The sequence below is a fragment of the Viridibacillus soli genome, from assembly GCF_016612995.1.
Taxonomy (GTDB): domain Bacteria; phylum Bacillota; class Bacilli; order Bacillales_A; family Planococcaceae; genus Viridibacillus; species Viridibacillus soli.
Map to the genome: position 1 here is coordinate 1 of NZ_JAEOAH010000028.1, position 57,671 is coordinate 57,671.

55 protein-coding genes and 2 other annotated features (1 of these 57 running past the window's edge) are annotated in these 57,671 nt (G+C 34.9%); of the genes, 24 read left to right on the forward strand and 31 right to left on the reverse strand.

The features are described from left to right. On the reverse strand, positions 1-263 hold a 263-nt coding region (locus JFL43_RS22670; protein WP_456119773.1), incomplete at its 3' end, for a hypothetical protein. Between the two features lie 572 nt (positions 264-835). Between JFL43_RS22670 and JFL43_RS15765 the strand changes: the two genes are divergently transcribed. Together JFL43_RS15765 and JFL43_RS15770 are read left to right on the forward strand one after the other, a co-directional pair. Continuing rightward, the gene (locus JFL43_RS15765) at positions 836-3,064 is read left to right on the forward strand and encodes a S8 family serine peptidase (protein ID WP_200749768.1); all 2,229 of its coding nucleotides are present in this window, start codon (positions 836-838) and stop codon (positions 3,062-3,064) included. Between the two features lie 178 nt (positions 3,065-3,242). Further along, positions 3,243-3,986 (forward strand): hypothetical protein, encoded by a 744-nt coding sequence (locus tag JFL43_RS15770; RefSeq protein ID WP_200749769.1) that lies wholly within the window; start codon positions 3,243-3,245, stop codon positions 3,984-3,986. A 188-nt stretch (positions 3,987-4,174) separates the two neighbouring features. On the opposite strand, the gene JFL43_RS15775 is transcribed toward JFL43_RS15770, so the two are convergent. Beyond that, positions 4,175-5,131 carry an alpha/beta hydrolase gene (locus JFL43_RS15775; protein ID WP_200749770.1) on the reverse strand — a complete coding sequence of 319 codons (957 nt, stop codon included), beginning with the start codon at positions 5,129-5,131 and terminating at the stop codon, positions 4,175-4,177. Between the two features lie 214 nt (positions 5,132-5,345). Continuing rightward, positions 5,346-5,557 (forward strand) — a binding site (T-box leader). 67 nt (positions 5,558-5,624) lie between these two features. Between JFL43_RS15775 and trpE the strand changes: the two genes are divergently transcribed. From trpE to JFL43_RS15800, 5 genes are all read left to right on the forward strand, one after another. Continuing rightward, complete coding sequence (trpE, locus tag JFL43_RS15780) at positions 5,625-7,013, forward strand: anthranilate synthase component I (RefSeq protein WP_200749771.1); 1,389 nt, start codon at positions 5,625-5,627, stop codon at positions 7,011-7,013. After that, positions 7,010-7,600 carry an anthranilate synthase component II gene (locus JFL43_RS15785; protein WP_200749772.1) on the forward strand — a complete coding sequence of 197 codons (591 nt, stop codon included), beginning with the start codon at positions 7,010-7,012 and terminating at the stop codon, positions 7,598-7,600. Before trpE ends, JFL43_RS15785 begins: the two co-directional genes overlap by 4 nt. Before the next feature lie 547 nt (positions 7,601-8,147). Further along, a complete protein-coding gene (locus JFL43_RS15790; protein WP_234447826.1) occupies positions 8,148-8,591 on the forward strand; it encodes a DUF1801 domain-containing protein in 444 nt (147 codons plus the stop codon). 14 nt (positions 8,592-8,605) lie between these two features. Next, positions 8,606-9,019: a GyrI-like domain-containing protein gene (locus JFL43_RS15795; protein WP_100797235.1), complete on the forward strand. Its 414-nt coding sequence runs from the start codon at positions 8,606-8,608 to the stop codon at positions 9,017-9,019. 139 nt (positions 9,020-9,158) lie between these two features. Then, a complete protein-coding gene (locus JFL43_RS15800; protein ID WP_200749773.1) occupies positions 9,159-9,980 on the forward strand; it encodes an MBL fold metallo-hydrolase in 822 nt (273 codons plus the stop codon). Between the two features lie 163 nt (positions 9,981-10,143). Here the strand turns inward: JFL43_RS15800 and JFL43_RS15805 are convergent, their stop codons facing one another. Then, positions 10,144-11,403, reverse strand: coding sequence for a glycosyl hydrolase family 18 protein (locus JFL43_RS15805; RefSeq protein WP_200749774.1), 1,260 nt, complete (start codon positions 11,401-11,403; stop codon positions 10,144-10,146). Positions 11,404-11,654: 251 nt separating this feature from the next. On the opposite strand from JFL43_RS15805, the gene JFL43_RS15810 reads away from it, so the two are divergent. The 5 genes from JFL43_RS15810 to JFL43_RS15830 all read left to right on the forward strand — a co-directional run bounded on the left by JFL43_RS15810 (position 11,655) and on the right by JFL43_RS15830 (position 15,413). Beyond that, complete coding sequence (locus tag JFL43_RS15810) at positions 11,655-11,813, forward strand: YpzG family protein (protein WP_100797232.1); 159 nt, start codon at positions 11,655-11,657, stop codon at positions 11,811-11,813. 225 nt (positions 11,814-12,038) lie between these two features. After that, entirely contained in the window at positions 12,039-12,860 is an 822-nt protein-coding gene (locus JFL43_RS15815; RefSeq protein WP_200749775.1) for an ABC transporter permease, read from the forward strand. Between the two features lie 4 nt (positions 12,861-12,864). Continuing rightward, positions 12,865-13,644: an ABC transporter ATP-binding protein gene (locus JFL43_RS15820; RefSeq protein ID WP_200749776.1), complete on the forward strand. Its 780-nt coding sequence runs from the start codon at positions 12,865-12,867 to the stop codon at positions 13,642-13,644. A 25-nt stretch (positions 13,645-13,669) separates the two neighbouring features. After that, entirely contained in the window at positions 13,670-14,773 is a 1,104-nt protein-coding gene (locus JFL43_RS15825; protein WP_200749777.1) for an ABC transporter substrate-binding protein, read from the forward strand. A 448-nt stretch (positions 14,774-15,221) separates the two neighbouring features. Next, entirely contained in the window at positions 15,222-15,413 is a 192-nt protein-coding gene (locus tag JFL43_RS15830) for a hypothetical protein (protein ID WP_200749778.1), read from the forward strand. A 161-nt stretch (positions 15,414-15,574) separates the two neighbouring features. On the opposite strand, the gene JFL43_RS15835 is transcribed toward JFL43_RS15830, so the two are convergent. Then, a complete protein-coding gene (locus JFL43_RS15835) occupies positions 15,575-15,997 on the reverse strand; it encodes an NUDIX hydrolase (protein ID WP_200749779.1) in 423 nt (140 codons plus the stop codon). 644 nt (positions 15,998-16,641) lie between these two features. On the opposite strand from JFL43_RS15835, the gene JFL43_RS15840 reads away from it, so the two are divergent. After that, on the forward strand, positions 16,642-16,947 hold the full coding sequence (locus tag JFL43_RS15840; protein WP_200749780.1) for a DUF3784 domain-containing protein: 306 nt from the start codon (positions 16,642-16,644) through the stop codon (positions 16,945-16,947). Between the two features lie 6 nt (positions 16,948-16,953). Here the strand turns inward: JFL43_RS15840 and JFL43_RS15845 are convergent, their stop codons facing one another. Further along, entirely contained in the window at positions 16,954-17,094 is a 141-nt protein-coding gene (locus JFL43_RS15845) for a hypothetical protein (protein WP_200749781.1), read from the reverse strand. Between the two features lie 287 nt (positions 17,095-17,381). Here JFL43_RS15845 and JFL43_RS15850 point away from each other — a divergent pair, with 287 nt between their 5' ends. After that, positions 17,382-18,128 carry a class I SAM-dependent methyltransferase gene (locus JFL43_RS15850; RefSeq protein WP_200749782.1) on the forward strand — a complete coding sequence of 249 codons (747 nt, stop codon included), beginning with the start codon at positions 17,382-17,384 and terminating at the stop codon, positions 18,126-18,128. Between the two features lie 401 nt (positions 18,129-18,529). Next, the gene (locus JFL43_RS15855) at positions 18,530-18,901 is read left to right on the forward strand and encodes an rRNA methyltransferase (protein WP_200749783.1); all 372 of its coding nucleotides are present in this window, start codon (positions 18,530-18,532) and stop codon (positions 18,899-18,901) included. Between the two features lie 510 nt (positions 18,902-19,411). Here JFL43_RS15855 and JFL43_RS15860 read toward each other — a convergent pair. Then, positions 19,412-19,978 carry a helix-turn-helix domain-containing protein gene (locus JFL43_RS15860; RefSeq protein ID WP_200749784.1) on the reverse strand — a complete coding sequence of 189 codons (567 nt, stop codon included), beginning with the start codon at positions 19,976-19,978 and terminating at the stop codon, positions 19,412-19,414. Positions 19,979-20,164: 186 nt separating this feature from the next. Here JFL43_RS15860 and JFL43_RS15865 point away from each other — a divergent pair, with 186 nt between their 5' ends. Continuing rightward, a complete protein-coding gene (locus tag JFL43_RS15865) occupies positions 20,165-21,118 on the forward strand; it encodes a DMT family transporter (protein ID WP_200749785.1) in 954 nt (317 codons plus the stop codon). Between the two features lie 363 nt (positions 21,119-21,481). Here the strand turns inward: JFL43_RS15865 and JFL43_RS15870 are convergent, their stop codons facing one another. The 4 genes from JFL43_RS15870 to JFL43_RS15885 all read right to left on the reverse strand — a co-directional run bounded on the left by JFL43_RS15870 (position 21,482) and on the right by JFL43_RS15885 (position 25,543). Beyond that, the gene (locus JFL43_RS15870) at positions 21,482-21,988 is read right to left on the reverse strand and encodes a hypothetical protein (protein ID WP_234447827.1); all 507 of its coding nucleotides are present in this window, start codon (positions 21,986-21,988) and stop codon (positions 21,482-21,484) included. A gap of 218 nt (positions 21,989-22,206) precedes the next feature. Continuing rightward, positions 22,207-23,133 carry an LCP family glycopolymer transferase gene (locus tag JFL43_RS15875; protein WP_234447828.1) on the reverse strand — a complete coding sequence of 309 codons (927 nt, stop codon included), beginning with the start codon at positions 23,131-23,133 and terminating at the stop codon, positions 22,207-22,209. A 212-nt stretch (positions 23,134-23,345) separates the two neighbouring features. Then, the gene (locus JFL43_RS15880; RefSeq protein ID WP_200749787.1) at positions 23,346-24,746 is read right to left on the reverse strand and encodes an HD domain-containing protein; all 1,401 of its coding nucleotides are present in this window, start codon (positions 24,744-24,746) and stop codon (positions 23,346-23,348) included. Positions 24,747-24,874: 128 nt separating this feature from the next. Further along, on the reverse strand, positions 24,875-25,543 hold the full coding sequence (locus JFL43_RS15885) for a class I SAM-dependent methyltransferase (RefSeq protein ID WP_234447829.1): 669 nt from the start codon (positions 25,541-25,543) through the stop codon (positions 24,875-24,877). Between the two features lie 656 nt (positions 25,544-26,199). On the opposite strand from JFL43_RS15885, the gene JFL43_RS15890 reads away from it, so the two are divergent. Continuing rightward, entirely contained in the window at positions 26,200-26,826 is a 627-nt protein-coding gene (locus tag JFL43_RS15890) for a class I SAM-dependent methyltransferase (RefSeq protein WP_200749789.1), read from the forward strand. Positions 26,827-26,909: 83 nt separating this feature from the next. Here JFL43_RS15890 and JFL43_RS15895 read toward each other — a convergent pair whose 3' ends face one another. Next, on the reverse strand, positions 26,910-27,176 hold the full coding sequence (locus JFL43_RS15895; RefSeq protein WP_325166694.1) for a putative immunity protein: 267 nt from the start codon (positions 27,174-27,176) through the stop codon (positions 26,910-26,912). A 137-nt stretch (positions 27,177-27,313) separates the two neighbouring features. On the opposite strand from JFL43_RS15895, the gene JFL43_RS15900 reads away from it, so the two are divergent. After that, positions 27,314-27,445 (forward strand): YjcZ family sporulation protein, encoded by a 132-nt coding sequence (locus JFL43_RS15900; protein WP_200749791.1) that lies wholly within the window; start codon positions 27,314-27,316, stop codon positions 27,443-27,445. A gap of 621 nt (positions 27,446-28,066) precedes the next feature. On the opposite strand, the gene JFL43_RS15905 is transcribed toward JFL43_RS15900, so the two are convergent. The 3 genes from JFL43_RS15905 to JFL43_RS15915 all read right to left on the reverse strand — a co-directional run bounded on the left by JFL43_RS15905 (position 28,067) and on the right by JFL43_RS15915 (position 34,952). Continuing rightward, positions 28,067-29,326, reverse strand: coding sequence for an EAL domain-containing protein (locus JFL43_RS15905; protein WP_200749792.1), 1,260 nt, complete (start codon positions 29,324-29,326; stop codon positions 28,067-28,069). 220 nt (positions 29,327-29,546) lie between these two features. Further along, positions 29,547-31,280: a methyl-accepting chemotaxis protein gene (locus tag JFL43_RS15910; protein ID WP_200749793.1), complete on the reverse strand. Its 1,734-nt coding sequence runs from the start codon at positions 31,278-31,280 to the stop codon at positions 29,547-29,549. A gap of 636 nt (positions 31,281-31,916) precedes the next feature. After that, positions 31,917-34,952 (reverse strand): efflux RND transporter permease subunit, encoded by a 3,036-nt coding sequence (locus JFL43_RS15915; RefSeq protein WP_200749794.1) that lies wholly within the window; start codon positions 34,950-34,952, stop codon positions 31,917-31,919. Positions 34,953-35,394: 442 nt separating this feature from the next. Here JFL43_RS15915 and JFL43_RS15920 point away from each other — a divergent pair, with 442 nt between their 5' ends. Next, a complete protein-coding gene (locus tag JFL43_RS15920; RefSeq protein WP_200749832.1) occupies positions 35,395-35,721 on the forward strand; it encodes a YnfA family protein in 327 nt (108 codons plus the stop codon). Between the two features lie 386 nt (positions 35,722-36,107). Continuing rightward, positions 36,108-36,857 carry a DUF3888 domain-containing protein gene (locus JFL43_RS15925; RefSeq protein ID WP_200749795.1) on the forward strand — a complete coding sequence of 250 codons (750 nt, stop codon included), beginning with the start codon at positions 36,108-36,110 and terminating at the stop codon, positions 36,855-36,857. A 321-nt stretch (positions 36,858-37,178) separates the two neighbouring features. Here the strand turns inward: JFL43_RS15925 and JFL43_RS15930 are convergent, their stop codons facing one another. From JFL43_RS15930 to JFL43_RS15940, 3 genes are all read right to left on the reverse strand, one after another. Then, positions 37,179-38,276: a DUF418 domain-containing protein gene (locus tag JFL43_RS15930; protein WP_200749796.1), complete on the reverse strand. Its 1,098-nt coding sequence runs from the start codon at positions 38,274-38,276 to the stop codon at positions 37,179-37,181. Positions 38,277-38,601: 325 nt separating this feature from the next. Continuing rightward, positions 38,602-39,162 carry a hypothetical protein gene (locus tag JFL43_RS15935; protein ID WP_200749797.1) on the reverse strand — a complete coding sequence of 187 codons (561 nt, stop codon included), beginning with the start codon at positions 39,160-39,162 and terminating at the stop codon, positions 38,602-38,604. Between the two features lies 1 nt (position 39,163). Then, positions 39,164-39,496, reverse strand: a complete 333-nt coding sequence (locus JFL43_RS15940; protein WP_200749798.1) for a PadR family transcriptional regulator — start codon at positions 39,494-39,496, stop codon at positions 39,164-39,166. A gap of 556 nt (positions 39,497-40,052) precedes the next feature. Here JFL43_RS15940 and JFL43_RS15945 point away from each other — a divergent pair. After that, the gene (locus JFL43_RS15945) at positions 40,053-40,637 is read left to right on the forward strand and encodes an acetylglutamate kinase (protein ID WP_407701989.1); all 585 of its coding nucleotides are present in this window, start codon (positions 40,053-40,055) and stop codon (positions 40,635-40,637) included. Positions 40,638-40,989: 352 nt separating this feature from the next. Here JFL43_RS15945 and JFL43_RS15950 read toward each other — a convergent pair whose 3' ends face one another. The 6 genes from JFL43_RS15950 to JFL43_RS15970 form a co-directional block, all read right to left on the reverse strand. Then, complete coding sequence (locus tag JFL43_RS15950) at positions 40,990-42,657, reverse strand: MutS-related protein (protein ID WP_200749800.1); 1,668 nt, start codon at positions 42,655-42,657, stop codon at positions 40,990-40,992. Between the two features lie 352 nt (positions 42,658-43,009). Next, positions 43,010-43,639 (reverse strand): kinase, encoded by a 630-nt coding sequence (locus tag JFL43_RS15955; protein WP_200749801.1) that lies wholly within the window; start codon positions 43,637-43,639, stop codon positions 43,010-43,012. 103 nt (positions 43,640-43,742) lie between these two features. Beyond that, positions 43,743-44,327: a serine hydrolase domain-containing protein gene (locus JFL43_RS22685; RefSeq protein WP_234447830.1), complete on the reverse strand. Its 585-nt coding sequence runs from the start codon at positions 44,325-44,327 to the stop codon at positions 43,743-43,745. 119 nt (positions 44,328-44,446) lie between these two features. Then, the gene (locus JFL43_RS22690) at positions 44,447-45,061 is read right to left on the reverse strand and encodes a serine hydrolase domain-containing protein (protein ID WP_234447831.1); all 615 of its coding nucleotides are present in this window, start codon (positions 45,059-45,061) and stop codon (positions 44,447-44,449) included. Between the two features lie 75 nt (positions 45,062-45,136). After that, the gene (locus JFL43_RS15965) at positions 45,137-45,616 is read right to left on the reverse strand and encodes a group-specific protein (protein ID WP_234447832.1); all 480 of its coding nucleotides are present in this window, start codon (positions 45,614-45,616) and stop codon (positions 45,137-45,139) included. A 615-nt stretch (positions 45,617-46,231) separates the two neighbouring features. Then, entirely contained in the window at positions 46,232-46,870 is a 639-nt protein-coding gene (locus JFL43_RS15970; RefSeq protein ID WP_200749802.1) for a lipoprotein, read from the reverse strand. 125 nt (positions 46,871-46,995) lie between these two features. Beyond that, positions 46,996-47,236, forward strand: a binding site (T-box leader). Between the two features lie 54 nt (positions 47,237-47,290). Here JFL43_RS15970 and ileS point away from each other — a divergent pair. Further along, complete coding sequence (gene ileS / locus JFL43_RS15975) at positions 47,291-50,386, forward strand: isoleucine--tRNA ligase (protein ID WP_200749803.1); 3,096 nt, start codon at positions 47,291-47,293, stop codon at positions 50,384-50,386. A 273-nt stretch (positions 50,387-50,659) separates the two neighbouring features. On the opposite strand, the gene JFL43_RS15980 is transcribed toward ileS, so the two are convergent. The 6 genes from JFL43_RS15980 to JFL43_RS16005 form a co-directional block, all read right to left on the reverse strand. Continuing rightward, the gene (locus JFL43_RS15980; protein ID WP_200749804.1) at positions 50,660-50,896 is read right to left on the reverse strand and encodes a hypothetical protein; all 237 of its coding nucleotides are present in this window, start codon (positions 50,894-50,896) and stop codon (positions 50,660-50,662) included. Positions 50,897-51,738: 842 nt separating this feature from the next. Beyond that, positions 51,739-52,515 (reverse strand): GNAT family N-acetyltransferase, encoded by a 777-nt coding sequence (locus JFL43_RS15985; protein ID WP_200749805.1) that lies wholly within the window; start codon positions 52,513-52,515, stop codon positions 51,739-51,741. Between the two features lie 262 nt (positions 52,516-52,777). Then, complete coding sequence (locus JFL43_RS15990) at positions 52,778-53,227, reverse strand: DinB family protein (protein ID WP_200749806.1); 450 nt, start codon at positions 53,225-53,227, stop codon at positions 52,778-52,780. A 103-nt stretch (positions 53,228-53,330) separates the two neighbouring features. After that, a complete protein-coding gene (locus JFL43_RS23235) occupies positions 53,331-53,504 on the reverse strand; it encodes a GNAT family N-acetyltransferase (protein ID WP_325166693.1) in 174 nt (57 codons plus the stop codon). Between the two features lie 94 nt (positions 53,505-53,598). Continuing rightward, positions 53,599-54,114 carry a YfiT family bacillithiol transferase gene (locus tag JFL43_RS16000; RefSeq protein ID WP_325166695.1) on the reverse strand — a complete coding sequence of 172 codons (516 nt, stop codon included), beginning with the start codon at positions 54,112-54,114 and terminating at the stop codon, positions 53,599-53,601. 155 nt (positions 54,115-54,269) lie between these two features. Then, on the reverse strand, positions 54,270-54,545 hold the full coding sequence (locus tag JFL43_RS16005; RefSeq protein WP_234447833.1) for a hypothetical protein: 276 nt from the start codon (positions 54,543-54,545) through the stop codon (positions 54,270-54,272). Positions 54,546-54,819: 274 nt separating this feature from the next. Between JFL43_RS16005 and JFL43_RS16010 the strand changes: the two genes are divergently transcribed. Together JFL43_RS16010 and JFL43_RS16015 are read left to right on the forward strand one after the other, a co-directional pair. Continuing rightward, positions 54,820-55,695: a pentapeptide repeat-containing protein gene (locus JFL43_RS16010; protein ID WP_200749808.1), complete on the forward strand. Its 876-nt coding sequence runs from the start codon at positions 54,820-54,822 to the stop codon at positions 55,693-55,695. Between the two features lie 456 nt (positions 55,696-56,151). Further along, positions 56,152-56,361: a hypothetical protein gene (locus JFL43_RS16015; RefSeq protein WP_200749809.1), complete on the forward strand. Its 210-nt coding sequence runs from the start codon at positions 56,152-56,154 to the stop codon at positions 56,359-56,361. 491 nt (positions 56,362-56,852) lie between these two features. Here JFL43_RS16015 and JFL43_RS16020 read toward each other — a convergent pair whose 3' ends face one another. Further along, positions 56,853-57,077 (reverse strand): hypothetical protein, encoded by a 225-nt coding sequence (locus JFL43_RS16020; protein ID WP_200749810.1) that lies wholly within the window; start codon positions 57,075-57,077, stop codon positions 56,853-56,855. A gap of 79 nt (positions 57,078-57,156) precedes the next feature. Further along, a protein-coding gene (gene ccsB, locus JFL43_RS16025; protein WP_200749811.1) for a c-type cytochrome biogenesis protein CcsB crosses the window boundary here: on the reverse strand, positions 57,157-57,671 show its end. 679 nt of this gene lie beyond the right edge of the window; the window shows 515 of its 1,194 coding nt (coding positions 680-1,194); its start codon lies off the right edge, out of view; its stop codon occupies positions 57,157-57,159.

Consider the following 57,671-nt stretch of genomic DNA (forward strand, 5'->3'; position numbering starts at 1 on the left):
AGTCTTGGCAATCTTAGAAACAGCACCACAAACATGAACTTGATACCGTTTGAACCACTACGAATTTGCTGCAGGGCTTGATAAATGTGTTTCGTATGATTATCTTCTTGATGCCACTGTGCGACAAAACCGCGCTCTTCCTCTGTTAAATCAGGCGGACAACGTGCTAAGCAGCTGTTCAGGTGCGTACAAGTAAAACCATCGCTCGACGGTTGTATACGGCAGGTCGTATTCCCGCGAAACGTCGGCAATGGAACGTCCATGACAACATGTCACGATTTGGCAACGAAACGCTTTTGTCGAAGAACGAACAAGTCCTAAACCATAGTCGTAGGAAAAGGTAAAACCACAGCATACAGTAAAAATTTTTAACTACCTTCTATAATGGTGCGCTTTTAAACAAAAGCCTAATTTTTCATTACAATACCGAAAAATTAGGCTTTTTTATATTTCGATTTCCTTAACGTTGTAAAACCGCATTTTCCTGAGGGCGAGAGTTTGAATTCGCAGTATCACCTCAGTTTGCTTATTGATCACTCAATAAAATTATTAGAGCCCTTAATGTATATATGATGAAAGCATCTAAATTATTGAATAAAGAATCCGCATTTAGTAGCTGTATAGAGCTGTAAGAATAACTTTGTACATTGTCTCACCCTACAATAATTATTGTAGGGAATCTTTGTATGATAAACTTGTAATTTATCATACAATCTAGAAAGTAATTTTATACTGCTAAAATAATAGTAGATTTGTGAAAGTCCTTTATATAGAATAAAATATACATAATAGTAGAATTAATGCTATAGAAATACAGAAAGGGAGTCTCATAACAGTGAAGAATCCGAAGTGGAAAAAATTAAGTATTACATGTTTTGCTTTAACAGCTTTATGTACCTTTTCAAATAAACAACAAACCATTTACGCTGATGAAAATACCATCAACGCAATGATTTCATATAAAAATGAAGAAGGTAAACAAAAAGTGCTAGATGCTGCTGAGAATGTCAATGAAGTACTTCAAAACGTTGACATGGTTGAAGCCTCTTTAACTGAGCAACAATTGGTCGAGTTAAAAAAAGATCCTAATATTGAATTGGTTGATACGCAAGAAGCACCAATGAGCTTAGCCGATTCAACTCCAACGCTCGCTCCAATTGCGATTCCTACTTGGAATCATACTTTAACGAATGTACCAGTAGCCTGGAATGCAGGCATTTTTGGCAATAAAGTAAAAGTTGCTGTCATCGATACAGGTATTAACCTCATTGATGATTTACCGAATATCGCAGCCCGCGTGTCGTTTGTAGCTGACGATCCCACAACAGTTATTAAAGAATCTGACAATGTGGACCGTGGTGGCAAGAACGGCACTGGTCATGGTACGTCCGTTGCAGCAATAATTGGTGCCAAAATTGGTGGTTATTTAAGTGATAAGAAAACCGCTGATATCATTGGGGTTGCGCCTAATGTCCAACTATATTCCTTGAAATACGCAGACGGTACAACTATGGGCACAACAACGGAAATCATCAAATCAATTGACTGGGCCATCGAAAATAAAATGGATATTATTAATATTTCATCTGGCTTACATATTGACGTGCCCTCGCTTCGAAGTGCCATTCAAAAAGCCTATAATGCCGGAATCTTAATCGTTGCTTCTGCTGGGAATGAAGGCAATAATCGAAATGTTACATATCCCGCAAGATATAGCCAGGTTATTGCTGTATCGTCGATTAATTCAAAACAAGAGTTCAGCGCTTTCTCAAATACAGGTACATCCATGAATTTGACTGCTCCAGGCGAATCTGTACCGTCAATTAGTAAGGATGGTGATTTGATTTACGTTAGCGGTACTTCATTTGCAGCACCGCATGTTACAGGCATACTCGCTTTATTAAAACAACAATATCCATTGATGTCAGCAAAAGAGCTGCGTAGTAAATTATATAATACGGCGATCGATCTTGGTATTGCAGGCATCGATAACTTATACGGACATGGTCTAGTGCAATATCCACAAACTGAACTGATACCATTAGAAGAATTAACCGGTTCACAAATAGTAGATGTGACAGATCGGACAGCGACTGTTCGTTTTGAATTCCCTAATAATAAGAATGCCAGTAAAGTAGCCATTTTCCTAGATGATCAGCTTCTTACATCAACTACTTCAAGTACATATAAGGTTCAAGGTTTAAAGCCATCTATGGACTATACAATTACGTTAAAAGTAGTTGCTACTGATGGCAGTACAACGGCAGGTACTGCACTAAATGTGCATACTTTAAAAGATAAAACGCCTCCAGCTGAAGTGACAAAGTTATCCGCAACTTCGATTCAAATTAATGCTGTGACAATCAAATGGAAAAAACCAGCGACTGTTGACTATAAGCAATCGAATATTTACGTTAATAATAAAAAAATTGCAGCTACGAAAGAATCGACATATACTATTCGTAATCTTAAGGCGGATAAGGTCTACAAATTGGCAGTGAAAACAGAGGATGAGGCAGGTAATATATCACCGGGGGTAGCACTGACCGTTCAAACACCAATGATGAGAATCTTAAAGGCACCTTCTGTGAAAAAAGTATCTGATCGATCAGTGAGTATTGCTGGTACTGCTCAAGCAAATGCTAAACTTTATATTTATAAAGGAAATCAAAAATTAGCTCAGACAACAGTGCAAACAGATGGAAGTTATAATGCTGCTATAAAAAAACAAGCTGCGAATACCCAATTAGCTATCTATATTAAAGATAGTAATGGTAATTCAAGCACTGTACAAAGCCTAAAAGTATTAGATAAAACACCTCCTGGTAAACCAAAAGTAAATAAACTTACGAGTCAAGCGACTTACGTTTCTGGTACTGCTGAACCGTTCTCTACAATACAAATGCAAAAAGGTAAAACAGTACTCTCCAAAACAACAGCAAAAGCTTCTGGTAAATTTACTTTAAAGATCAAAAAACAAAAGAAAAATTCAACCTTTGACTTCTATGCAATAGATCAAGCTCATAATCGTAGTAAAAGTACTTTAGTCAAAGTAGAATCTTAGTGAAATGTGCCTCCATATCGACTTTTCTTGCTCTTTCGAAACCTTTTAAACCGCCATATTGGTATAAAAGGATGGAAAGGGGAGGGGAGTATGTATGGAGGTACATTTTTGTTGATTATATGGACTAGCGAGGTATATAATTAATGGAAATAAAACTATTAAATGGTAGGTGTATAAAATGAAGGAAAAATCATTTCAGCAAACGGTTGGTTTTAGTATTAAAGATACCGTCGCATTGTATTGGCTTTACAAAACACAGCAAATAGAATGTTACTCTGTTGAAATCCATAAAACCTTTCAAACCGAGTTTCCTGGTCGCCCTGTCGGCTATGAATATGTCGCACGTATTGCTAAACAACTAGAAGCTGAGGGGGCCTTAAAAGCACGACAAGAACAAAAACGTCTATTTTATCATGCTACCGAGCTCGGCACTGAACGTTTACACCGCTACAAAAAGCTCTATTTCAATCAATTCCATGAAATTGTTCTTGTGCTTGATCGTTTTTATTATGCACTAACGAAAAACGGTGACAAACCAGCAGCACCAATCCATCCACTTCCTGAAGAATTTCGTGCCTATTTCTCTAAACTCATATCAGTGAAGGATATCGTTCGTTATTTAGCACTAAAGCTAAGCCAAACGAGATCCTCATTTTATATGGCAGAAGTAGGCCAACAGCTTGAAGATGTCTTTGGCTGGTCTCCTTCTAATGGCTATTTATATCAGATTGCACGTGAGATGGAAGAAACGGATTTGTTAATAGGCTACTGGCCTGATGAAAGACGAACTGTACGAAAATTAAAAGGAACTGACGCTGGGACGGCATTTTATGATGTCATTGCTAAATCTTTAGAAGAGCGAATAACGACTACAAGGCATTATTTACGTTATATCTTGGCATTTTTTACTGTGAAATCGTAGCATTCAAATCATATTTACAAAAAAAGCCTAATTTCGGATTACAATACCGAAATTAGGTTTTTATTACGTCATTTTATTATTTTTTAGAGGTTTAAAAAAACTCTAATACTATGAGGTATTTTAAGGTTTTCCCTTCTTGATGCAAAAAAAACTGGGAGCACTTACTCCCAGATCAAAGTTTCTCTATATTAATCAATATATTTGTTCACAAATCCCCAGACCGTATTCCAATATTTCTCTGGATCTACTTTTTCAGCTTCACCATGACCTGCACCTGGAATAATTAATTTTTCTTTTTCAACATTTGCCGCATTATAAACGTCATCTAGCATTTCATAAGGGACAAATGTATCTTTATCGCCATGGATAAATAGCATAGGTGTTTTACTCTTCGCCACTTGTTTGACGGCAGAGGCTTCAGTTAAATCGTACCCTGCACGAAATTTCGTTACGGTGTTAGCCGCGTTCATAACAGGGAACTTTGGTAAATTAAACAAGTCATCAAGCTGATATGTAAATACATCCATAACAGATGAATAACCACAATCTTCAACAATTACTTTGACATTTGAAGGTAATTTTTCACCAGAGGCCATCATGACAGTGGCTCCACCCATGGAAATTCCGAATAAGACGATTTCAGCTTTTGGATCTTTATCAGTAATTGTCTTGATCCATAAAAGCATGTCTTTTCGATCATCCCAACCCATTCCGATGTAATCGCCTTCGCTTTCTCCATGTCCGCGAAGATCAGGTGCTAACACATTGTATCCTTTTTCATGAAAATTGCGTATCCATCGAACCATTAGAGTGTTATTCGAAGTATACCCATGATCAACAATGACCCATTTATGATCCGAATTGTTGTTTTCATATAAATGTCCTTTTAATGTTAATTTATCCGAAGAAACAATACTTGTTGTAATAGGAGGATGTTTTTTCGAAAAGGCAACATCCGCTAATTCACTTGTTTTTGCTACTTCGGCTGAAACAGCTTTCGATTGAGCTAAATGCGGATTACCGGTTAAAAATTCTTTTTCCGTATTAGCATTTAATGCAAAATTGTAAAAATAATTACCGACTAAGCCGTAAGCAATGACTAATATAACGATAATTACTGATGAAATAATACTGAATTTTTTCATAAGACACTTCCTTTATATTAAACTATTAAAATTTTATAGATAGTTCAAAGTATAGCATATGTTGTTATTTGAAATAGTTTTATCACCATAGAGTTTTATAAGATGTATTTAAGTTATATTTTTCCATGAGAGGTCCCTCTAAATTAATAATTGAATTTTAAGACACTTTTCTTTATAATAAATGCAAGTAACATTTTCACACACAATTGTATAACAGAACTCATAGACAAGGATTAGTACATAAGGAATGCGCGGATAGAGAGTCGGGTTTGGTGGAAACCGATACGTAGCAACTAATGGAATGGACCTTTGAGTGACTGCTTGAAAGTTGAGTATGGCAGTTCGATTAGCGAATCGTTATATCGCTTATAGTGGTAGCGTTTTTTGCTGCAATTGAGGTGGTACCGCGGAATTCCCGCCCTCCATAGAGAATAGTCTCTATGGGGGGCTTTTTGTGTTACTTGAGATGAGCTGAGAAAAGGAGTTTGAGCAAATGACAGTTAAGTTGAGAGAGTATGAGATAGTTACACTTCAAGGTGATATGATGACACCAATCTCCATTTATCATGCAGTAAGAGGACGTAAGAAAATGCTTTTTGAATCGTCCGCCAAGCATGAAGAAAGTGGTCGATATTCATTTATTGCATTGAACCCAATCGCGGAGTTAAAAAGTACAGAAAATGGTACGGAAATTATAAAGAACGGAAAGCGGAGTGAATTACAACGGTCTCCTATGGATGTATTAAAAGAAATGCTGCCACTAGATACAGAAGACTATCCATTTGCCTTCTTTGGCGGAGCGATAGGCTATATCGGTTATGACACAGCATTTTATTTTGAAAAAATCGGCAGTTCATTGCCAGATGAGCTAGAAATGCCGAATATGCATATGCTTTTTTATGATACTTTTATCATTTATGATCATCTACAACAAACGGTATCGATTGTAGCGATTGATTTATTTAAGGGTAGTCGAACTTCTGAAGCGATGCAGGCTAGCATTCAAAATATCGTGACAAGTTTACACATCACAACAGTGACACAGCCTGAGGCAGAAGAACCCTCTTTGCAATTTAAATCATCTATTGATCAAAAGACATTTTGTCATATGGTTGAAACAGCGCAGGAATATATTAAGAAAGGTGATATCTTTCAAGTTGTGCTATCACAACGCTTTTCATCACCATTTACAGGAAATCCGTTTTCTTTATATAGAAAATTACGTACGTCTAACCCTTCCCCCTATATGTTTTATATGGATTTTGAGGAGTATATCATTCTAGGGACGTCACCCGAAAGTTTAGTAAAGGTTAAAAATCGCCTTGTCACAACAAATCCAATCGCAGGTACTCGTCCACGTGGTCAATCAGTTACTGAAGATGCGGCACTTGCAGAAGGTTTACTCGCAGATGCCAAAGAGATAGCCGAGCACCGTATGCTAGTAGATTTAGGTCGAAATGACATTGGTAAGCTCTCGAAAATTGGTACAGTAAAGTTGCCAAAATATATGGATATTGAATACTACAAATATGTCATGCACATCGTTTCTGAAGTGACAGGTGAGTTGCAAGACGATATTCACGTTTTAGATGTATTAGCTACTTGTTTACCCGCAGGTACAGTATCTGGCGCACCGAAAATTCGCGCCATGCAAATTATTAATGAACTTGAAACGATGAAACGTGGTGTTTATGCCGGCGCTGTCGGTTATATCTCCGTTTCAGGTGATATGGATATGGCATTAGCCATTCGAACAATGGTCGTGCGAAATGACAAAGCTCACGTACAAGCTGGAGCTGGAATTGTCTATAACTCTGAAGCGAAAAGTGAATATGAGGAAACACTAAATAAAGCAAAAGCGCTTTTGGAGGTGCGAAAATGATTCTATTAATCGATAATTATGATTCATTCACATACAATTTGTATCAGCAAGTGAGTGCTTTAGGTAAAGATGTTCTCGTTGTGCGAAATGACGCCCTTACAATTGACGACATTCGCTCAATACAACCAGAAGCTATTATTATCTCACCTGGACCTGGAACGCCTTCAGAAGCCGGTATTTCCATTCAAATCGTACAAAAGCTTTTTAAAGAATTTCCGATACTAGGTATTTGTCTTGGACACCAATCCATTGCGGAAGCATTTGGTGCAAAGATTGTTCAGGCGCAAAATATTATGCACGGTAAATTATCAATGATTCAGCATGAACAAACAGACCTTTTCGCAGCATTTAAAGGTCCAATCTCTGTTATGCGTTACCATTCACTAGTAATAGCGCCTGAAACATTATCTGATGAATTTAAAGTACTTGCAAGAGCGATAGATGATAACGAGATCATGGCCATTCAGCATCGGACATATCCTGTCTTCGGTTTGCAATTTCATCCAGAATCAATTGGGACACCAGAAGGGGATACTATGATTCAAGCTTTTATTGACTCCTATAGCAAAGTTCATAGCGATTTATAAATAAAAAAAGTCCAATTCTCATGTATAAGAGAATTGGACTTTTAGTGTTAGAATCCGTTACGTGCTAAATGGTTGAGTGGGGAAACATGAGAAGTAGACACCATAAGTTATTCTACACTTGGTTATAGTTACTTTCATACTATTGTCTTCAGAAATAAGAGGAAGTTAAAATGATTGATACTAATACAAAATACGTTCAGTGGAGATGAATAAATATACTCAACAATATATTGATGAATGTCGAGTAAAAGTGAATTTACAGCTTTCTACTTACAAGACCTAGTTACAACAGCGAAAGAGCAGGTTGTAGCTGATAATGGGTATTTAACAATAATATAATGATGGCGGATAAAACAATTAAGTTAGATCCGGCTAAGTCTTTTTTAAAGTATACAGTTATCTAAGTCTTTTTTTGCTGAAATAGAAAGTAAATATTTATAAGTAGACTGTAAACTTCACTTGTATAATCTTTTTTAGGTAATTACAAAGGTTTGTGATTGAAAAATTATTATTATTGCGTATAATAAATGGCAAAGGAGGGCTGTTGTTGGAAATTTTAGATTATATTGAAGAAGTTGATGAAAACAGGCGTGAGGCGTTTAAAAAACTATTCGAAACGGTTCAAGATCATTTACCACATGGCTTTGAAGCGTTAATGCAGTATAATATGCCGAACTTCGTAGTACCGAAGTCAATATATCCGAATGGCTATCACTGCAGTCCTAAAGATCCGCTACCATTTATAGGAGTAGCCGCTCAAAAAAATCATATCACTTTGTATCATATGGGTATTTATGCAAAGCCAGAGCTATTGGACTGGTTTGTTGCAGAATATCCAAAGCATATGACTACTAAGCTCAATATGGGCAAAAGTTGTATACGATTTTCGAATACAAAAACGCTACCTTATGCATTAATTGCGGAACTCGTACGTAAAATGACTGTACAAGACTGGATTGAATTGTACGAAAAACAACTAACAAAAGCATAGAGGGGATGATTTGAATGCAGACACGTATTGAGAAGATTGATGAGCTTGTTGTGAAAGGGTTGAGCATTCATCAAGGCCAAACATCAGATATTCCTGAGAAATGGGAGGAACTTGCGAATACCCTTGAAGATAATAACGTATCGCAGGATGTATCGTATGGTGTTTGTATTCAAATGAATGAAAACGGCTTGGATTATGTAGCAGGAATTGACGATCATCTTTTACTAGATGATATTACAGCGGTGACTGTTAAAATTCCAGAAGGACGATTTTTAGTCGGTAAAGTCGACGGTGGGATCGAGCATATACAAGAGGCCTTCCGAGAATTATTCAGCAATCAGGAAGTTACACATCGTCCATCTATGAGTTTTGAAAAATATATCGGACAAGATTTGCATGATATTGAAGTTTGGGTGCCAATCGTTTAAAAAAAGACGTAGAGTATTTTACTCTACGTCTTTTTTTTATGGTAATCTTGTGACGAAATTCACTATTAATGGAAATTAATATTTATAGTCTTAACTTTCTGATAAAATATAAAAAACGATACATAAAGGAGAGAATAATATGGTTAAACTCGAACAATCGATGGATATTTTAAAGCATAACGATGTACATTTGGCGAATAGTACTATTGGGCTTGGACGAACGAAAATGAATGTGTTTAGTTTTGCAGTAGATGGCGTATTGATTGATACGGGGGCAAAATCTTTATTTACTTCATTTCGACCTTTTTTCGAACAAGCCGATTTTGAACAAGTAATGATTACGCATTTTCATGAAGATCATACGGGCTGTGCGGCATGGATTCAGTCACAGAGAGACGTTCCTTTCTACATTCATAAAGACTCCGTTGTGCGGTGTAGTGAAGAATTCGTCTACCCAAAATATCGTCAATTCCTTTGGGGGCAATGTGAACCGTTTCAAGCTGAGGCAATTGGTGAGACGTTCCAATCTAGAAATGCAACATGGGATGTCATTGCAACACCAGGGCATACACAGGATCATTTAGCATTCCTTAATCGTGAAACAGGTGCATTATTTACAGGCGATTTATTTATTCATCCGAAAACAAAAATTATATTAGCAGAAGAGAATATCGTCGATACGCTTAATTCGTTACGAAAAATAGAAACTTACGATTTTAACGATATGTATTGTTGCCACGCAGGCTATGTACAAAATGGCCACAAGCAAGTAAAAGAAAAGATGGAGTACTTAGAAGAGTTACAAGGGGAAGTTGTAGATTTGCACCTGACAGGGATGTCGGTTGAAGAAATTACGGCACAACTATTCCCAAAATCCTATCCAATCGTTGAGATTTCCGATGGTGAATGGTCAGCCATTCATATTGTTAGAGGATTTGTGGAAGGAAGAGGGCAAAACTAGTGTTCAGATGTTCAGAAAAATATTCCTTTCAATTTTGTGAAACAAATGCTTAGAACCCCAAAAATAACCCTTGATTTTCTATTTAGCATAGAAAAATCAGGGGTTTTAACTTTCATCTAAAATTTATTAATACTTAATACTTATGTTTTGATAGCTAGTTTATTTAAATTACATGTCTTTTACTCAAAAATTCACTTATTAAATAGGCAGATTGAGGGAACTCTAAGCCTAATTTCCACGCACCAATTCCTAATAAACCGTAATCAACGACCGCTTGGAGTTTTTGAGCACGAGCTCTTGCATCTTCGAACCATACGACATGTCTATTACCAGCTTCCCAATATTCAAAATGAGGCTGTTGGTACTGAATTGAATATTGAATGGGCACTTGATGTCTCATAGCGGTTTCGACTGCAGATGCAACTGAAATAGCACGAGCACTGATGACCGTACCGTTACTTGCCATTGTCCAATCATAACCATACCTTGGTACACCAAGGATCACTTTTTTCCCACCCATTGCATTTTTAGCATATTGGATCGTTTGTTTTACTTCTTCTATAGGCGCTACAGGTCCGGGTAAACTGCCCAAATGATGCCAGTCATAGGCCATGAGAAAGACAAAGTCAGAAACAGCTCCAATACCTCGATAATCATATCCTTTCATCCAAGGGATAGAATCGCTTGTTTTCGCAGGTAAGGCAACCGATGTAGTATATCCTTCTGGCTTTAACTGTTCTCTTACCAAACGGATGAAAGTCGTATAATTATCTCGATCCTGTTCTTCTAATCCTTCAAAATCAATATTCGCCCCAGCATAATTTTTGTTTTTGACCAAATTATATATATTATTAACGGCTCGCTGTCTTAAATTCGGGTCACTTATAATGCGCCTTGCTAACTCCACACTGAATCCAGTATCCGTTAGGTTTGTTATGACAGCGATCGGGGCAACTTGATTCTGCCTAATTAACGAGCTAAGATTCTTATCATTTAAAGTACTTAAACTACCATCATTCAAAATGTGATATTCAAAAACACCATAATAGGAATTAATAAAAGCAAACCTTTGGATAAGGTCTTTATCTCGCGCAGGTGTGGAAGGCGTTAAATAACTAAAGTTTTCTGTTTCATACTTTACCCTTGGAGGCAGATATAAACGCATGCCAATTGTTAATACATCGGAATGTAAGCCATTAATAACTCGAATTGTTTCTACAGGGACCAAAGCCATTTGACCAATTGTATATAGAGAATCTCCAGGTTGAACAATATACACGTTTGTTGGTATTAGTAAATCTTGGCCAGGCACTAAGTTTTGCGTTTTTAAGCCATTTGTAATCCGTATACTATCTATATTAACTTGATACTTTGTTGCCACGGAAAATAAAGAATCTCCCGTTTTAACTACATATATAAACAATGATTCACCTCTGTTTGCCTATAATATTTAATCTTTCATTATATGCGATACTGAGATTTAATGTGATATACACGTTGTGATTGAAGGGAAAATTGACTTGAATTTAGATAATAAAGTGTCGTATAGGGAGTTTTATATACGTTTTTAAATTGGATTATAATTTTTCAATAAAATGTATGATAAATGACTAACAAGCTATACTATGTAAGATTTCGCTTACGAGATCCAACATGAACAGGAGGCGGAAAACAATGAGTAGGCCGGAACATTTAGATCCAAAATCTCAGCAAATCCACCACAACTGGGCAAGAGATAAGCGTCAAAAATCTCAAGTGAACGGAAAGACAGAGGTTACTTTGCATAACAGACTCTTGAGAACTGAAGCAAAATCTCGACAGTCTCAGCTATAACGATCATGAAGGATTAAGTGCAATCAAACCCGGAAATAAATTTCCGGGTTTTTTCGTGGGCAGACATAGGAGCTTTCGCATTTCTTTCTGTATAGCTACAGCTCCTTGCCCCTCATGATCACTTCAGACAGCTTTATATGCTTATCTAGGCTTACGTTTTATCATGGGCAATTGACACACTTTAGAGCCGAAATACATATGATTTGTATGAAGAGGTGGTGAAGTATGAGGGACGAAAAAGTGACGAAAACTCACAATCCCATCGAATTTGAACAACAAGAATGGAAGAAAAGACAATTAAAAGAACGAATGAAGCAGATGCTTACAATCGCTTCACCCATTTTTCTCTTGCTGTTATGGGAGTTTTTATCCCAAACCAATTTGCTTGATGCACGTTTCTTCCCGCCGCCCTCTGAAATCGTCAGTACATTCTTTACCATGGGAGTAAGTGGAGAATTATTTAGCCATATCGGGATTTCCTTATACAGAATTATTGCAGGCTTTTTCCTCGGGGTTATACCTGGTATTATCATTGGCCTGTTGATGGGGCTTTATTCTCCGGTTAGACACTTTGTTTCACCGATCGTAATGGCGCTTATGCCAATTCCTACGCTAGCCCTTTTACCAATCATTATTATTTTATTCGGTATTGGGGACTTTTCCAAAGTTGTGACGATTGCAGGAAGCGTCTTTTTCCCCGTCGTCATTAATACGACTGCAGGTGTCATTAATATTGACTCCATCTATTTAGATGTCGCAAAAAACTACGGAGCCAGCTCTAAGGACTTTTTCATTAAGATTGCATTCCCTGGAGCTTTACCAGTTATGATGGAAGGTATTCAAATGGGGCAGGCAATTGCGCTTCTAACGATTGTGGCAGCTGAAATGATGGGAGCGACTTCAGGTATCGGTTATTTAATCTGGACCTCCTATAAAGCATTTATGCTGAAAGAAATGTTTGTCGGGCTTATACTCATCTCATTTTTCGGCTATTTATTTTCATTAATTCTTCGAGGGCTGCAGAAAAAGATTCTTCCTTGGAGGTGAGGTAATGCAAGGGGATACGAAAATCTCAATTCAAAATGTAACGAAAGTTTTTTACAAAAAGAATAGTAGTGTTACGACTTTGGATCAAATCTCCTTAGATATTTCAGAAGGTGAATTTGTCTGTCTCGTCGGTCCGAGTGGTTGTGGAAAAACAACATTACTAAGGATTTTAGCAGGACTTGAAACGACGAGTGTCGGAGAATTTATGATTGCCGAAGGGAAGGAAAACCGACCACTACAGTCCATGGTTTTCCAAGAAAGAGGGGTTATTCCTTGGTTAACCGTTGAAGAAAACGTTGCTTTTGGTCTGAAAATGAGACATTTACCTACTAAGCAGATCAAAGAGCGCACATCTTACTATTTGAAAAAAGTCGGCCTTGAAAAGTTTTCATCCCTTTATCCTAAAGAGCTATCTGGAGGTATGAAGCAACGTGTTAGCATTGCACGTGCATTTGCCAACGATCCCGAAATATTGTTGATGGATGAACCTTTTGCTGCACTTGATGAGCAAAATAAATTTATCCTTCAAGAAGAATTACTCTCGATTTGGGAAGAAACAAAGAAAACAGTGCTCTTTATTACGCATAGCATTGATGAAGCACTACTTCTGAGTGACCGAATCTTATTAATGAGCTCGCAACCTGGCAGAATTATTAAGGAAATAAAAAATGATTTGCCACGGCCGAGAAATATAGAGCAAATTCGTGCAAATCAGCAAACAGCAGGACATTTTTTAGACATTTGGAAGCATCTTCAAGATGAAGTGCAAAAGTCAAGAAAGTAATGGGCTTAAACAGAGGGGGATTATCATGGGGAAATGGTTGAAACGAGGATTATTTATTCCATTTATACTACTTACGATGTTCGTTATAGGTTGTACGGATAAAGAATCTGGAAATACAGGTACTACAGGAAGTACAGATAATAACGAAGTAAGTAAGGATAATCCTTCCGGAGATTTAGCGCCGTTAAGTAAAACTACAAAAGTTGTCATTGCGGAGGACGGGGCAGCATCTGGAGCAGGTTTTTATATTGCCAAGGAGAAAGGCTACTTTAAAGATTATAATATCGAAGTAGAATTCGCTCAATTTGCAAACAGTGATGATATGCTACCTGCACTTGCTGCTGGTGAAGTCGATATTGCAGGGGGGATATCGACAGCATCATTCTTTAATGCGATTGCTCAAGGAATTGACGTCAAAATTGTTGCAGATAAAGGTCATAATGTACCAGGAAAATCGTATTTTACATTCGTTATTAGTAATCACATGAAGGATAAAATTAAAGAGTACAAAGACTTCAAAGGTAAAAAGGTTGCCGTCTCTGGAGAAAACTCGATTGACGGATTCATCTATAAAAGCATGCTTAAACACGCAGGATTGAAAGATGATGAAGTAGAGTTTGTCTTAATGCCTGATTTCGGAAGCATGCTAGGTGCACTTGAAAATGGTTCGATTGATGCTGCACTAAGCATTGAACCATTAATCACAAAAGGCATCGAAGCCGGCATCCTATCTCGCTTTGGCGATGCTACAGACTTTGCTCCAGATTCTCAAATTGCGTTAGTTTTAGCTTCTCCTAAATTTATGAAGGACGAACAAGATGTGTCACTACGATTCATGCTTGCCTATTTAAAGGGTGTACGCGACTATAACGATGCCTTTATAGATGGCAAAGGAAAAGATGAAATCATAAACATCATGACAAAACACACAGCATTAAAAGATGCTGCCTTATGGGAGAAAGTATTCGTAACAGGTCTTGATCCGAATGGTAAAATGCGCATAGACGACATTCATGCTCAATACGATATGTACAAAGCTAATGGTGCAACACAAGGCGAATTCGACTTTGACAAAGCAATCGACACGTCAATCACAGAAAAAGCCGTCAAAATTCTTGGTGAATATTGAGTTTAAGATAAATATGGCTGTTACTATACTAAAGTGAAAACTTAATAAAAACATCTTCTTGTTGAAGTTTGGGTATGTATAATTATCCGGTTAACTTGGAGGTGTTTTTTTATTTACACAAATCTTGGTGAGGAAGATGTGGACTTATGGTCTAACTTAACAGGCGGGGAAGTGATTGTTCTATTTGTTTCATTGCGTGAGATGAATTATAAAAGTAGACGCGAAGAGCTAATTAAAAAATTGATTTAGATCCTTTTAAAAAAATGTAGAACTTATTCTAAAGGAAACCGAAAAAAGGTTGCGCTTATTTCTGCTTATTCATCTAATGCGGTCCTTTATATTTATGTCGAACTGACGTCAGTCCTAAACCATTGATAGAAAGAGTTTTGTTCATTAAGAATAAAACATTCTATTACTGAGCACATTAGACTCTAGGAGGTGAACATCCATGACTAAGAACAATAACCAAACAAAAAATGAAAAGAACCACAGCAATATCAATTTCAATAACTACAACAGCAATAACAATAACCCCAACAACAACCTAAACGAAGAATTTGCTGCTGAATTTGATTCTAACGCAAAAAACAAAAACAATACTAACAAAAACAAGAATCAACAATCCAACAAAAATAAATAATAGCCAGTGAAGGTAAAAAGGTTGCTAAACGATGAAGATTGTTCGAGTAATTGTTTAGTGTCTTAGTCACCGACACAAATACTCTTCCACAAATGACACCGTTAGTTGAAGAAGGTTAAGTAGGAAGAGCCTGTTTGGATCCAAACAGGCTCTTTATCTTTTTAAACTGTTATTAACTTATCCGCCATTTTAATATTTCCCTTGAGATAGATAGGTAATGCAGCGTTATTTAGTATCTCCTGTGTAGACATCCAACATACATCATCTACTTCGTCAGGACACTTAGCATACGCCTCGCCAGACTGATGGTCGCATAGAAAAACAATGTCTACTACATTTAAGCCTGAATCCGTTACAAAAAAAGAACTATTAACATATCTAAGATTTGAAACCTCGATACCAACTTCTTCATAGATTTCTCTTTTAAGTGTTCCTTCCAATATATCAGATGATGTTCCATCTTTTTCTACCTTACCGCCAACTAGAGACAGTAAACCACCAGCATGTTCTTCTTTTTCACTACGTCTTATTAACAGCCATTTTCCATTTTGATAAATTGCACCTTCAACATTTACAATAAACATAAATTCCCCTCCAAAATAAGTGTAAAATTAATATTCTATATCGTAGGAGTCTTTTCCTTGAAAGGAAAGGGTATACCTACTTTTAAAAATTGATATGATAATGATGAATAAATTCTTAGAAGCAAAAAAATGCCCTTTTCACTTAAACCGAACACATATTCTTGGTGTATGAAAAGGGCATTTTCTTATATTACATTCGTTATCAGTGCTCACGTGAAGGATTGAAAGATGATGAAGTATAAGAAGGCAGTTTCCAGATAGAAGTAACGCCAGAGGAACAATAACTTTCGCTTTTAAAAAAGGAGTAATCAAGCTCGTTATGAAGCAGCAGTAGGTTATAAAAAAACGAAACCATATCGATTATTTCATTATTAGTCAATAATTAATCAATAATACTTTAATTCATAGTGATTTGAATAAAATGTTGCACATAATAATTAATACTTTTAGACAGAATTACATTAATGTAATTCTGTCTTTTTAGATAGGTAGAATTTTATATAATTAATTATTTCGATTGAATAGTAGTTGGGATTTTCTGTTTGTTATATAATTTTTTTTAACACGTATATTTTAAACTAAAAGAATATTAAAGCGTAGATAAACTAGGAATAACACTTAACTTAATAAAGAGGTGATAGGCATTGGAAATAATCAAAATATTTTTCTCTAGTAGTTTCTTTATAATTTTAGGCATTATTTTTTGGTTAAAACAGCCATTAGATTTTATTGCAGGATACGACGAAAAGAAAATATATAATGCTCAAAAATTAGCTCGTAATATTGGATCGGTTATTATCCTATTTGGCGTTGAAATTGCTATCGTGATGATTTTAAATTTAAGTGGTTTTGAGATAGAATCAATGCTTATTGGAATCTTAGGTATAATAAGTATTATTTTAATCTTACTATGTTATCTTGGAGATAGATTTAAATTCCATCAACAATAAATGGGGCTATTCTAAACTATTAGCTTTCCAAATTAATAGGGGAAGAGCGTATATTATATTTAATATACGTTCTTTTTCAGATTGATTTGTAACCCACCGCTTTTGATTTTGAGCAACATATTGTTCTACTGCTATTAATCTATTCACTAACTCTTCCTTGCTAATTGTAAAATGGTTCACCTTTTAATAAATTTGAACTAAATTTTTTGCCAAAATAAAAAATGTACATTACTAAAATTCAATTTAGTAATGTACATTTTGTTTCTTTTCTTTATGTGTAAAACTCAGTATGTTATGGTTTCTTATTTTAGATATGCCTCTATCTACATCCTACCAAATTATGAAATATAAGTCTATTTCTTTTTGTTTTAGTATGTGAAAATAAAAGAGCGCAGAAATAGCATAACGTTATGCCTCAACCTTGGAGGTATTTAATGAAACAAAATATCTATGATCACCCTGACTTTTTCAATGGCTATAAGGAGCTTCGACAATCTAAGTGTAATTACAACAACTTACTCGAACAGCCTGCTTTGAAGGTACTTTTACCTGAACTAAATGGCAAAAAAATTCTTGATATTGGCTGTGGTATGGGCGATTTCGCTAGTTATTGTATTCAACAAGGAGCGGCACATGTAACAGGAATCGATATCTCATCTAATATGATTTCTATTGCACGTAATAATAATGCACATAATTTTATTCAATATATCCAAGAGGCGCTCGAGGATATTGATCTTGCACCTCTGAGCTTTGATATCGTTAATAGTTCACTTGCTTTTCACTATATGGAGGATTTCGATGCAATTACATCTAAAATTGCAAATGCCTTGCACGAAAATGGTTTCCTTATTTTTTCCATGGAACATCCAATCGCAACAGCTAGAAGAGAGATGGATAAATGGATTAATGATGAAAACGGAAATCATTTGCATTATACCATCGACAATTATCAGGAAGAGGGACAAAGAAGCGAGCGTTGGTATATTGATGGTGTTATCAAATATCACCGAACACTTTCAACTATTATTAATACGCTCATTTCACATCAGTTACAAATAGAGAAAATAATTGAACCTCTACCAACTGAAGAGGCAATTGAACAATTGCCTAGCTTGCAAAAAGAATATCGTCGACCATCATTTCTAATCATTAAGGCAAAAAAAGTGACTCTTAAATAATTGAAAACGACAGCGCTTGTCTAAGAAAAAGATGCAATTTAGTTTATAATTGGATTTACAGAGCAAGGAATGTTACTTTAAATACTTGGTAACAGATGATCTTTATATAGCCAATCTTGTGATAAATCTATTGATCAACGTTTATTCCGTTCTAATTACACTCTTTTCTCTACATAAGAACAAACGTTCTAGAGTAGAGAAAAGAGCATTTTTTTCATTGAGAGGTCTAATATTTTACATTATTTAGGTCAAATTAGGTGTTTTGAAGTGAAAATAAGCGTTATTTCGCTCGTATTTAATAAAAGTATAGAAAACATACACATTGCATACGAGAACATTTGTTTGTATACTGGTGAAAAGGGCATTTTTTATTAAAAATTATCTAGGAATGGGTGTTTTTTATGTGGAAATTAACAAATGGGAAGTTGCTTCAAGCAACAGATACAGCTCGAGTAAAATTCCGAACGAATATTAGTGCAACCGTTTTGGAAAGACTAAAGGAAATGGCTGATGATTATGATACACATGTCAATTACTTGCTGGAATCGGGCATACAAGAGGTTTTAAAGCAAAATACAATCGTTTATGATAAAGCAACTCGTCCGATAGACCGGGTGCAATACAAAACGACATATGATGCTGATCTATTAAAAGCACTAAAAGCATTTGCTAAACAGCAGCAAGTGTATATCAATGATGTCATTGAATACAGCGTACAGTACATAGATCTAGAAGATGTTAAAAATGCGAGTTACAAACATAGAGTAGAGTGATGGTCAGCACCTTTCACTCTAAAAAACAAAACGCCCCGAACATAATATACATTATAGGTAGTTACGTTTCACTCAATAAGTATACTTGAAATAGTGAGATATTCCGAAGAAATTGAGAGAAAGCTTAATAAATCAAATATTGAATTTCATTCAGTTGTTAAACAAATGCTGTAACCGTCTTTTTATAAATATAATTATTCCTTAGCTGGCCTATAACATTTGAATCTTCTGTTCGCTTAAAATAATTGAGTAGAATCTAATGTACATAAATTAACATTACATACTCCAGTCCATAGTGGATCAAGTTTTCTCCTTACCTGTTCATGTACAAGTTTCAATCAAAATAACACCGTTCTATAATTGAACGGTGCTTAGCTTAACTATAGATAAATACTTAAGCGTTTTTGGTATAAGTAACAAAAACATTGCTCAACGATTCCCTATTCTTCAATAGACTATACACCATTAAACTAAACTTTTATGTGATAACATGGCTGGCATTTTTAAGCATCATTTATAATTTATTGCTAAATGTAGTACGGCCTGTTCATCCTCTAAGTTTGTGTAGGTGTGTTTTTCACTCGCAACAAATTGAATCGAATCATACTTATTGAGCGTATAAGATGATTCCCCTATTGTTATTTGGACTTCTCCTGACATAACAGTTGCAATTTCTATTGATCCTGGATGATGGGCTTCTGGTACATACTTACAATGGGGTTTTAGGAAAGCTCGATACATTTCTAAACTTCCTCTAATGTCACTAAACAATGGCTCAATGACCCATTCTTGTCGATTTCCCGATAATTGTGGGCCTTGTCCTGCACGTACAATATTGATATTATTTTCGGGTTTCAAAAGTGCCATTAAAGGTAAAGAAAGACCATTCGTAATTTTCCACATCATCCCTAGTGTCGGATTTGTTTCGCCACGTTCAATATTACCGAGCGTTAATTTACTTACGCCTGTTTTTGCAGCCAATTCCTCTAAGCTTAATTTTTGTTCCTTTCTTAGTTCACGAAGTTTCGTTCCTACAAATTGAATCAATTGCTGTGTTTCATCCTTACTTGAACTCATATTTTTCGCACTCCTTATTTATATATACTTTACTTTTTACTATTTTTTATAAAGTATAACATAACGTTTTGAGGCAAAAACAAACAACACACTTAAGAACATTTATATAATATAGTTTACTAATATTTAAAATAAGTATATTATATATTACCGTGAGTTACAGAAACAAAAATGAGGTGATTATTGATGAAAGCAGTATTAGTTGGGATATTATCTTCCCTATTTTTTTCAGCTACTTTTATAATAAATCGTGCAATGAATCTTGATGGAACAAGTTGGGCATGGACGGCTTCTTTACGGTTTATTTTAGCCATTCCATTCCTACTACTCATCGTAGCATTCAGGAAAAACCTAGGGCAATTATTTCGTGAAATGGCGAAAAATCCTTTTCAGTGGTTTTTATGGGGAACAATTGGTGGTGTAGGCTTTTATTCATTATTAAGTTTTGCTGCAGTGTACGGTCCGTCATGGTTAACATCAGGTACGTGGCAAGTCACCATTTTAGCAGGGGCATTACTTTCTCCGTTATTCTTTGTAACGGTACCGTCCACAGATGGGGCTAAAAGAGTTCGACAAGCGATTCCTTTTAAAAGCTTACGTGTGTCTGTCATCATTCTTATTGGCGTGATTTTAATGCAGGTAAATCAGGCAGGTCATATTAGTGTTAAAGCGTTTTTATTAGGGTTTATACCCGTTGTCATTGCTGCCATTTTATATCCATTAGGGAACCGTAAAATGATGGAGCTGTGTCAAGGAAGAATCGATACCTTCCAACGTACATTAGGCATGGCCATTAGTAGTTTACCGGTTGCGATTATATTTGGGATTTATGGAACAGCTACAGCAGGCTTACCGACCGGATCACAATTTGTTCAAGCATTGGCGCTTGCTTTATCCTCCGGAGTAATTGCAAGTATCCTTTTCTTCTTAGCAACAGATATGGCAAAAAACAATATGAGTTTGCTTGCTGCGGTTGAATCAACGCAAGCAGGTGCAATGATCTTCACTTTTCTTGGTGAAGTTATCTTGTTAAACGGAGTATTCCCAAAAGGACTATCATTGTTTGGAATGATACTTGTTATTATCGGAATGATTGTAAATAGTTTGGTCAATGGAAAGAGAAAAAGTATTAAAACATGAAAGTTTGTATAGACGATTACTCCACTTTAAGCAAAATGATTTAGCTATAATCCAAAAAACACAGTTCATATAATACTGAACTGTGTTTTTTGCTGTTAAATTAACTTGTATTCATGACACAACATCAAAACAACAAGATTATATTTCAATTCGATTCCCTACAATGCAAATAATAACAACGAAACGACCGCTCCAAGCAATACACGCCTAGAAAAAGTTCATTAAAGCGCTTTAGAAGCCTTTTAAAGCCTACTACATACTTTTTAGAGGCTCATTCAGAAAACTCCCCAGAAAGGCTCTTGATACTCTTATGTGAGTCGAACGTATCAAGTGTAGGACGTGAAAATAAAAAAACATAATGATTTATGCCAATAAGAATCGAATAAATCCTAAAATTGCAAAGCAAAATAGAACTGTACCCGCTCCAATACCGGTTATGGCACTATTAGCAACATTTAATCTTTTAGAAAGAAATATGGAGATGATTGAGACGCTAACGAGAAGTGCAGCTAAAAAATATAAACTGACGTCTTGGAAGATACTTTTTAACCAGATAAAATGAATACCTACAATAAATGCAACCCAAGGCGCAATATAGTCTTTTCTTTTATATTTAATCAATAAGAATGAGCCGATTGCTGCTACGAAGAATTCGATGTATACGAAGATTAAGTAATTCTTGAATACACCCGCTTTTGACAATACGCTTTGTTCGTTCCAATTTGTCACGCTTAAATAGATGCCGAGTAAGCCGAAGAACAGCGAGAATATTGATGAGATTCCAAGATACTTTCGCCAACTTTCTCTCGGTTTTTCCTGTGCCCAGCCAAACCAGCTTGATCCAAATACGCCGAAAATCGCTATGTACATTGCATAGTCTCTGACAAATTCTATGCAAATCCCCCCTTGTTTTTTAGAAAATAAGTAACGTTTACATTTTAATAAAAAATGTGCGTATTTATTTATACAGTTTCTTTAATGGACTTATGAGCCTTTCTTAAATATACTATTTAATCTTTAGATAGAAGAGTATATTAAAATCCCGTATTCCACACAGGATACGGGATTTTAATATATGCCTTCAATTTCTATTTTAATAAAAGATGACCTTTTAACGTTTGTTTAATTTCACTTAGCTCAGTTTCGTCCGGGTAATAGTACCATACACCCGCTTCTTTTCCTCCATTACCATCTTTAAATTGAATTTGTTCAATGTTTTTATTTAATGATTTATATTGTTTTTGAATGCTTAGCATTTCTTTCAAAGTGAAATTCGTTTTAATATTTTCACCTAATTTACCTAGGACATCATCTATTTTTAATAACGAAGATAGATTTGTTCCTTTATCTAAAATGGCTTGAATGATTTGCTTTTGTCTAATTTGACGACCAAAGTCACCTCGAGGATCTTCATATCGAATACGCGAGAACACTAGTGCTTTCTTGCCATTTAGCTCTATTTCGCCTTTTGGGAAATGATCATTTTTATAAGTCAAATCCATATCATTTACGACTGTGACACCATTTAGCGCATCGATTACGTCTTTAAAGCCTTCCATGTTGATCTTCACATAATAATCAATAGGCATATCTAAGAAGTGTTCGACTGTTGCAATTGACATCTCTACTCCGCCTCGAGCATAGGCATGATTAATTTTCTCTACAGTGCCATTCCCTACTATCTCCGTTTTTGTGTCACGAGGAATACTTAACATTTTCACTGATTCTTCTTTTGGATTGACAGTTAGTAAGATCATGGTATCTGTCCTGCCTGAATTGTTTGCTGTTTCATCTACCCCTAACATCAATACAGAAAAAGGATCTTGTTTTTGCATAGATATATCATTATCTCTCTTATTTGTTTTTTCAATCGGCTGATGCATGGTTTCAATAGCGGAATTGAAAGACTTAAATATGCTAAACGCATAGCCCCCTATTCCTAATAACAATAACAGTACAGTACCAAGTACGATACGTCGGAATTTCTTCTTTTTATACCACTTTTCTTCCTTCATATTCATTCTCCTAATCATTTCAAGTTAAAGTAACTACTTTTTTATTGGAATCTCCGTTAAACTTCATGATTTTTAATGAAAATCGTAAAATCTAATAGTTATAACGATAGAATTGCACAAATGGTTGCTAAGGAGTATTATGAGCATTTTTTTCTAAGGTCAACAAAAAAAGAGCTGCTTCTGCAACTCCTTTGTTATAACTATTTTATAAATTACATATTTAATACTTCATTAATTTCTTTAATTGCTTTCGAGGTTTGGGCATGAATTAACCAATCAGATCTGACCATCTTTTTATTAGTCGTAAGTATTTCTACAATGTCCATATCATTAATGACAGTATTAATTGGCATAATCTCGCCATTTACTCTTGCGTAAGACATACTTGTAGCCAATTTTGGATTTAATGAAAATGCAAAATCAATAATAGTTGAGCCTTTTGGTAATAGAATCACTTCCATTTTTGGTGTACAAACTGTAATGTCACTTTGGAATAATTCAAATGCAATCAAATCATAAAATTCTATTGAGGTATTGGTAATAGATTTTACAGTTAGTATTGAGTCTCCTAACAAATTTCTACTTAAAGTCATTATCTCTCTATTAGTTAAATCATCTTTCAACAACTCAAATACTCCAGTATCATTCAACTTTTTATCACATTCACTCTGAATGATGATGTTTACTGCGACATTATTGATAAGGACTTTTGTATTTAATTGTTTTAAAAATGGGCTTTTCACTACTGCAATATTATCTATTAAATGATGTTCTATAGGCGTATATAAGCTATGTATAACCCCTAGGGCATTATAGCAATTGATTTTTGATGTAATCACTTTTATTGAAAATAATTCAGATAAGGCACGTTCTTCTTCTAATAATGAGTAAGATTTATACGATGGCGTTTTTATCCATTCCAGATCTATTATTAGAGAATCTCCTTCCCTCTTCACCTCTTCAGAACACTTATTAAAAATGTCTTCAAATATAATGGAGTAATTGTTTATTATCTTTTTAACCCCATTAAATTTTGGAGGGTTCAGATAACTAAATCCTAATTCCTCCAACTCTTCTTGAAACTTATATAACCCCAACCTCTCAGCAAGAGGTGAGAAAAAGTTTATTGTTTCATTTGCATAAGGAATCTTCTTTTCAACTTTTTTAACGGCAAGTGTCCTCATGTTGTGCAGCCTATCTGTAATTTTAATAACTGCGACTCTAATATCATTTAAAGAAGCAGAAAGAAGTTTCTCTGTATTTATAGCATTATACTCTTCTGTTTCGAATTTCCCTTTCTCAACTTTGGTTAAGCCTTGTACTATTGTAGAGACCTGTTTACCAAATTTATGTTCAATTTCAAAGATCGAAACATTCGTATCTTCCAATACGTCATGAAGTAATGCTGAAATTAGAGAAGTTACATCAGCCTTATACTCTAACAGGATTTCACAAACCGCTAACGGATGAGTGATATACGGTTCTCCGGAATCCCTCTTTTGTCCATGATGTGCTTTATGAGCAAAATTAATAGCTTCCTCTAATAGTTCTATTTCATTCTTCAAAAGATAATTGCTCATTTTAATTAGTCGTTCCTTTAAAGCACACAACATGAAAACAACCCCATTTTTAAAATTATTATACCATTTAGGAGTAATTTACCAATAATTTTAACTTTAAATTATTGCAACTCGTTGGACTTCAAGAGGTTCAAAATCTAATAAGAACATATAGAACACCCTTAACATCTAAACTGAAAAATCGCTGTTAGTAAACCATCAACGCCAAAAACAGATTCGTTTACGTTAACACTCCTCATTTTGCGTACTTCTATACATGCAAAATCTCGGAAAATGCGTTGTAGTTTAATATCAGTGAATCCTAATCCACCTTGTAAACTTTTTATACGATACACTTCCCAATCAGAAATACTGGAGCCTCCAAGTGGTCCGCCTTCTATAAAACAATTAATGGCAAAGTAACCATTTGGTTTAAGGGATTTTTTCACTAAGTGAATATAATCCATTCTTCTATGTGGTGCAATGTGGTGAAAGCATCCTGAATCATAAATGAAGTCATATTCTGATTCTTGAACATTTAAATCGAAAATATTCTTTTGGATAAAATTAATATGAACTCCCTGCTCATTTGCTCTTTCTAAAGCCCATTTTAGAGATTCTTCGGATAGATCAACCGCATTTACACTAAACCCTTTTTCCGTCAAATAAATTGCATTCCTACCTGGCCCACATCCAAGTTCAAGTACTTTACCCGGTTTTATAACTCCTTGTTCATAATAGCTAACCAGATTCTCATCAGGTTTATTTTCAAAGAATGGAATGTTTTTTTGACGATCTGTATAAAATGCATTCCAAAATGGTTCTGATTCCCGTAGCAAGTTGTCTAACATACGTTTTACATCCTCAAAATTACAAATTTCCTCCATACTATCACCCAGTTTCTTTTGATATCCCTTGCTAAATAAGCATATCAGTTATGTGTAAAAAAATGGTTACAAGCATGTTAAGTGTAAGTATCAATGCATTTTTATTTTGTGTTACTTTCTTATGATTCTATCGTTAAATAGCCATAGCAACCATAATATAAAGCTTAAGCGTAAAACATGTAGAATTATACGCTTAAGCTTCAAGCGTCATATAAGCCTATTAAAATAGCTTTCAGCACTACCTCTTGTTATTTACAGTAACCCCTTAGTTACAAATATTTCAATAAGATTACACAATTCCTCTGTTTTTATTAACGTTTAAATCAGCTTCCTTATCGAGCACGGAATTACATATGAAGACCTAATTCTCTTCTGTTCCTGTAAAAAACTCATCTTATAAATACAGATTATCAAAACAATAATTGTGAATATATAGAAATATAGATATAATTTATTCATCAATGAAGGGTGGGGTTTTTATGGCAAATTTCATATTCAATAATCGTAATCAAATCGTAGGTACAAAAGAGGATCTGGCTATCAAGTAATTGCTTAAACAAAGTAATTGCTTAAACAAAGTAATTGCTTAATAGTCAAAATGATTTATAGGGGGAGCATTCATGCTAAATCAACAAGGATTTAATTTATGGGCTGACGGTTATGATAAAACTGTGCAGCTAAGTGAAGAAAACAATCAATATCCGTTTGCTGGATATAAAGCTATTCTAGGTACAATTTTTAATGAAATCATGCAAAAAGAAGAATCGTCAGTTTTAGATATTGGATTTGGAACAGGTGTGTTAACAAATAAGTTATATGAAGAGGGTCATCAACTTGATGGGTTAGACTTTTCATCTAAAATGATTGAAATTGCACAATCAAAAATGCCAAAAGCCAATTTAATTCAATGGGATCTTTCAAATGGATTACCAGATTCAATCAGAAACAAAAAGTTTGATGCCATTGTAACCACATATGCATTACATCACTTCACAGATGAAAAGAAAGTAGAGTTAATTAAAGAATTGCTCACATTGCTTACTACATCAGGAAAACTCTATATTGGTGATATTGCGTTTGAAACGAAGGAACAATTAGAAGTATGTCGTCAGAATAGTATTAATTATTGGGATGATGACGAATTTTATTTTGTTCATGAAGTGTTTAGTAAAATTTTTGAAGCGCATTGTAAAATAGAATTTCACCCGATATCCCATTGTGGCGGTGTATTCATAATTTCTAAATAAGTTTAAATTAATATCGGGACGTTTATTCGAAAGTGAATAGACGTCTTTTATTCGATTATGCCTCTAAATACTCTCTCCTAGCTCTAATAGCTGTTTGCAAAGTCAAATTCGATCCTATGCACATATGCTACTGACTTGAACGCGAAGATGGACGTATGCGCCGTTGCTACAGCTTGTCTTACTGATCGAACTTTAGCAATAGCTGCATTATCGTCTGCTTCACGGATTGTAGCATGAACAGCAAACGCAGCTTTTCGAGCATCCCCTACAGTAATTTCTCCTTCCACCCACGCACAGCCTGCTTCAATTGCTTTTTTATATCTGAATCTATAAATTTCTGCTTCGACAATTTACGCTCATCCTTCATCTTAAATTATTTTAACATTCCAGTGATTTTATAATATTTTCTTAAAACTAAACAAATGAATCAGACAAACATTCATTATTGACATAGAATAAACTATTACATCAATAGGAGGTGTTCAGTATGGGTAATGGTGGATTCGAATCAGATCATAGAGATAATAGAGAAAATGGATCAGGATTTGCTTTAATCATCGTTCTGTTTATTCTATTAATTATTGTTGGCGCAAGTTTCTTAAACTACGGTGGTTGCTAAGACTGTCACTGTTAAGGTAACTACGCTGTAGAGCTTTGAGCATAAAACCAAATTCCGCCACTAGAGACAGGTTTTTATAACCTGTCTTTTTTTCTTTGTTTACATAATGAATCGAGAAGATAAGTAACTGAGAAGGTGGAAGGTCTGCCTAATTGGTAGATAGTGCACCAATTCCTTTAAAATAGAAAGTGAGTATTTGAATTTTACTGAATCATTTTAAAACGGAGCTAGATTATCCCTAGCTCCGTTATTTTTGTTTTAAAATAGAATAAGAAATTTTTCGTTATGGGCATACAAATATATCTTAGCTTAGTGGCGATACAGTCTTTATGTTGCAGTTGCAACGACCTTAAGGATCTTCTACTTTCAACAATGGAATAAAGAAAACGCATCCTATTTAAAAATTGAATGCATTATTAAACAAAAATGAATAGTTTCTAATTACACAGTTGCACAATTTAAACCGCATCAACAAACGTGCAATGAAGCAAGCATCGAGGGTTTTCATTATGATAATGTTGCGGCAGAAGCGATGTTCAAAGTATTTAAAATAGAATTCTCTAATAGAGCTCACTTTACCAGCTTATACTTGATGACTATGTGAAGAAGATTGGGACATCATTACTCGATTATTAATTTTGATTCTAAGTAATTTGGAATCAAATACTCTTCGATTGGTGGTGATTCCAAATAGCCTTGAACGGCATCGTAATTTACGGTTTGTATGAACTGATTTTGCGATTGGAATTCAACCCCTTCAATAACAACAAATAAGTCTAAGGCTTTCAACAGATCAATTGTAGATACTATAAATTTTCGTTTATTTTCCATCATATATTCTGAAATAAATTTCCGATCTAATTTGACACCATTCACCGACGAATTTAGTAAATGATCTATACCTGTTTGACCAGTACCGAAATCATCAATAAATATTGAATGGCCTAGTGAACATATAGCCGTTATTGAATCCCAGTGCTTATGGGTAAGAGTAAGCTGTTCTGTTATTTCAAAGGCGAGTGCAGTTCTCTCAAATTTAGTTTCTGCCATAATAGTATCTAAGATGTTTAATAACCAATTATCATTAGCAATTACATTAGCGGAGAGATTCACGGTTATATACTTAATCTCTTTATGCTTGTTTATTATTGAAACTGTATTTCGTATTATTTGTTCAGTTATTTTTTCAATTAGTAGCGACCTTTCAGCTATCGGGATAAATTCATTTGGTCCAACTTGTCCATGTTTTGGTGATTTCCAACGGGCTAGCGCTTCAAATGCTATGCTTCCATTCTTATGAATTATTGGCTGAAATACTGTGTATAGTTCCCTATTTGTAAAAGCTAGTTTGAGATCTCGTTCTAATTGATAGTGATTACAAGCGGTTTCAAAAGAGATTTGTTTCCCGATATTAATTTGATTATTTGCTCTACTTTTCAGTTTATCGAACAACATATAATAATAAGCCTTATTTAAGACGATTTGACCGTTTTTCATATTAAAAAAACTTTGAGTAATACCAATTGACACCTCTAATTCAACAGGTGCTTCAGTATCTTTTACCACTTCATTGATACCTTTTCGAATAAAATCATGTGAGACAAATGGATCAGGATTGTCAAAAATCAATACAAATTCATTTCCCTCCATAGAATAAATTAAATGTGGTTGATTTGGAAATTTAAGTTGAATCATTTTCATAACATTACTTATAATCAATTTGACCAATGCACGACCATTTGCTTCAAATGTTGTAATACATTTTAATCGTTCAATAGAAAAATAAGCAACGATGTAGTTATTAGATCTTTCTAGATACTGGAGAAGCTCTGATTGATAATGTTTGGCTTCCGAATGTTTCTTATCAAAAAGTAATTCCATCTTTTTCTCCTAAACGTAGATTTAAAAGTTACTTTCAGTATGAAATTTATAGTCTTCAATTTACTATTCGTTAATATATGTCACTATTTACTTTGAAATTTATCATGATTCTGCCTACGTTTTATCATTTGCTTAGGCAAATTTAGAGTTATAAGATGATTTATTTTTATTACGTGTAAATATAATACAGAGATACTATGTTCTAAAATAAAGTATCTTATTATCTTAATTTAAAATTTGAAACTAGATCTTGAAGTTGCTCTGACATTTCTGCCAAAGAACGAGAAGCGGCAGTCATCTCGATCATCGAAGCATACTGCTCTTCTGCGGCTGCTACTACATTTTGTGTATAACTTGTTGACTGTTCAGTAATATCTTTTGTTTTATCTACTTCGTTTACAAGGACCTCTGTATTAGCACTAATTTCTTGAATTTCTGCTGAGATGAATGATAGTTTATTGTTAATCAATGTTACATCAGCTGCAATTGTCTCAAATGTTTTCCCTGCATTTGTAACATAATTCATACCCGTTTCAATTACAATTTCCCCTTCATTCACAGTTCGTACCGTATCTTTTGTATTGATTTGAATTTCACCGATTAAAGAAGAAATGTTTTTAGCAGCATTTCCTGATTCCTCAGCTAATTTCCTTACCTCATCAGCTACTACCGCAAATCCTTTACCGTGTTCCCCAGCTCGCGCTGCTTCAATCGCTGCATTTAAAGCAAGTAAATTCGTTTGATCTGCGATGCATGTAATCACATTAATAATTTCACCGATTTCTTGAGATTTACTTTCAAGCAAAAGCATCGACTTTGTTGTTAAAATATTCTGATTATTTATAAGACTCATTTGTTCTACTGTTTGTGTAATAGCTTCATTCCCGGACAAAGAAACTTTAGAAGCTTCAGTGGAAAGATCATTTAATTCTTTAATATTAGTTGATATTTCTGTAATGCTGGATGAAATTTGTAAAATTGAGTTTTTCGCTTCTTGCATTCCAAACAATTGGCTTTCTTGACCTGAAGAAATCTGTTGAATGGATTCAGTGATTTCCTCTGAGGCCCTACTAGTTTGTTCACTACTAGCAGTGAGTTGTTCCGATGTAGCTGCGACTTGTTCCGATGAGCTTGAAACGGAATCGATAACCTCTTTTAAATTTGTAGTCATTGTATTTATTCCAGTGGCTAATTCGGCTAACTCATCTTTGTTTGCAACCTTGATTCTACTGAAAGATAAATCTTGACTAGCAATCTTTTTCACACTTTCAGTGATTAGTTGAAGTGGAATAGCTAAGTGTCTTGAAAATAAAATTATTACAATAATACCTATTAAGACACTCACACCAAGTGTAATCGTAATCGTTAATAGGATAGCGTCAGTTCCCTTATTAAATGATTCCATATAGGTACCCGCACTTACAACAACTCCCCAGTTCGGATCTAAAGCACTATATGTTATTTTTGTCTCTTCTGTACCGGGTTGGTTTGGTAATTCCCATGTATAGTACGTAAAGCCTCCGCCATTTTGAGCTGCTTTAATAATATTTTGTGTTATAAAATTCCCATCTTTATCTGTGCTTTCCCAACCATTACTTCCTTCAGTAGAAGGGTGAGCTATTCTTAGTCCATCTAATCCATGAACTGTAAAATATCCGTGCGTACCTAAATCTACTTTAGTAGTTAGCTCACGAGAACCATCACTTTGTAAATCACCAAGTAAATATTGCTTTACTTTTTCTTGTGCTTCTTCTAAAGTTATATCTCCTTTTTGAACTGAGTAATTCATCGAGTCTATTAATTGGAGTGCCATCTCTACATTATTTTTAAGTATTTTTTCTCCCAATTCATCCAAATTGTTTTTAGCAGAATAATAACTGCTTACGCCTATTATTAAGCTTGGAATTAATAATAGGCACACTGAAATAATAAAAAGCTTTCTACGTATCTTCATTTACTAGTCCTCCTAATTTTATGTAAAATTATGCCTTACATATTAATTATCTCTAATATTCAGAAAATATGCAATGTTAAATAATACTAAGGATGTATATGTAATGTATTCGTATAGTAAAAAAGTAATGAATATTCATAGAATGGATTACTTTTTTTAAAGCGAATTGATGGAGAAATGCTTACAAACTAGCGAAATCTCGAAAAAACACAGCAATGTATTTAATTTATCTATGCCCAATTCCATTTTGTAACTTCTTTAATGCAGTATGTAACCCAGAATTTAATCCTTATAGGAATATCGAGTAGAACTGAAGTTTGTTCTAAGCTAAAATAATGGAAATATCTCGAAATAATAATGGTTCATTTTTTCAAGGTGATATACGCTATATTCATTAGCGAAAAATAATTTAAATGTTTTATTTGGATTTTTTAGATATCTTCAATCTTATTTTATCTAAATTATTTTACCCGCAAGTAAAATAAAAAAGAGTCGCTTCTGCAACTCTTTTGTTAAACTCTTGGATTTCTATTTAATATTTTTTTATAAGTAAACTGTAGATTCAAATTCACCTAAAATAAAAAAAGTTTGTAAAGAAAGAGTTTCTTTCTCTACAAACTTTTTTATTCAGCTCCCTTAAATTTCGATGTTTTCGCTAGCAGGGACGCTCTTTTGCTCTCTTTGTTTTTTTGATTTTTTAAAATACAGTAATTCATATATACATGGAATGACGATAAGAGTGAGCAATGTAGAAACAGCTAGCCCTCCAATAACAACGATGGCTAAGCTTTGTGAAACTAGGCTTCCTGTTTCCGCTTTTTTATATAAAAGAGGTAGCATTGCACAAATGGTTGCTACAGCAGTCATAATAATCGGACGGAATCTTGTAGCTGTCGCTTCCACAACTGCATCACGAATAATCATTTTTTGTTCGTTTTGTTTGACTCGATCTAGAAGCACAATCGCGTTTGTCACCACAACTCCAATTAACATAAGCGCACCCAATAGTGCTGTAACATCCACTGGAATTCTACTAATAACTAATCCTAACACCGCTCCAATAGCAGCAAACGGCAATGAAAATAAAATCGCAATAGGTGCTTTAATTGATTTAAACGTTATAACCATTATCAAGAAGACAATACCTATCGATATTAACATCGTAAAGAACAAATCAGTAAAGTCATCTGCCTGCTGAGCGCTAGCTCCTCCAATAGAAACATCTACGTCTTTTGGAATATCAAGACCTTTGTTCTCCTTGTCTCCAAATATCTCAAGATTTACTTTACTTGCAATATCAGAAAGTTTAGCTGGATCTACCGATGCTGTTACTTGAAGATACGTTTTTCCGTCTTTATGATACTGGTTTGTTGAAGTCTCTTCGCTCTTTAGTGAAGCAACTTCTGACACTGGAACTAAGCCAGCCTCTGTCATAACAGGAATATTCTTTAAATCTTTTTTGTTTTTAGGATCAAAGATTGGTTCAAGAACTACAGGTGTCTGCTTTTCATCTAACGTAACATTGCCGATAGGAGTTCTATTAAGCATGACACCAAGCTGTTGACCTATTTGTTCTGTGTTCCCTTTAGCTGGGTCTACCTTGAACGTGTAAATAGTTTTCTTTTCATCTTGATTTGTTGTAACTTTCTCAACACCGTGAATATCTTGAACGTTTTCTTTAATTTTATTAGCAGTTATTTCTATATCTTCAATATTGTTGCCAGTCACATCTATCGTAATGTTCGTCTTTGCAGATCCCATCATTAGTGAAGAAGCGCTAGCTGTAAGTTTCCCATTAGGATAATTTTCTTTTTGCTTTTCGATTTTTTCTAACACTGTATCTATGCTTTTTTTATCTTTTAATAAAATACCGAAAGTCGCTTCTGTAGGTGACCCAACGGCCCCATATTGGGCACCTTCGGCAGAGTTTCCAAGTTGCATGAAGACACTATCCACTTCAGTCATATCTTGAACCGTTTCTTCAAGTTCAATCGCTTTTTCCTTTACTTTATCAAATGGCTCATCATTTGGATAAGTTAATGTCATTGACACATAATCAGATGTAGAATTATCAATCGCACCTTTTGGCATAGCGAAATATGTACCAATGGAACCGACAAACAACAGCACGGTAACAATTAAGACTATCCATTTATGGTTTAATGACCAAGTAACAAGCTTAGTAAAACGCTTCGCTGGTCGATGTTTTTGCAACTTTGTTTTCTCTAGTAATTTTGCACTCATTAACGGTACAACAGTCAATGCGACAATTAAAGAAGCTAGTAAAGAATAAGTCACTGTTAAAGCAAATGGTAGTAGAAATTCTTGTAGCCCGCCGTTTAATAAAGCGACCGGTAAGAAAACGGCTACAGTAGTAAGTGTTGAAGCTGTTATCGCTACCCCTACTTCTTTTGTTGCATCTAGCACCAATTGAACTGAAAACTTCTCTTGTTGCATTTTGCGGAAAATATTCTCGATAACAACGATACTATCATCTACTAATCGACCAATCGCTACAGCGACACCGCCTAGTGTCAAAATATTTAACGTTACTCCCGACAATGACAACAAAAATAAAGTGAAGCCGAGAGATAAAGGTATAGATACGATTGTAATAAATGTAGACCGTACATTTCGTAAAAAGACCATAATCACAATGGTGGCAAACAGTGCACCAAGTAGCACTTCTTTGACCATTGTCTGAACAGAAGTTTCCACCATGTCAGCTGTAGATAAATAGATAGTTGACTCCTGATCAGGATACTTTTCATTTATTTCTTTTGTTACTTTTTCAACTTCTCTACTAATCGTCACAGCATTTGATTGGCTATCTTTAGTAACATTTATTTGAAGACTTTCTTTCCCATTATAACGACTAATGTGATTGCCATTCTTCGCTACGTCAACTTTTGCTATCTCTCCAAGTGTCACAGTTGGAGTGACCTTTAACGCTCTGAGCTTTTTAATACTTGTTAAATCTCCGATAACCTTAATATTACTTGTCTTTCCATCAACTACCTTCTCGCCGACGGTAAGAGCTGTATTCTGGCCATTAAGAACGCTCATAACATCTTGAATAGAGACTTGCTTTTGAGCCAATTTGTCATTATCCACTTTAACTGAAAGAATAGATTCCGAAATTCCAAATGTCTGTACACTCGAAACGCCTTTAATATCTTTATATAGAGGCTCTAATTCTTTCTTAGCAAAGTCCAGATTTTCAGCTGTTAGTCCTTCCTTAAAAGTAACCGCAATAGCTGAGATAGGAATCATTGAGGTATTAAGTTGTGTAACAGTCGGCTTTGCAATATTTTTAGGTAATGCTACGTTACCTAAAGCTTCTTGAACATCAATTTTTGCTTGTTTCATATCAGAGCCAGATTCAAAGAATAAATCTATCTTTGAGAAGCCATCCCCAGTTACGGAGCTCACAGATTTCTTTCCTTTTAATCCTGTAACAGCTCTTTCAATTGGGTCAGTAACATCCGTTTCCATTGTTTTTGAATCAGTGCCCTGCCCCATTGCGATAATCGTAATTTGTGGATTATCAGCAGAAGGTAAAAATTCCATCGGTAGTTTAAAGTAACTAACTACCCCTATCAACAAAATAAAAATCGTTACTAATGAAACCGCAGCTTTGTTCTTAAATGACCACTTTGTAAAAAACTCCACTCAAATACCACCTCTAATTATCAATTTATTAAAATATAACCATTTTTTATATTAACATATATTAGTAATTGGAGTAAATAAAGTTGCGGCTTGATAATTAAGGTTGATCAAATTCAAGCTAATCTCATTGCTATAAGAGCAAGTAGTAAAAGTATGTTTTGTAAAATGATTGATAAAAATGAACGCATTTTTTATTCAATTTCCTCCATTTCAAATTCTGAAAATCCTCTTGCTATTTCTATTCACCTGCTTCTCTTTATATTACGAATAAACATATTATTCTTCGCTTCTATCAAGATCAATTGTTGTAGCTTTTGAAAAAACAATCTTGATAAACGACAAAAGGAAAAGTCAGTGAATTGAAAATGATGATTCAAATATGTTGTTACTGGAGTATGGTATTATAATCGAGGTGATATGTGATAAAGGACGTGACTTGAAAATGATTTATGCTATTGTATTATTTATATTTGCAGGACTTGCTGAAATAGGTGGAGGTTATCTCATCTGGTTATGGTTAAGAGAAAGTAAACCGTTTTATTGGGGGATCTTTGGAGGTATAGCGTTGGCGTTATACGGTGTAATTGCTACATTTCAGTCTTTCCCATCATTCGGTAGAGTTTACGCTGCCTATGGAGGCGTGTTTATCGTTCTTTCTGTATTGTGGGGATGGGGCATCGATAAAAAAGCACCTGACTTATATGATTGGATAGGTGCAGGTATATGCTTAGTGGGTGTTTCGGTTATGTTGTTAGCACCACGTCAATAATAAGGAATAACCTGCTTCTTTCGTACATACTTTTTTACATATGATAAGAGCATGTTTTCATTAATTTCCCTTGAAAATATGCTCTTCCTTATATTTGTTAAAATAATACACACCTTACTTGTTAGCTTTTAAACGATTTTAGGGAACAGTTGCAATAAAAGCCGGAATTCACAAAAATAATAACAATATTATTGAGTGGAAAACAAATCAAATTGCAAAAATGGCAATGACACTATTAATAACTAAAATGGTGAAATAGAATTGGTGAAGGTTGCAATATGCTAAGGATTTTCAATGCACTGCTGTTCTATTATAGGTAGAGATATGTATTTGTTTTTCAATATCGGAAATCCTAAGTCTGAATTTTCGTTTAGGAGGGTTTATTATTGAGAAAAGCTTATTTAGTCTTCTTACTCGGCATTATTATTTTATTTACCCAACCACATTTTTTTAAAGCAAGCCAAAATGATGTAGATAATAAATTACTTAATGATACATTGCTGACGACTCTTGACCCATATATTACAGAAGGAATAGAGCAATATTATGGCTATTCAAAACAGTATGGTTTGTATGACGCAAAAATAATCAGTATTAAAAGGAATTCTGACGGTGGATTTGATTTTACAGTGAAAGTACTAGTGACCACTTTTGAGGCTGCCCACAACCCTCCTTATGGTAAGGAAACAATGACCTTCAAAATAAGTCCAATGGGAGTTAATAGGATTAGCTATACGCACGAGGGCGATGAAGATGAAAAGAAATTATTACGATTTTACAAAGAGTCTATTGGAGATATAAAACAATCGTTTCATTTAAATTCAGAGCATTATTCAGAGTATAATTATAACCAGCTACTGTTCAAAGCAGAAAAATATACAGAATACAAATCACTTTCAGTCATTGCCGAGGCGATAGTTGAAAAAATTCTCAATCCTGAGATACATCCCCCATATAAAAACATAATTTCCCCTGTTACTTTTATTAAAGGGAACGAAGGATATATTCTCTTTAAAAGAGCTGATGGAACTAACACAGTCTTTATGGTGAAAAAGGAAAATAAGGATTGGATCGTTGAGGAGAAGAAAAGTGTGAAAGGTAAAAAAATGAAAAATGAATTACTTTGGTATATGTAATAGAAGTAGCTTCTTGTTACGCTAACAATCCATCTTTTTGGTTACTATAATGGAAGTGAAAATACCTCCAATCTAAGTACCAGTATTAATTGTACTTAGATGGAGGTATATTAATATAAATTTCCCTTTGTCACTTGGGCTATTTTCCTTCTTACCAAAAATTATTTCGCTTAACGATCGTTTTTAACACCCATGAATTTCGGGCTAAAAAAGGCTCATACATTTGTGGTGATTCAGTTTTTATGGTCTTGTCTTAATCGACCTCGCCCAAAAAAAGCGCCTGCCACTATCTTTTTAGGGCAAACGCATTTTTCTCATCCCTCAAATTCTTCGCTTAAACGGCATATATGAAAGCTTACGCCACAACCATTCGAGTGGACCGGTACCAATTTTTTTTACGAACAGGTGGGCTGCGAGCATCATCACGATGCTGATACCGATCCATGTTGCTAAAATGGCGTACACACTATGAACTGGAGCAAGGCTAAAACCCCAACTGTAAAATAACAGCGAGGCCAGGATGTTTTGCAACACATAGCAACTTAGTGCCGCTTTTTCAAGCATCCAGGCAAGCAAGCCAATGTAGCCAAGCGATAGGATTGGGGCGAACAAGTAGCGGACCAGCAAATCGAATAGTCCACCTGGCACAAGCAGCAGCATGTTTAACGGCATACCAAGGCCGAGACCCCATCTTAACAGTCGTCTCCGGATGCACCGGCCTTCCTCGTTTGCATGAAAGGCGCCGCTACGGAAGAGGCGAATGCCGACGATGTATAGTGCAATGTTCATAAACAGAATGGCGATTGCTTCGGCGCGCAAACCGATAAAGTCAAGCAGACGGTAAGCGACCTGTTCCCAATAGCCGCCTTCAGTGTAGAGTTCCTCGATTTCACGGAACCCTACAGCAATCTCGGCAATAAAGCTTTCATCGCGGAGGACAGCCATCCAAAGAAGGGAAAAAATGGTCACACCAATCGCATGAACAATTGCAGAGACTTTCATCCAGCGGTTCATCACGCCTTCTCGGCTGCGGATCAGAAATGCGACAATGATGCCAGTAAGTGCATAGCTCATTAAAATGTCATATTCAAACACAAAAAGATAATGCAGTAAGCCGTCTAAAAACAGAAGTGCCATTGTCCATATGTAAAATGGCAGCCAAGGCAATCCGTTTCGCTGTGCTTTTCGGTATTTTAGCTCTAAACCTATACCGAACATAATTGTCAGCAATCCGAGCAGCTTGCCGTTGACAAACACCGATTGTAAGGCAGCAAGAAACGCCTCAAAACTGTCAAGCCACCCTCCGGATGACATCAAAACCCCTGGCTGGGCAAACAGCCAAATATTCGTGCCGAGTGTGCCGATAATGGCAAAACCTCGAAGCACATCGAGCAAACGAATGCGTTTGGATTGCTCCATAAAACCCTCCTAATTCACGTCCGTGTGAGAGCTTATCTACTTGAAAGACGCTCAAATCCCCTCAATTTGTCTCTGAATCACACGACGTACTTTACCGTCATCTATGCGTGCAAGTTCTAACAAAGCGTGAAGTTCAAGCCATCAGTAAGCGCATAAAGTTTCTCCATTTCGAGCTGTTTGTCAATACCGCTCTTTAATAGCTGCGCTTCATCAAAATTGTGAAGGAGCTGAAAAATAACCTCATAAATATGGTCGTCATCAGGGTTGAAGTTAGGCTTGTTTCGGGAGGAGTAGAAATTGAATACTCTTTTCTTTAAGAAAGACATTAGCGATTCAAGCTGATTTTCGCATTTTTCAACATACCACATCCAAGACCTAACATTAAACCGATGCCAGTTATAATAAAGAACAATAAACCAATACCCTCTTTTAAAACAACCATCTGCAAAATAACACCCAAAAGCGCCCCTAATGTTAGACCAATGAACATGAATGCACCGTAATACAAACCGATAGCTTCCTCAACATTTGGTTCGTAATAATGCAACCACTTGGCATTACTTTCTAGCATTGGATTGTCTGGGTTTTCAACCGCAAACGATGCCTTTGCCTTTTCAAATGCATCTGCTTCAGATAAGCCATCTTCTACAACCAAATCATGAATATAATCGGCCATATAGCTTTTTAAATCTTCCTGAGCTTCTTGATTCTTTTGTGATGTCCATTTAAATTTAGCAGCCGTCTTTTTAGCTTCTCCCAATGTTTTATTCGCATGAAAGGCAAGTTGTTCAAAGTACGTAAGCTCTTCGCTATCCGTTACGTTTAACTGTGTATTCTGCTTCACAAATTGATTAACTTTTTGTTTTGTATCTTTACTTATTGTCATGTTATTCGACTCCTTCCAAAAATTGATCCATTAATTGTTTCATGAAAAGCCATTCTTCTTTTTTATGGCTTAAATAAGCTCTTCCAGAATTCGTGAGATGATAATATTTTCTCCTTGCTGCTGCACTACCCTCTTGCCAATAACTCGTAACATAGCCGTTTTTCTCAAGTCGTTTAAATGAGAGGTATAGTGTTCCTTCTTTTAATTCAAATGAATTCTGACTTTGTTTTTTGACTTCTCTGCTCAGATCATAGCCATACATATCATTATGGTAAAGCAAGCTTAAAATAATTGTGTCGATATATCCTCGTAATATTTCCTTATCAACTTCCACGTGATTCTCTCCTTCATACCTTGCTTTGTTAGGTACAAATAGATTATAAAACACATATACCTTATAAAGCAATGTATAAATGGAGGCTAGGTATAAATTTTTTTTATTTTATGGCTAAATTCGTGTTTAGCCTATAAAAAAGCCGTTCATAAAGCACTTATTTACGCTTTACGAACGGCTTAAATACAACAAATTTATCCATCTTTTTTTAAAGGCTTTGTTGTAGAAATCATCATTATACGGTTACCGTGATTTTTAGAACCAGTAAATAGTTGCGCTGGGTGGCTGATATATTCTTGGCATGAAACGAGAGCAATATGAATATTATGTAAATATTCATATTAGTATTTTTTAAATGATTAATACAGTTGCTGAAAAGGAGGGAAAGATTAATATGAACAATTATCCATTGAGTGTATGTAGATATTCAATCCAACCTGGTGATAATTACTGGCTATTAGCTCAACGATTTAATATTTCTGTATATGATATTTATGCAGTTAATCCTTATGTAGACCCGAATAATCTTTTCATTGGTCAAAATATTTACATCCCGATGTGCACATATGTTTCAAATCATTTAGGACCAACAAAATGCATTAGTCCAGCTGAGGTTGAACTGAAAAGCAATATGCGTAAGTTGTGGGAGGAGCATGTTGCTTGGACAAGGATGACAATATTGAGCTTAAACTTTAAATCACCTGATGTAGATGCAGTAATCGCACGGCTGCTTCAAAATGCCACTGACATGGGAGATGCACTTAGACCTTTTTATGGAAATCAAATAGGGGATGAATTTAGTGCTTTAATAAAGGAACATTTAGTAATTGCAGCAGATCTTGTCAAAGCAGCTATTGCAGGTGATCAACAAGCTGCAATCGCAGCAGAAAAAAAATGGTATTCCAACGCTGATGAAATTGCGGCATTCTTGAGTAGAATAAACCCATATCTATGTGAAGAGGAAGTTCGGAAAATGTTTTACTCACATTTAGCTTTAACAAAGTCAGAAGCAGTACTGATGATTAACAATAATTATAAGAAGAGTATTGAAGTGTATGATGAAATTCAGAAACAAGCTTTAGGTATGGCAGATGCAATCACGGAAGGAATCGTGAAACAATTCCCTAACATGTTTGGGTAGATTATCATTATAAAACAGAATGAAATACAATTTTGAAATCCATAAAAATCCACTTTATAAAAATTAGATAAAAAACGATTATGGGAAAATATGTACTTTAAAGTAATACTTGCATTAATAAAATCTTCGTTTAATTTTAGGTTAATTATCCAAATAAGAAAAAACTTCCATACTCTAATGCTATAAACGTGACTATAATATCACGCAACATTTCTAAAAAAATTCCTGTAAAAATACTTGAGTAGAACTGCTTTTGGACTAGAATTGTTCTACTCAAGTAGTGAATAGGCTACAACAAGAAGGTGGTCTTCTTTATTCAACTAAAGGGTACGTTTCTTCAATTTACAATCTTTTAATTTCTTCCTTTCATTTCTTCCCATTTATGCCCTTCCATGAAATACTCGGCTAACCCGTTCGCCTTTTCTGTGATGCTTTGTGGATAATCCATTATTTCAAGAAGTTTAATAGCGTTTCTCGTTTTTGATGGTCCAGAATGAATTGTATAATCAAATTGAACTTTCCCATTTTCGATCGATTCACTGAAGTGATAATTCGTATAAGCTTTTCTAGCCATTTCGGTTAATTCAATATCATGTGAAGCAATAATATTCATTCCTTTATTCAAAGAAAGCCATTCCATCATTGCGGCCGATGCGGCTATCCGTTCAATCGTATTTGTTCCCTTCAGTATTTCATCAATAAATGAGATACATGGTTTACCTTGTTCACATAGTTGGATAATGCGTTTGAGTGACTTTATTTCAGCTATAAAGTAACTATCCCCATCTAACACATTATCCTGAATTGCCATTGAAGTTACGATATAACTAGGTTTCATTGTCCAATTTTCTGCTAATACTGTATTAATCGTTTGTGCCAAGATTGTATTAATAGCGATTGCCTTGATATACGTTGATTTCCCTGATGCGTTAGACCCTGTAATGAGTGTACTCTTGCCGAGCATCGATGTGTTTGTCACCGGATTTTTGATAAGTGGATGAAACATATTTTTGAATGAAAGTTCCTCTTCCTCCACAAATGTAGGAATACAATATGTATTAAGTGATTTACGGTAAAACGCAACTGCTATCCCTGCATCCAGTTGCCCAATCAGTTGCCATAATTCACGGTATTCCGCTTTATGAGTTGAAATCGTTTTAATAATATTGTTATAAGAAATAAAATCCAATAAAAATAGTATTCGAATGTACTCAAAAATGATATCCAAATCTCCGTTGCCTCTTCCAAGCGAGGAAATATTGCTTAACATTAAAACTTTTTTAATCGGCTGCACCTTGACCTTAAACTCGTTTGTAAATGTTGTGAATTCAGGATGTTTGACGGATGCAAAGCGTTTTCCAGTATTAATGATAGCTGCTATGTACGATGTGGAATATAGATTATTCTCTAACGCTGGTTTATTTTTATAGTATACGGATGAGTTAATTAGAAAAGATCCTGCTAAACTTAGAATCCCGTACTGCAAGCTGTAAAACATCAAACAGATTGAAGCAAACGGCAATAAAGCAAGTAGCACGTAAACAGCTACATATTTTATGTTACTTTGATCTTCATAAAAAAAAGAAGATGAATTTGTATAATTCTGTTTTCCAAGCCCCGATAGTATGAGTAGGACCTCTTCTCTTAATGCCTGATTGCTTTCTAGTAATCTGTATAGTTCTTCTTTATCTTGTATATCTTCAAGGGATGGATTAATATCTCGAAGCTGATTAAATAAATATTCTGATCCTACCGAAGTTTGCGTGTAGTTGATTTTCTTGAAAACAGTATTCATAGATAAATCATCCCATGTCAAATGATCTATCCCATCATATCTTGGTCCACTATTTTTTTTATTTTTCCAGTACATTAACACTGATTCATCATCTTCACTTCGTGCGTTAAACTGTCCTGTTTCCCATTCTTTTCTAAACTTATTTAGTCTTCTCTTATTTTTCGTTAATAAATGATAGGTAAAGAAAACCGTCGTAACTATTATAAGAATCATTATTAAATTCATTAATCTTATCACTCCTATTACTTTTATATAATGTACTACCAATTCATATTATTTTGTACCCTTGTTGTTATCAATATTATCTTTGACAGGTTTATAAGGTTACGGGGACAATTGTTCTTCAGCTAAAGGGGAGCTTTAGTTAAAAAAGGACCACTAAAACTAATCAATCATTTTTCAAGATGGTTTCTTTTTGGTAGCTGCTATATAATGCTTGGTTCGATACTTTTACTAAAACTTTATTCAAAACCTACATTTAGCTCATAGAAAAAGCGCTATTTATCGACACTTTACAAACGGTTTTAATCACAATTGACATTCCGTTAACACCATAAAATTTGAATTCATACATATTTCACTCTAACTTCTTTACGTTATATATTTGATCTGCATTTTTAATCGGGTTTTCTATATCAAAATAATGTTCTTCTCCTAACCAGTACCTTCTTTTATACTTATTTAACCTTTCTTGATAATCTCCAATATACGAATCGCGATGTAAAACTCTTTCATATCTCATTTCAAGAGGACAATCTAGGAATATAATGAGGTCGTAGAAATTTCTCCATTCTTTTCTTTGTAGAAATATACCTTCAATAAGAACAATACTATTAGTTGTTACTGTAATTTCTTTAGTTGAAATTGTATCAGTAGAATGATCATAGAAGGGTAACGTTATTTCATTGCTATTATTGTATATTTTTTCAAGCAACTTGTTTGTTATCATTTTAATATCCCATTGCAAATAATAATATTCATACCATTCTTCGTGCCCTGTATTGTATCGTTTGTTTCTTTCAACTATATGGTCATCAATATGTATAACAGTTACCTTGCATTTATCCTTTAGCTCACACTCAAGATTTTTTACTAATGTCGTTTTTCCTGCCCCACTTAAACCATCAATTGCGACTATTAAAGGACGGTTATGGGAACGTGATGAAAATTGATATAATAATTCCCCTGCTATTTCATTAACACACATTGAATCATCATCCCTTTCTTTCTATTACTTAGTGACCGTTCTATTTCTCATTTTAATGCCTCCATAATTACCTCCAAATGAATATGGTTCAGTCAACCATCGTTTAGTTCGATTTTTTATACAGAATATAATGGTTTCCATGATAATCTGTATATTCAATTTCAAGTTTATCAACTGAATAATAGATAACTAATACTTCATGAATCATCTCTGTAATAAATGTCGTTTGTTTTTTATCACGTTTAATAGGTACTAGCTTGAATTTATAAACGGCTCCGTACATTTTTGACAGTGTTACATACAGCTCGTTGTTTTTTATTGTAATTTCTAGCGATTTATTTTCTGTATCTTCTCTAAAGATATACGTGCCACATACTTTCTCTTTCAACGGAAAAATGATTGGAACTGCTGGCTCTGGTAGCGAGACAGATTCACTAAAAATCACTTCCGCAATTTCTCTTGTTAATTTCAGGACTGGTGTTATGTTCATATTACTCAAAAAGATTATGCTTATGTTATCGTCTACAAATCTGATAAAATCGTTAGAAAAACCACTAATATTACCAAAATGACTCGTACACTGCCTATCTAAAACTGATGAAACAGCCCAACCGCATGCATAGGAATTTAAGTAAGGTTTAAACATTTTCTCCGTCAAATCCCTGCTGATTAATGTTGATTCCTGCAATGATTGACTCCATTTATAAAGATCCTGTGTCGTAGAATAAAGACCATAACCTCCTAGAGGAAATGATAAATCCGCATATTCAGCATGAATGGGTGTTTCCCAGAACGAATATCCAGAAGCTAGCCCCGAAACAATTTTCTTCCATCGTCACAACCTGTATCGTGCATGCCAAGGGGCAAGAAGATGTGTTCACTCATATAGTCTGCGTACGTTTGACCAGTTTTTTCTTCTATAATAGCTGTAAGTAGCAGATAACCGGACGTAGAATATTGATAGTCCGTTCCTGGTCCAAAAACTAATTCTAGGTTTTTGAATGAGTCTATACGATCTTTCAATGTTGATGGAAGCCTCATCGTTTGGAACCAAAAATCTGGGAAAGCCGTAAAATCAGGAATACCTGAAGTATTGGTTAAACAGTGATAAATCGTGATATTGTGATCATTAGGGTACAAAGGCAAATGCTTGTCTATAGGGTCATTTAATTGGAGATCACCTTTTTCAAGTAATTGGAAAATAGCCATTGCTGTAAAGCCCTTAGTAATTGAGCCAATCCGAAATTTAGTGTTTGGATTATTTAGTACCTGATGTTCCCAATTAGCCATACCGTATCCTTTGTTTAATAAAATACGCCCATTGATCGCAACTAAGATTGATCCATGAAGATAACCATTCTGATCGTAGGCTTTAGCCCAATCTGTTATCTGTTTTTCTAATCTTACATCTTTTAAACTCATGATATTCCCCTCAATTTTAATAAAGTTATTTAATTCTTATTGAACTGACTCCCCAGAATGTTTAAATATTTCAATTCAAGGTTTAGAACTCCAATTTACGACTTCTAAATTGCTTAGATTTATATTGCCAAGGGTTAAAATATGAGGAATGTATGCAAACATTCCAAAATTCCTTCCTTTTTCATGTTCCTTTTTAAAATACATTATTGTGTCAATTGGTATAGAATCTAACTCAACGTATTCTTTAAGAGAAATCAACTCTATTTCTTCGTTTGGGATTGGTGCAGTTGGTCCTTGATAATGCTCTTTGTCATAAAAATAAATGGCATTGATATTATCATTTAATCGCTGTATTGGAATCTTATAAAACATTACATTATGTTTCACACTGATCCCTAACGAAGTCAAAACCACAAATACATGATAAGGGTTTAAAGGCAGAAGAAAAATAACATCAGCCCATAAGCAATTTAACTTAGGAATAGCTCGCTGTAATAATTGTTTTCTATTTGAATATTCAAAATACTTTTTTGGAATATTTTTCATAAAGAGCAAGATCAATATCTCTAAGTTTATTAAGTGAAGTTAGTTCTTCACCTACCACTGTTTTCGGTACCATGTGATAAACATATTGCAATCTAATTCCCCCTCCGATACATTCTAAAAAGCCTTGTATTGACTATATTATATGTAAAATATAGGAATTAGTAGCCTTATTATCTGAATAATATGATATAATATCTGTAAATGAAATAGCCACAGTTGAATAACATTTTTAAAGCACTTTATTTTATTACTTCTGATAATCTTCCTTCAGATCGTCATTTCATATAGTGTCATTTTTATTATTAAACAACATATATATACATCATTCTCGTTACTACCTTATTATGGAATAAAACACTTTTCTCACTAATTATTTCACTTAAAAATGTGCTTTCTAAGTCATTCTCTGCAATAAAATTTTAAGTATAAAAATAGATGCAAATGCTTATGCACCAATGGTTTGCGCATGATCTATCACTATTTTCATTCGCCATGAGCATCCGCGAAATATGAATTTGTATATCTAGGTGCTCTTAAGATCGTTTTATTTATTCGTTTTTTCGATTACAATTGTTTTTATTCACGGAATGTTCAGACTATATTCAATCTAGTACTGTCACTATACTAGTTATCCTTTTTACCATTTTCTTCAGCTTTAATTTTTCCGATTAATTTATCTTTATTAATCATTTGAATTTCTTTTCCATTATCATTCAATTCATCAATCAACGAATCTACTTTCGGATCTCTTTTTGAAGCAACGACCTCTATGTCTTTTAATTCTGCTATTGGCATTAATAATTTTGCAACTGTATCTTGATCTAAAACTCTAAATGTTCCCGTTTCTGCACCAATAATCCAGAAATCTCCCCTAATTTCCGCTGTTTTTTTTAAAAAGAGAATGTATTCCTCTCCAGCTTCAAACAACTTACTATTATTCACAACCCATTCACTATCACCCTCTTGTTTAATAACGATCTCTTTAGTAGTTACTTCCCCTTTATAAACCTCTTTTACCTCTGCATTGAATAGCGTATATGGAATCGACCTTCCTTTTACAACTTTTGCTTCTTCAACTTGATTTCTAATAGTCAGATGTGCGATTAAATCCGCCTCTGCCGTTGTTTCTTTGAAGTCAAATGGTATGATTTCTGCGTTGATTCCACCCGTTACTTCATGCGCTACTTCTGTAACTGTAGTAGTTTTAGTATTACAACTAGCTAGTAGCAATACTCCCCCTAAAACCATGATCATTTTCTTCACACAGACAACTCCTAATTTTATGTATATATAGAATTTATTATATAACAATTATATACATTATTGTACCATTTTAATTATTTGACAATTTTTTTCAGATTTGTTAAGATAATTTTTAATAAAAGCATACAAATTCGTTGATGAGAAAAAGTAGCTTTACATCTTAATCCCTAGAGAGCTGACAGATCGGTGCAAGTCAGTGTTTAAGTGTAATGTGAAGATCCTCTCTGAGAAGATAAGCTGAAGTTTTAGTAGGTTTTATCCGGGTGTCCGCCGTTAAAAGGAACACGTATGATTGTACGTTGCTGAGTGCTATTGAGCGGTTTTCAATAGAATTAGGGTGGTATCGCGGTTAACCCCGTCCCTTACTTGGGACGGGGTTTTTTGTATGCTTTTATATACTTTTGTATTGGAGCGATATCAATGAATTCGAATGAAAGTAAAGAAAATGCGGTACAACGTGAACAACGCCTTCGCACCCTATGGACAGAGCAAGATACTTTTCAAGCTACCATTGATGCAAGAGAAGGAAGCGTCCCGTTTGTTTTTTATGAAGGTCCACCAACCGCTAATGGGCTACCCCATGTAGGTCATGCATTTGGCAGAACCATTAAAGATGTAGTAGCACGCTATAAAACGATGCAAGGATTCCAAGTAGAAAGAAAAGCTGGATGGGATACACACGGACTTCCTGTTGAACTAGGTGTTGAAAAGCAACTAGGTATTTCAGGTAAACAAGAAATTGAACGCTATGGTGTAGAACCATTTATAAACAAATGTAAGGAAAGTGTTTTCACATACGAGAAGAAATGGCGTACATTTACAGAAGAATTAGGCTATTGGGTTGATATGGATCATCCTTATATGACATTAAGCAATGACTATATCGAGAGTGTTTGGCACGTCTTGAGTAAAGTGCATAAAGATGGCTTGTTGTATAAAGGGCATCGTGTTTCACCTTACTGCCCTAGCTGTCAAACTTCATTAAGTTCTCATGAAGTAGCACAAGGCTATAAAGATGTAAAAGATCTATCTGCTACGGTGAAATTCAAATTAGCTAATAAGGATAATGAATTCTTCTTAGGCTGGACGACAACACCATGGACCCTACCTGCTAACGTTGCACTGGCTATGAACGCAGACTTAACTTATGTAAAAGTCCAAAAAGAAGCAGAGATTTTCATAGTTGCAAAATCATTAATTGAAAAAGTATTAGGTCAAGGTGTTGTAGTAATTAGCGAGCATAAAGGGCACGAATTTGAAGGTGTACATTACTTATCCCCATTCAACTATGTCAATGTTGAAAAAGGACATATCGTCGTCTTAGCTGATTATGTAACGGAAAGCAGTGGTACCGGCATCGTTCATATTGCACCAGCTTACGGTGAAGACGACTATAAAACCATTCAACAAAATGAACTATCCTTTGTGAATGTGGTCAATCAGCAAGGTCGTTATACGGATGAAGTAACTGATCTGAAAGGACGATTTGTTAAAGACTGTGACGTAGATATTATTAAAATGCTTTCAGAAAAAGGTCTACTATTTAGCAAAGAAAAGTACGAACATAGCTACCCACATTGCTGGCGCTGTGATTCTCCACTTCTTTACTATGCGACAGATAGTTGGTTCATCAATATGTCTTCCCTTAAAGAGCAAATGCTAGCGAACAATGAAACCGTCACGTGGTATCCTGAACACATTAAAAACGGCCGCTTCGGTAACTTCCTTGAAAATCTAGTGGATTGGAATATTAGCCGAAATCGCTACTGGGGTACACCACTCAATGTGTGGATCTGTGGTGATTGTGGTTATGAAGTTGCACCTAGCAGTATTCATGACTTAAACAAAATTGCTACAACCAATTTGGATGACGGTATTGAGCTGCATAAGCCTTATATTGATGCAGTACATTGCTCTTGCCCTAAATGTCATGGCCAGATGCAAAGAACACCAGAAGTTATTGATGTTTGGTTTGATAGTGGTTCGATGCCATTTGCACAACACCACTATCCATTTGAAAACATAGAGAAATTTGAAACCCAATTCCCTGCAGATGTTGTCATTGAAGGCATTGACCAAACACGCGGCTTTTTCTATAGCCTATTAGCGGTCTCCACTCTCTATACTGGGCAGGCCCCCTACAAAAATGTTTTATCCTTAGGTCATGTACTAGATGAACAAGGTCAGAAAATGTCGAAAAGTAAAGGTAATGCCCTAGAACCGGTTGAACTAATCCACGAATACGGTGCAGATGCATTACGATGGGCATTTTTAATCGATAGTTCTCCATGGAATCCTAAACGATTCTCAAAGAAAACGGTGCAAGATGCAAAATCCAAGCTAGTTGATACATTAGATAATACGTATAAATTTTATGCAATGTATGCGAAAATTGATGCCTTTGTATACGATGAGCAGCAAACAGGTAAGAAAACCATCTTAGATCATTGGATGCTTTCACGTTTGCATAGTACAGTCAAAATTGTAGAAGCATTTATGGCAGAGTATCAATTTACGGCTGCTACAAGAGAAATTGCATCATTAGTGGATGATGTAAGCAATTGGTATGTAAGACGTTCAAGAAATCGATTCTGGGCTTCTGGCATTTCAGAGGACAAACGAGCAGCCTATTCAACTCTATTTGAAACATTAAGTACAGTAAGCCAATTATTAGCTCCATTTGTTCCGTATATTGCAGAGGATATTCATCTAAAGCTTCATGACAGTAGTGTGCACTTACAAGACTATCCAAAAGCAAATGAAGCAATGATTGATGCGGAATTAGAACAAAAAATGGCGACGATTTTAAAAATTGTGGAGTTTGGTCGAAGTATACGTAATAGTACTTCTTTAAAAACCAAGCAACCGCTTCAACAAATCATTATTTGGCGTAAAGAAAACACAGAGGCATTAGCAGATTATACAAATATCATAAAAGATGAATTAAACGTTAAAACGGTGAATTTTACAAATGATGTATCGAAGTATGAATCCGCTAACTTCAAATTGAATTTCAAAACCGCAGGCGCTGCCTTTGGGAAGACGGTCAATTCTGTTAAGCAATATGTAGAGAGGATGCCAGAGTTAGAAAAACAAACAATACTCAAGCATGGTGAATTGCAAATCAAAGTAAACGAAGACCTGTATACTTTAAAAACCGAACATGTCCTTGTTGATTATGCCGTTACACCTGGATTTGAAATGGCTGGAGATCAGCAGCTAAAAGTTCTTTTGGATGTGGAATTATCACCACCATTAATTGAAGAGGGGCAAGTAAGAGAGCTTATTCGTACAATTCAAGACACAAGAAAGAAATTAGATTTGCCAGTCGAAATGTATGTATCCCTTAACATTGTAGGTAGTACAGAAATAGAAGAAATAATTCTTCGATTTGACGAGCTAATGAGAGAGAATTTACTTGTGAATGAAATCACTTTTAAACCGTTAGAAGACAGTTCGCAACATATCGATGTTCATTTAGGCGTCGAACTTGTGAAAGTTTCAATGCGTTATTGATTATGAGGTTGTATTAACCGAAAGTGTGAATATTGTTACAAAGGGGCTTTCCAATAAGTCGATTTCTGACTTTCGGATGCCCTTTTATGCTGAATATAGAGGTTTCTCTGATAAACTCTTGATTAACTAAGTATATTGAATTCTAAGTCCAATTATTATTAATTTTTTCATTTCTTTCTCCTCTTTGCGAATGACTCCATCTAAAATAATATTTCGTCATTCCTTCCAAAACAACAGAGGTATATTTATATTAAAAATATAATAAGGCAACAATTATTCTTTGCTACTTGAACTACCTAATTTCATTTTTTGCGAATTTACTAGCACACCAAAAATAATAAGTTCAAGAAGAAGTAAAACCCAAATACCAGGACTAATCTGATCAATGGCTGTACCAGTAACATCTCCAAATGATTTTAGTTTATAATGCCAGATAAATTCTCCCCACATTAAAACACCTATCAATTGAGTAATGAATACTAAACTAAAAATAAAGAAATATTTGAACACGTGTAACACCTCCTACCTATGAGAGAAAGTGCAGCATATTTTCGATTGAGTAAATAAGCTGTTATCAGGGTACTTTGCTTTTCTATATATTTTTCTAAGTTAGCTCAGGTAGTATTTATATTTTTAAGTTCAATTGCAGATCCAATAAATCCAATAAAACCACCGATTAAAAATAATATTGCTGGAATTACAGATGCACTTGCAGTTATTAAGCTATACATCCCAAAAACACATAAAATCAGGCAACTAATTAAACCAATAATTACTCTGACTCTTTTATTAATGAATATCCCCTCCAAAATTATCTATACCTTATACTCTTATAATTCTAGGATTATTCCTAAATTCCTTTTGATTGCTTAAAATCATTTTTGACATTCGAGTCATTTTAGAACAATCGGAGCCTTTATTTAGTGAAGGGAGAGAAATTGTGGAAAGTCATTCTGTGAATATCAAAGGCGATGACAATAATCATACGCTAGACATCGACATGTTGATGCAGTTTGTTGCCCGTTAATAGTTCTAACTCTATGGATTTAAATATTCTCAACTTTTTAAAAATCAAATTGATAGACATAGTCCATATCGGAATATTCACTAAGTGACCTCGAAATTAGCTGATAATACCATACTATTTCAACATCCGACTTTTCATCGTTTATGACTTAGTCACAGAGATACTGCTTCAGTCCTTCAGATGCTCCATAACAAAAGAAGACTCAGTTTACTTTAAAGACCTATATTGTAAAAGACATAAATAATAAAGTGTGATACATATTAGTCATCTATAACATGTATCACACTTATCATTCTTGTTCAACAATGTTGAACAGGAGGCTTTACTATTTGGGAGAAGGTGACTGGCAGCCATAAGAGTATGCCAGACAAAGAAAACCACACTTTTCTAGGATAGGCCTACTCATTGGACTAGCGTCAACAGTAAGGAAAGGATGCCCTTTTTCATATGCCTTTTTTGCCCGAGCAGCTAGAAGTGTTGTATAATACCTTTTTCCACGATACATAGGGAGCGTCGAACCTCCCCATAAGCTAGCAAAGGAGGAGTTGGTCTCTATGTACATCCATGCTGCACTTACGAGCTGACCATCTTCATAAATCCCATAAAGATATAAGGATTCAGGATTATTCTGTTTATCCCTCCAAAGCCTTTCTCCCAGCTCCGCATGCGGTACATTCCAGATGGCATCTTCTAAATCAATAATATCTTGAATGCCTTGTTCATTCGTTATTTCCTTTAAATCGAAATGTTGGTCATTATTAAGCAAGGGGTGCTGATCATCTAGCTTCATAACCATGAGAGCTTCAGCTTCATCTATTGTAAAACCTTCTTGTTCAAGAATATCTTTCAAACTATCAGGTTTGTCATAGCTATACACCTTCCACTCAAAAACCTGCCCAAGGTTACTAAAATAGTTTAATTCCTTCTTAATGATTCCCCTTACATTTCTTTCGTTTACATTAGATGAGAGAATGAACCCTGTTTCACCAAACTGTGAAATGTGACGCACCACATGCTCTGATTCCTCTCTTATAAAGCCTTGTGTTAGAGCCTCTTGTCGAAGTTCTTTGTGGAATAGTGAGATCAGTTCATTTTTATCCATTGCCAAGCTCCTTTCTCTTGTAGATCATAATTACGTTTTAAATACACTATAATTGCTTCTTTATTATTCTCAGTTTAAATTTATCCGTTAATATGTTTGTATCTCCCAATATTTCGGCTAGCTATAACCTGGTGATGAAAATTCAGAACCAAGCCACGTTTTTCTTGTCGATCAATCGCTTTCTACTTAGAGGAAATAGGTGCTATTTTGGCATAATCTAATTCATCGAAATAATAGACATTACCCCCTTTTGTAATAGCGATTAAAATAAAGGCTTTGGAAAGCCATTGATATGAGCTATTAACGCTATTTGCCCAATATGATATGCTTCATGTGTGTAAATATGATTAAATAACCAATTAAATGTAGGTTCCGAAGGCGGTGTCCATCCATCAGAAAATGTTGGAACTTCTACTATTTTATTCAGCAGTTTTGTGTCTAATCTCCTTAAAATATCATCTGTATAGTTTCTGATTCGAATATAACTATCCAATATTTCTTGAATTGAACTGTCCTCATTAATAGTTAAAATACTATCCTTTTGTAACCCAACTTCATTCACCCAATAGTCTTCACTGCTTGCTATATGAGAAATAATCCAAGCTAAATTGTTAGGATAAACTGCTGTTTTTTTAAACCAATACTCTTCATCAAGCTTCCTTAGATAAGGAATTAAAGTCTTCCTCGGGTCATTACGATATGGAAAAAGCATTAACAACATTCCTTTTTAATTCTTAGATGATTTTGTTATTCACAAACTTATGTATGATACTCATCACTCAAATTTGCATTTAAGTACCTATCCATTCCTGTTTTCAACTTTTTAAAGCCAAATTTTTCGTAGAATTCTTCAAACCTGTAGTTGATATCAAATGAATGCATGAAATATCCTTTAATTGTTCTATTAACTCTTCTACAATCTTTTTCGCAATACCATTAACTTGATAATCTTTGTAAACGATCACATCATAAATAGCGGCATTAAACACATTATCTGAAATTGCTCGTGCAAAACCGACAAGTTCACCATTTAGGAATGCAAATGACCATCATACAACTCCCATCGTTTATCATTCAGGTTCTTCAAGTTAGCAACGCATTTTGAATATGCGCTAAATGATGTTTACCGTGCCAAGCATATATACCGATATTTTTTTCAATAGAAACGAGTCCTGAATCAGGATGGTGAAAATTGCGCTTCCGTTGTTCTTCAGTTAGGTTTTCTAGCAAATAAGCCATTCGATCGTGTAGTCCTTCAATGATTTTAAGCGAACTCGAAATTGGTATTTTAGAGTCTATTAGCTCCGCCCATTTATCTTGATCGTATGGTTTAATCGTTGGTGTGTCCTCTGTTAAGGCAAATTTAAAGCGCGTATATGCATTACTATGGCTGTCAGCAAGATGATGTACAACTTGTCTAATTGTCCATCCATTTTCTCTATAAGGTTGATCTAAAGCGTCTTCCGTCAAATACTTTACCGCTTCAATTAATTGCTCAGGTAGAAGACGTATTTCTTCAATCCATTTTGACACTTGTTCAGTAGATATCTTCTCTTCACATTCAAATTTACCAATAGGATATTTCAAATCCAAAGTAATCAACTCCCTCTATCAATAATAACGGATGTAGCCTTTTAGTAATTATAACAAATTTACCCATCACCTAAAACATTATTGATGTATGGTTGTGAAGAATTCATCAACAATTGGTTTAATATCCGGATCTGTATGATAATAGTCTCCATTTACATTAGTTAATCCAAATTGTAACGTTTCTTCGCCATCTTGGAATAACTAATGTAAATGGAATAATGAAATCCGTCTCTTTTTTCTTGATTTTCATCCGGTATAAATTCAATATCTCTTATATCATTAATAAAATCGTCTATTTTCTCTTGATCCGTACTAAATGATTCCTCGCCTGTATTACCATCAACAATCTTAATTTCACATACTTTACTCAAATCCTTCTCATAAAATTCCTCAAGCGTTTTTGTTTCTATTCCACATCCAAAAAAGCAGTATCTCAATTATTAATCCTCCGTTCTTTGTATTGATTGATTTTTGAATATGAATGTGGACATAGAAAAAATTGTCTAGGTCATTTAGAAAAGTTACTTTTACCTATCTAAATGACATCATCAATAAGAATATTTTGTTAACACATCCAGTAGTTGACTGAAAAATTCATTCAATGATAATATTAAAAATTAGAATACGCTTCTCGATAATTGTAAAGTAACTAACAAACTTAAGAATATATTAAAATACATATGAATTACGGAAGCAAAGGAAGTGTACATATTGTCAGAGAATAATGAAGATACAAATCCAAAAAACAATATTAGTAGTAACAGTCTGCGTGCTGACTGTGAGAAATGCTTCGGCTTATGTTGTGTAGCGCTCCCCTTCGCAGCTTCGGGAGATTTTGCAACCAAGAAAGATGCCGGAAAACCCTGCACAAATCTGCAATCGGATTTCCGTTGTGGCATTCACAAAAACCTTAGACAGCAACGGTTTAAAGGTTGTACCGTTTTTGACTGCTTCGGCGCAGGACAAAAGGTTTCCCAAAGTACTTTTAAAGGCGTTGACTGGCGTGAAAGTCCAGAAACGGCGAAGAAAATGTTCGATGTTTTCCCAATTATGCATCAACTCCATGAGATGCTATGGTATCTGACTGAAGCTCTGACTCTGAAGGATGCTAGCCCAATTCATGGAGAACTTAGCTCCGCTCTTGACGAAACAGAACGACTTAGTCTACTTAGTCCAGATACACTTATAAAACTAGATGTGCCATCACATCGAGCAGTAGTAAACGCTTTACTTTTAAAAACTAGCGAACTTGTGAGAAACAAAGCACTTCACCAACATACTGGCTCTAATAAAAGAAAAACAATTGACCGTCGAGGAGTAGACCTTATGGGTTCCAAGCTTAGAGGGGCTGACTTCAGAGGAGCCAACTTAAGAGGGGCCTACCTTATTGGTGCTGACTTTCGAAACGCAGACTTGAGAATGGCTGACCTTATTGGAGCTGATTTCCGAGACACAGACCTTAGAGGAGCAAATCTAACCGGAAGTATCTTCCTTACTCAAGTTCAGGTTAATGCTGCAAAAGGGGATGAACATACAAAATTACCACACTTGCTTTCTCGACCGACACACTGGTCTGCTTTTGAGTAAAATAACTATATAGTGTCCCAATCTCTCTATACTAAATCGGTTCAAATCGTACGGAAAAGAACATTTGAAAGGCATTTATCATATTCAAAATGTAAATCGTTATCACAGCCGACTGTATTCATTATTTAAGTTGGTTTGGTTTCGTTTCTTTAATCATATCAGGAATCGTAATCGTGATAAGACTATGGGTAATATGATAGTTGTCTGTTCTCAACAGAAGCAACCCATGATATACTCATATCATCAGAATTTACCAACAATTAACAATACTCTGCTGTAAAATGGTAGGATTATTGAAAATTATGAAATGTATTTTCTAATGAGATGTACACTGATTTAGGAAAGTACAAAAGTATAGAAGAGTCCTAGCGTTATTAGTCTTAAAGTCAATGATTGTATAGATTCTTCTGTTTATGTGCACACGACTATTGTTATTAAAGATTAGGAGTGCTGGGGATGAAGGAAAATTTAAAATTTGCTTGGATAGCTTCATGGTTTGCCCTTGTGGGTCAGTTGGCATTTTTTATAGGAGTGGCGTTATTCACTGGAAATTGGCGTTTTGTAATGTGTAGTTTTATGGTGAGTATGGCTGTGGGAGTTCCGAGCATGATTAGTACTTGGAACGCTCAAAAAAAAGTAAACACAAAAAAGGTAGAAGGTGCCTAAGTAGGTTTGTGCCAATTCTTTCGTAATACGAGCTAACAGAAGTTCTCACTTTGTTTAATATAAGGGGGCTTTAACGGAATAAGAATGGGAACTTGATGGTTATAAACACTGGTTCAATAACATTATTAATAGAAGAAACTATTCTGATCAATCTTAGACCAAAATAGTTTCTTTTTCTTTGCTTTTAAATAAAGCTTCCTGCGATCTTTTTAATCAAACTTTATTTAAAAGCTACACAATATAAAAAAACGCTATCAACTGATTAGCTTAATAATCAATTGATAACGTCTATTGCTACAAGCTTCTATTCCTCTTCTTTACTTTTTTTCATTAACTGAATCATCTCATCATTTTGCTCGATAATCCGGTCCAGTTGTTTTCGGAATCGAGTAAAATCGTATGAAAATATGAGCAAAAGTATCGCAATGAATGTGACTACCTTACTAAAACACCCTCCTTAAATCGGTACCAGATATCTTGCTGCTTTCTATTTACGCTTGTTCCGCATTTTTCGCTGTCTGACCTAATTTCAGTTTAAATACTACCGATAATACGATTGCAATTAGCAACGCCGGCACTGCCATTTGCAACAAGCTGTTCATTTCCATCGAATCTTCACCTAGTTGATAACTGAATGTTAAAAGTACACCTTTAATTATTTCAGATAAGCTCATAATTGGAAGAGCACTTACAAAAAGGTAAATGAATTTTTTCATGTACTTAATCACTCCAATAGTATCTATACGAAGACTAATGCACGAAAGATTCAGAATAGTTCTTGAAAACTTTTTTTATTTACGCATACGAATGCAGTCCAGCAATGACTAGATTGACAAATACTTGGTTGAAGATGATTGTTCCAAAACCAATAATGGATAACCAGGCTGTTTTTTCTCCTTCCCAGCCTTTATTTAAACGTAAGTGTAGGAAAGCGGCATAAAATAGGAATGTGATTAAAGCCCATACTTCTTTTGGGTCCCATCCCCAGAAGCGACTCCACGCAATTTGCGCCCAAATCATGGCAAAAATAAGTCCACCTAATGTAAATAATGGGAAGCCGATGACAATTGATCGATAAGATATTTCGTCCATTGTTGCAGCATTAACTCTATTCGTCAGCGGTTTTAACAATGAAATGATCTTACGTCTTGTGATTAGTCGAATGAGTAGATAAAGAAGACTTCCCACTAGGAACGACCAAATGAGCGTATTTAATTTCATCGCATTTAAAAAACTAGACACTTCAAGAAAACCACTCTCACCTGTCGTCTGGGTAACCTTCTTATCCTCAGCCATTTCAACTACTACCG

Excerpts from the sequence above, each read along its gene's own strand:
- JFL43_RS15770 (WP_200749769.1), top strand. The coding sequence starts at position 3,243 with ATGAAGGAAAAATCATTTCAGCAAACGGTTGGTTTTAGTATTAAAGAT.
- JFL43_RS15775 (WP_200749770.1), bottom strand. The coding sequence starts at position 5,131 with ATGAAAAAATTCAGTATTATTTCATCAGTAATTATCGTTATATTAGTC.
- trpE (WP_200749771.1), top strand. The coding sequence starts at position 5,625 with ATGACAGTTAAGTTGAGAGAGTATGAGATAGTTACACTTCAAGGTGAT.
- JFL43_RS15785 (WP_200749772.1), top strand. The coding sequence starts at position 7,010 with ATGATTCTATTAATCGATAATTATGATTCATTCACATACAATTTGTAT.
- JFL43_RS15795 (WP_100797235.1), top strand. The coding sequence starts at position 8,606 with ATGCAGACACGTATTGAGAAGATTGATGAGCTTGTTGTGAAAGGGTTG.
- JFL43_RS15800 (WP_200749773.1), top strand. The coding sequence starts at position 9,159 with ATGGTTAAACTCGAACAATCGATGGATATTTTAAAGCATAACGATGTA.
- JFL43_RS15810 (WP_100797232.1), top strand. The coding sequence starts at position 11,655 with ATGAGTAGGCCGGAACATTTAGATCCAAAATCTCAGCAAATCCACCAC.
- JFL43_RS15815 (WP_200749775.1), top strand. The coding sequence starts at position 12,039 with ATGAGGGACGAAAAAGTGACGAAAACTCACAATCCCATCGAATTTGAA.
- JFL43_RS15820 (WP_200749776.1), top strand. The coding sequence starts at position 12,865 with ATGCAAGGGGATACGAAAATCTCAATTCAAAATGTAACGAAAGTTTTT.
- JFL43_RS15825 (WP_200749777.1), top strand. The coding sequence starts at position 13,670 with ATGGGGAAATGGTTGAAACGAGGATTATTTATTCCATTTATACTACTT.
- JFL43_RS15830 (WP_200749778.1), top strand. The coding sequence starts at position 15,222 with ATGACTAAGAACAATAACCAAACAAAAAATGAAAAGAACCACAGCAAT.
- JFL43_RS15835 (WP_200749779.1), bottom strand. The coding sequence starts at position 15,997 with ATGTTTATTGTAAATGTTGAAGGTGCAATTTATCAAAATGGAAAATGG.
- JFL43_RS15850 (WP_200749782.1), top strand. The coding sequence starts at position 17,382 with ATGAAACAAAATATCTATGATCACCCTGACTTTTTCAATGGCTATAAG.
- JFL43_RS15855 (WP_200749783.1), top strand. The coding sequence starts at position 18,530 with ATGTGGAAATTAACAAATGGGAAGTTGCTTCAAGCAACAGATACAGCT.
- JFL43_RS15860 (WP_200749784.1), bottom strand. The coding sequence starts at position 19,978 with ATGAGTTCAAGTAAGGATGAAACACAGCAATTGATTCAATTTGTAGGA.
- JFL43_RS15865 (WP_200749785.1), top strand. The coding sequence starts at position 20,165 with ATGAAAGCAGTATTAGTTGGGATATTATCTTCCCTATTTTTTTCAGCT.
- JFL43_RS15870 (WP_234447827.1), bottom strand. The coding sequence starts at position 21,988 with ATGTACATAGCGATTTTCGGCGTATTTGGATCAAGCTGGTTTGGCTGG.
- JFL43_RS15875 (WP_234447828.1), bottom strand. The coding sequence starts at position 23,133 with ATGAAGGAAGAAAAGTGGTATAAAAAGAAGAAATTCCGACGTATCGTA.
- JFL43_RS15880 (WP_200749787.1), bottom strand. The coding sequence starts at position 24,746 with ATGTTGTGTGCTTTAAAGGAACGACTAATTAAAATGAGCAATTATCTT.
- JFL43_RS15885 (WP_234447829.1), bottom strand. The coding sequence starts at position 25,543 with ATGTTAGACAACTTGCTACGGGAATCAGAACCATTTTGGAATGCATTT.
- JFL43_RS15890 (WP_200749789.1), top strand. The coding sequence starts at position 26,200 with ATGCTAAATCAACAAGGATTTAATTTATGGGCTGACGGTTATGATAAA.
- JFL43_RS15900 (WP_200749791.1), top strand. The coding sequence starts at position 27,314 with ATGGGTAATGGTGGATTCGAATCAGATCATAGAGATAATAGAGAAAAT.
- JFL43_RS15905 (WP_200749792.1), bottom strand. The coding sequence starts at position 29,326 with ATGGAATTACTTTTTGATAAGAAACATTCGGAAGCCAAACATTATCAA.
- JFL43_RS15910 (WP_200749793.1), bottom strand. The coding sequence starts at position 31,280 with ATGAAGATACGTAGAAAGCTTTTTATTATTTCAGTGTGCCTATTATTA.
- JFL43_RS15920 (WP_200749832.1), top strand. The coding sequence starts at position 35,395 with ATGATTTATGCTATTGTATTATTTATATTTGCAGGACTTGCTGAAATA.
- JFL43_RS15930 (WP_200749796.1), bottom strand. The coding sequence starts at position 38,276 with ATGGAGCAATCCAAACGCATTCGTTTGCTCGATGTGCTTCGAGGTTTT.
- JFL43_RS15935 (WP_200749797.1), bottom strand. The coding sequence starts at position 39,162 with ATGACAATAAGTAAAGATACAAAACAAAAAGTTAATCAATTTGTGAAG.
- JFL43_RS15945 (WP_407701989.1), top strand. The coding sequence starts at position 40,053 with ATGTGCACATATGTTTCAAATCATTTAGGACCAACAAAATGCATTAGT.
- JFL43_RS15950 (WP_200749800.1), bottom strand. The coding sequence starts at position 42,657 with ATGAATTTAATAATGATTCTTATAATAGTTACGACGGTTTTCTTTACC.
- JFL43_RS15955 (WP_200749801.1), bottom strand. The coding sequence starts at position 43,639 with ATGTGTGTTAATGAAATAGCAGGGGAATTATTATATCAATTTTCATCA.
- JFL43_RS22690 (WP_234447831.1), bottom strand. The coding sequence starts at position 45,061 with ATGAGTTTAAAAGATGTAAGATTAGAAAAACAGATAACAGATTGGGCT.
- ileS (WP_200749803.1), top strand. The coding sequence starts at position 47,291 with ATGAATTCGAATGAAAGTAAAGAAAATGCGGTACAACGTGAACAACGC.
- JFL43_RS15985 (WP_200749805.1), bottom strand. The coding sequence starts at position 52,515 with ATGGATAAAAATGAACTGATCTCACTATTCCACAAAGAACTTCGACAA.
- JFL43_RS15990 (WP_200749806.1), bottom strand. The coding sequence starts at position 53,227 with ATGCTTTTTCCATATCGTAATGACCCGAGGAAGACTTTAATTCCTTAT.
- JFL43_RS16015 (WP_200749809.1), top strand. The coding sequence starts at position 56,152 with ATGAAGGAAAATTTAAAATTTGCTTGGATAGCTTCATGGTTTGCCCTT.
- JFL43_RS16020 (WP_200749810.1), bottom strand. The coding sequence starts at position 57,077 with ATGAAAAAATTCATTTACCTTTTTGTAAGTGCTCTTCCAATTATGAGC.